The organism is Mycobacterium sp. NGS18, assembly GCF_059813185.1.
In genome coordinates this window covers 1-57,671 of the sequence record NZ_JCALEC010000009.1, presented here as the reverse complement: position 1 = coordinate 57,671, position 57,671 = coordinate 1, and the positions used below count along the sequence as shown (strand labels likewise).

At 68.3% G+C, this 57,671-nt stretch carries 47 protein-coding genes (1 of these 47 running past the window's edge); 18 read left to right on the top strand and 29 right to left on the bottom strand.

Annotation, left to right across the window (positions count from 1 at the left end; genetic code table 11):
• Positions 1–303, top strand: the 3' portion of a protein-coding gene (locus AC5Y31_RS16835; protein ID WP_065024779.1) for an LLM class F420-dependent oxidoreductase. It extends 564 nt beyond the left edge of the window; only the last 303 of its 867 coding nucleotides appear in the window; the start codon falls outside the window, past its left edge; it ends in the stop codon at positions 301–303.
• A gap of 390 nt (positions 304–693) precedes the next feature.
• On the opposite strand, the gene AC5Y31_RS16830 is transcribed toward AC5Y31_RS16835, so the two are convergent.
• Together AC5Y31_RS16830 and gltB are read right to left on the bottom strand one after the other, a co-directional pair.
• The gene (locus tag AC5Y31_RS16830; RefSeq protein WP_499981681.1) at positions 694–2,145 is read right to left on the bottom strand and encodes a glutamate synthase subunit beta; all 1,452 of its coding nucleotides are present in this window, start codon (positions 2,143–2,145) and stop codon (positions 694–696) included.
• A complete protein-coding gene (gltB, locus tag AC5Y31_RS16825) occupies positions 2,138–6,733 on the bottom strand; it encodes a glutamate synthase large subunit (protein ID WP_499981789.1) in 4,596 nt (1,531 codons plus the stop codon). The genes AC5Y31_RS16830 and gltB overlap by 8 nt, the downstream gene beginning before the upstream one ends.
• A 261-nt stretch (positions 6,734–6,994) precedes the next feature.
• On the opposite strand from gltB, the gene glnA reads away from it, so the two are divergent.
• Positions 6,995–8,419, top strand: a complete 1,425-nt coding sequence (gene glnA / locus AC5Y31_RS16820) for a type I glutamate--ammonia ligase (RefSeq protein ID WP_065024782.1) — start codon at positions 6,995–6,997, stop codon at positions 8,417–8,419.
• Between the two features lie 103 nt (positions 8,420–8,522).
• Positions 8,523–9,569 carry a MinD/ParA family ATP-binding protein gene (locus AC5Y31_RS16815; RefSeq protein WP_499981679.1) on the top strand — a complete coding sequence of 349 codons (1,047 nt, stop codon included), beginning with the start codon at positions 8,523–8,525 and terminating at the stop codon, positions 9,567–9,569.
• Here AC5Y31_RS16815 and AC5Y31_RS16810 read toward each other — a convergent pair.
• Both AC5Y31_RS16810 and AC5Y31_RS16805 read right to left on the bottom strand, forming a co-directional pair.
• Complete coding sequence (locus AC5Y31_RS16810; protein ID WP_064853767.1) at positions 9,557–10,012, bottom strand: MaoC family dehydratase; 456 nt, start codon at positions 10,010–10,012, stop codon at positions 9,557–9,559. The genes AC5Y31_RS16815 and AC5Y31_RS16810 overlap by 13 nt on opposite strands.
• Before the next feature lie 17 nt (positions 10,013–10,029).
• The gene (locus AC5Y31_RS16805) at positions 10,030–11,232 is read right to left on the bottom strand and encodes a CoA transferase (protein WP_499981678.1); all 1,203 of its coding nucleotides are present in this window, start codon (positions 11,230–11,232) and stop codon (positions 10,030–10,032) included.
• Between the two features lie 225 nt (positions 11,233–11,457).
• Here AC5Y31_RS16805 and ag85C point away from each other — a divergent pair, with 225 nt between their 5' ends.
• The gene (gene ag85C, locus AC5Y31_RS16800; protein ID WP_065024785.1) at positions 11,458–12,450 is read left to right on the top strand and encodes a diacylglycerol acyltransferase/mycolyltransferase Ag85C; all 993 of its coding nucleotides are present in this window, start codon (positions 11,458–11,460) and stop codon (positions 12,448–12,450) included.
• An 81-nt stretch (positions 12,451–12,531) separates the two neighbouring features.
• Here the strand turns inward: ag85C and AC5Y31_RS16795 are convergent, their stop codons facing one another.
• Positions 12,532–13,212: a YoaK family protein gene (locus AC5Y31_RS16795; RefSeq protein WP_499981676.1), complete on the bottom strand. Its 681-nt coding sequence runs from the start codon at positions 13,210–13,212 to the stop codon at positions 12,532–12,534.
• A 30-nt stretch (positions 13,213–13,242) separates the two neighbouring features.
• Positions 13,243–14,286: a S1C family serine protease gene (locus AC5Y31_RS16790; RefSeq protein WP_065024787.1), complete on the bottom strand. Its 1,044-nt coding sequence runs from the start codon at positions 14,284–14,286 to the stop codon at positions 13,243–13,245.
• A gap of 138 nt (positions 14,287–14,424) precedes the next feature.
• Between AC5Y31_RS16790 and AC5Y31_RS16785 the strand changes: the two genes are divergently transcribed.
• From AC5Y31_RS16785 to AC5Y31_RS16765, 5 genes are all read left to right on the top strand, one after another.
• Positions 14,425–14,832, top strand: coding sequence for a TIGR03668 family PPOX class F420-dependent oxidoreductase (locus AC5Y31_RS16785; RefSeq protein WP_499981674.1), 408 nt, complete (start codon positions 14,425–14,427; stop codon positions 14,830–14,832).
• Between the two features lie 18 nt (positions 14,833–14,850).
• Positions 14,851–15,657, top strand: a complete 807-nt coding sequence (locus AC5Y31_RS16780) for a HugZ family pyridoxamine 5'-phosphate oxidase (protein WP_499981673.1) — start codon at positions 14,851–14,853, stop codon at positions 15,655–15,657.
• A 99-nt stretch (positions 15,658–15,756) separates the two neighbouring features.
• Positions 15,757–17,859, top strand: a complete 2,103-nt coding sequence (locus AC5Y31_RS16775) for an elongation factor G-like protein EF-G2 (RefSeq protein WP_499981671.1) — start codon at positions 15,757–15,759, stop codon at positions 17,857–17,859.
• Positions 17,860–17,899: 40 nt separating this feature from the next.
• The gene (locus AC5Y31_RS16770) at positions 17,900–18,382 is read left to right on the top strand and encodes a hypothetical protein (RefSeq protein WP_499981670.1); all 483 of its coding nucleotides are present in this window, start codon (positions 17,900–17,902) and stop codon (positions 18,380–18,382) included.
• Between the two features lie 38 nt (positions 18,383–18,420).
• On the top strand, positions 18,421–19,176 hold the full coding sequence (locus tag AC5Y31_RS16765) for a L,D-transpeptidase (RefSeq protein WP_499981669.1): 756 nt from the start codon (positions 18,421–18,423) through the stop codon (positions 19,174–19,176).
• A gap of 56 nt (positions 19,177–19,232) precedes the next feature.
• Here AC5Y31_RS16765 and AC5Y31_RS16760 read toward each other — a convergent pair whose 3' ends face one another.
• The 4 genes from AC5Y31_RS16760 to AC5Y31_RS16745 all read right to left on the bottom strand — a co-directional run bounded on the left by AC5Y31_RS16760 (position 19,233) and on the right by AC5Y31_RS16745 (position 26,392).
• Entirely contained in the window at positions 19,233–19,409 is a 177-nt protein-coding gene (locus tag AC5Y31_RS16760) for a hypothetical protein (protein WP_499981667.1), read from the bottom strand.
• Between the two features lie 320 nt (positions 19,410–19,729).
• Positions 19,730–23,236: a carboxylic acid reductase gene (gene car / locus AC5Y31_RS16755; RefSeq protein WP_499981666.1), complete on the bottom strand. Its 3,507-nt coding sequence runs from the start codon at positions 23,234–23,236 to the stop codon at positions 19,730–19,732.
• Between the two features lie 157 nt (positions 23,237–23,393).
• Entirely contained in the window at positions 23,394–25,451 is a 2,058-nt protein-coding gene (locus tag AC5Y31_RS16750) for an SGNH/GDSL hydrolase family protein (RefSeq protein WP_499981788.1), read from the bottom strand.
• Between the two features lie 146 nt (positions 25,452–25,597).
• Positions 25,598–26,392 (bottom strand): rhomboid family intramembrane serine protease, encoded by a 795-nt coding sequence (locus AC5Y31_RS16745; RefSeq protein ID WP_301632613.1) that lies wholly within the window; start codon positions 26,390–26,392, stop codon positions 25,598–25,600.
• A 54-nt stretch (positions 26,393–26,446) separates the two neighbouring features.
• Between AC5Y31_RS16745 and AC5Y31_RS16740 the strand changes: the two genes are divergently transcribed.
• Positions 26,447–27,088 carry a class I SAM-dependent methyltransferase gene (locus tag AC5Y31_RS16740; RefSeq protein WP_065024793.1) on the top strand — a complete coding sequence of 214 codons (642 nt, stop codon included), beginning with the start codon at positions 26,447–26,449 and terminating at the stop codon, positions 27,086–27,088.
• A gap of 29 nt (positions 27,089–27,117) precedes the next feature.
• Entirely contained in the window at positions 27,118–27,561 is a 444-nt protein-coding gene (locus tag AC5Y31_RS16735) for an Rv1352/Rv1906c domain-containing protein (protein ID WP_301632610.1), read from the top strand.
• A gap of 7 nt (positions 27,562–27,568) precedes the next feature.
• Here the strand turns inward: AC5Y31_RS16735 and AC5Y31_RS16730 are convergent, their stop codons facing one another.
• From AC5Y31_RS16730 to AC5Y31_RS16715, 4 genes are all read right to left on the bottom strand, one after another.
• The gene (locus AC5Y31_RS16730; RefSeq protein WP_065024795.1) at positions 27,569–27,913 is read right to left on the bottom strand and encodes a DUF732 domain-containing protein; all 345 of its coding nucleotides are present in this window, start codon (positions 27,911–27,913) and stop codon (positions 27,569–27,571) included.
• The gene (locus tag AC5Y31_RS16725) at positions 27,910–29,214 is read right to left on the bottom strand and encodes a PPE family protein (protein ID WP_301632608.1); all 1,305 of its coding nucleotides are present in this window, start codon (positions 29,212–29,214) and stop codon (positions 27,910–27,912) included. Before AC5Y31_RS16725 ends, AC5Y31_RS16730 begins: the two co-directional genes overlap by 4 nt.
• On the bottom strand, positions 29,211–30,470 hold the full coding sequence (locus AC5Y31_RS16720; RefSeq protein WP_499981664.1) for a PPE family protein: 1,260 nt from the start codon (positions 30,468–30,470) through the stop codon (positions 29,211–29,213). Before AC5Y31_RS16720 ends, AC5Y31_RS16725 begins: the two co-directional genes overlap by 4 nt.
• A gap of 196 nt (positions 30,471–30,666) precedes the next feature.
• Positions 30,667–31,284 (bottom strand): TetR/AcrR family transcriptional regulator, encoded by a 618-nt coding sequence (locus AC5Y31_RS16715; protein ID WP_301632604.1) that lies wholly within the window; start codon positions 31,282–31,284, stop codon positions 30,667–30,669.
• 123 nt (positions 31,285–31,407) lie between these two features.
• Between AC5Y31_RS16715 and AC5Y31_RS16710 the strand changes: the two genes are divergently transcribed.
• On the top strand, positions 31,408–31,854 hold the full coding sequence (locus AC5Y31_RS16710) for an MmpS family transport accessory protein (RefSeq protein ID WP_301632602.1): 447 nt from the start codon (positions 31,408–31,410) through the stop codon (positions 31,852–31,854).
• Between the two features lie 26 nt (positions 31,855–31,880).
• Here the strand turns inward: AC5Y31_RS16710 and AC5Y31_RS16705 are convergent, their stop codons facing one another.
• The gene (locus tag AC5Y31_RS16705) at positions 31,881–33,122 is read right to left on the bottom strand and encodes an IS110 family RNA-guided transposase (RefSeq protein ID WP_499981662.1); all 1,242 of its coding nucleotides are present in this window, start codon (positions 33,120–33,122) and stop codon (positions 31,881–31,883) included.
• A gap of 245 nt (positions 33,123–33,367) precedes the next feature.
• Between AC5Y31_RS16705 and AC5Y31_RS16700 the strand changes: the two genes are divergently transcribed.
• The 3 genes from AC5Y31_RS16700 (at position 33,368) to AC5Y31_RS16690 (ending at position 38,427) form a co-directional block, all read left to right on the top strand.
• Positions 33,368–36,280, top strand: a complete 2,913-nt coding sequence (locus tag AC5Y31_RS16700) for an MMPL/RND family transporter (protein ID WP_499981660.1) — start codon at positions 33,368–33,370, stop codon at positions 36,278–36,280.
• Positions 36,281–36,362: 82 nt separating this feature from the next.
• Positions 36,363–37,763, top strand: a complete 1,401-nt coding sequence (locus AC5Y31_RS16695; protein WP_301632599.1) for an FAD-dependent monooxygenase family protein — start codon at positions 36,363–36,365, stop codon at positions 37,761–37,763.
• Complete coding sequence (locus tag AC5Y31_RS16690) at positions 37,756–38,427, top strand: maleylpyruvate isomerase family mycothiol-dependent enzyme (RefSeq protein ID WP_301632597.1); 672 nt, start codon at positions 37,756–37,758, stop codon at positions 38,425–38,427. The genes AC5Y31_RS16695 and AC5Y31_RS16690 overlap by 8 nt, the downstream gene beginning before the upstream one ends.
• Positions 38,428–38,429: 2 nt before the next feature.
• On the opposite strand, the gene AC5Y31_RS16685 is transcribed toward AC5Y31_RS16690, so the two are convergent.
• The 4 genes from AC5Y31_RS16685 to AC5Y31_RS16670 form a co-directional block, all read right to left on the bottom strand.
• Complete coding sequence (locus AC5Y31_RS16685; protein WP_499981786.1) at positions 38,430–39,041, bottom strand: hypothetical protein; 612 nt, start codon at positions 39,039–39,041, stop codon at positions 38,430–38,432.
• A gap of 37 nt (positions 39,042–39,078) precedes the next feature.
• The gene (locus tag AC5Y31_RS16680; protein WP_301632595.1) at positions 39,079–39,921 is read right to left on the bottom strand and encodes an LLM class flavin-dependent oxidoreductase; all 843 of its coding nucleotides are present in this window, start codon (positions 39,919–39,921) and stop codon (positions 39,079–39,081) included.
• A 13-nt stretch (positions 39,922–39,934) separates the two neighbouring features.
• A complete protein-coding gene (locus tag AC5Y31_RS16675; RefSeq protein ID WP_499981658.1) occupies positions 39,935–41,392 on the bottom strand; it encodes an aldehyde dehydrogenase family protein in 1,458 nt (485 codons plus the stop codon).
• Between the two features lie 185 nt (positions 41,393–41,577).
• Positions 41,578–42,516: an oxidoreductase gene (locus AC5Y31_RS16670; protein ID WP_499981657.1), complete on the bottom strand. Its 939-nt coding sequence runs from the start codon at positions 42,514–42,516 to the stop codon at positions 41,578–41,580.
• Between the two features lie 51 nt (positions 42,517–42,567).
• On the opposite strand from AC5Y31_RS16670, the gene AC5Y31_RS16665 reads away from it, so the two are divergent.
• A complete protein-coding gene (locus tag AC5Y31_RS16665) occupies positions 42,568–43,794 on the top strand; it encodes a cytochrome P450 (RefSeq protein ID WP_301632591.1) in 1,227 nt (408 codons plus the stop codon).
• A 6-nt stretch (positions 43,795–43,800) separates the two neighbouring features.
• On the opposite strand, the gene AC5Y31_RS16660 is transcribed toward AC5Y31_RS16665, so the two are convergent.
• Positions 43,801–44,310 carry an SRPBCC family protein gene (locus AC5Y31_RS16660; RefSeq protein WP_301636120.1) on the bottom strand — a complete coding sequence of 170 codons (510 nt, stop codon included), beginning with the start codon at positions 44,308–44,310 and terminating at the stop codon, positions 43,801–43,803.
• Between the two features lie 27 nt (positions 44,311–44,337).
• Entirely contained in the window at positions 44,338–46,101 is a 1,764-nt protein-coding gene (locus AC5Y31_RS16655) for an N-acyl-D-amino-acid deacylase family protein (protein WP_499981656.1), read from the bottom strand.
• An 81-nt stretch (positions 46,102–46,182) separates the two neighbouring features.
• Between AC5Y31_RS16655 and AC5Y31_RS16650 the strand changes: the two genes are divergently transcribed.
• Positions 46,183–46,776 carry a TetR/AcrR family transcriptional regulator gene (locus AC5Y31_RS16650; RefSeq protein WP_301632587.1) on the top strand — a complete coding sequence of 198 codons (594 nt, stop codon included), beginning with the start codon at positions 46,183–46,185 and terminating at the stop codon, positions 46,774–46,776.
• Here AC5Y31_RS16650 and AC5Y31_RS16645 read toward each other — a convergent pair.
• Genes AC5Y31_RS16645 through AC5Y31_RS16635 form a run of 3 tightly spaced genes read right to left on the bottom strand, consistent with a single transcriptional unit; the run spans position 46,771 to position 50,692 of the window.
• Positions 46,771–47,382 (bottom strand): TetR/AcrR family transcriptional regulator, encoded by a 612-nt coding sequence (locus AC5Y31_RS16645; RefSeq protein ID WP_499981655.1) that lies wholly within the window; start codon positions 47,380–47,382, stop codon positions 46,771–46,773. The genes AC5Y31_RS16650 and AC5Y31_RS16645 overlap by 6 nt on opposite strands.
• Positions 47,383–47,396: 14 nt before the next feature.
• A complete protein-coding gene (locus AC5Y31_RS16640; protein ID WP_499981653.1) occupies positions 47,397–50,258 on the bottom strand; it encodes an MMPL/RND family transporter in 2,862 nt (953 codons plus the stop codon).
• A complete protein-coding gene (locus tag AC5Y31_RS16635) occupies positions 50,255–50,692 on the bottom strand; it encodes an MmpS family transport accessory protein (protein WP_109470782.1) in 438 nt (145 codons plus the stop codon). The genes AC5Y31_RS16640 and AC5Y31_RS16635 overlap by 4 nt, the downstream gene beginning before the upstream one ends.
• Before the next feature lie 212 nt (positions 50,693–50,904).
• On the opposite strand from AC5Y31_RS16635, the gene AC5Y31_RS16630 reads away from it, so the two are divergent.
• A complete protein-coding gene (locus AC5Y31_RS16630) occupies positions 50,905–52,086 on the top strand; it encodes an acyl-CoA dehydrogenase family protein (RefSeq protein ID WP_499981650.1) in 1,182 nt (393 codons plus the stop codon).
• 12 nt (positions 52,087–52,098) lie between these two features.
• On the opposite strand, the gene AC5Y31_RS16625 is transcribed toward AC5Y31_RS16630, so the two are convergent.
• Genes AC5Y31_RS16625 through AC5Y31_RS16605 form a run of 5 tightly spaced genes read right to left on the bottom strand, consistent with a single transcriptional unit; the run spans position 52,099 to position 57,599 of the window.
• Positions 52,099–53,352 (bottom strand): amidohydrolase family protein, encoded by a 1,254-nt coding sequence (locus AC5Y31_RS16625; protein WP_301632578.1) that lies wholly within the window; start codon positions 53,350–53,352, stop codon positions 52,099–52,101.
• 10 nt (positions 53,353–53,362) lie between these two features.
• On the bottom strand, positions 53,363–54,691 hold the full coding sequence (locus AC5Y31_RS16620) for an amidohydrolase family protein (RefSeq protein ID WP_301632576.1): 1,329 nt from the start codon (positions 54,689–54,691) through the stop codon (positions 53,363–53,365).
• Positions 54,645–55,859 (bottom strand): amidohydrolase family protein, encoded by a 1,215-nt coding sequence (locus AC5Y31_RS16615; RefSeq protein WP_499981648.1) that lies wholly within the window; start codon positions 55,857–55,859, stop codon positions 54,645–54,647. Before AC5Y31_RS16615 ends, AC5Y31_RS16620 begins: the two co-directional genes overlap by 47 nt.
• Positions 55,860–55,863: 4 nt before the next feature.
• The gene (locus tag AC5Y31_RS16610; RefSeq protein ID WP_499981646.1) at positions 55,864–56,667 is read right to left on the bottom strand and encodes an acetoacetate decarboxylase family protein; all 804 of its coding nucleotides are present in this window, start codon (positions 56,665–56,667) and stop codon (positions 55,864–55,866) included.
• Complete coding sequence (locus AC5Y31_RS16605) at positions 56,664–57,599, bottom strand: SDR family NAD(P)-dependent oxidoreductase (protein ID WP_499981645.1); 936 nt, start codon at positions 57,597–57,599, stop codon at positions 56,664–56,666. Before AC5Y31_RS16605 ends, AC5Y31_RS16610 begins: the two co-directional genes overlap by 4 nt.
• Positions 57,600–57,671 lie beyond the last annotated feature (72 nt).

Here is a 57,671-nt window from a genome sequence, read left to right as displayed (position 1 = left end):
GCCCAGCATTGGAACTTCGTCGGGGGCACGCCGGCCGAGTTCGCCCGCAAGCGCGATGTGTTGGCCGGTCACTGCGCCGACATCGGCCGCGACCCGGGCGAGATCACCCTGTCTGCGCATCTGCGCCTGGACCCCGACCATGACTACCGCAAGGTGGTCGAGGACGCCGCGGCACTCGGCGCCGAGGGACTGGACCTGGCGATCGTCTATCTACCGGTGCCCTATGACCCGGCGGTGCTCGAACCGTTGGCCGAAGCGATCCGCGATTCCGGGCTGCTGAAGCCGGGCGACCCCGGCGCATGAGGGATCCCGCCCGGATAACGCGTAGCAAACTTTTCAGGCGCAGTGCCCGGTGAAGCCCGGAAGAACCTACGTCGCGTAGCGCAGCAGTTCGTCGGCCGTGATCAGGCGCTCGTGCTTGGCCGGAAACTCACGGCTGCGGCGCGGATACCGCAGCAGTGACCAGGCCATTCGGCCCATCCGGTATCGATATATCGGGTTGACGTACACGGTGAAAGACCCCCGCCCCGGTTCGGACCAGATTGGAATAACGCGGACCAGGTCAACACATTGTTAACGCGGCGCACATTGCTGACCATTAGACACCGCTGTGGTGGCAAACAACACCCGACGCGCCGGAATGTGATACAGAAGTTACTTAAGTGACGGTTGCGGTTCCAGGCGGAAGCTGCCTCAGTGGATCGGCGCCGCGGTCGACGCGATCGGGACGGGCAACGCCGTGGCGCCCATCAGATACCGGTCGGCGGCCGACGCGGCGGCACGGCCCTCGGCGATCGCCCAGACGATCAGCGACTGCCCGCGCCCCATGTCCCCTGCGACGTAGACACCCGGCACCGCGGTGGCGAACTCCGCGTCGCGCTCCACGGTGCCGCGCGCGGTGAATTCCACCCCCAAGTCACTCAGCAGCGCCGACCGTTCCGGGCCGACGAAACCCATCGCCAGCAGCACCAGATCAGCTTCCAGCTCGAAGTCGGTGCCGTCCACCTTCTCGAAACCGCCGGCCCCGCGGCGGACCTCGTGGGCCCGCAGCCCGGTGACGTGACCGTCGCGACCGAGGAATTCCTCGGTGTTGACCGAGAACACCCGGTCGCCACCCTCCTCGTGCGCCGCCGACGCCCGCATGATCAGCGGCCACATCGGCCACGGCGTGGACGGGTCACGGGTTTCCGGCGGACGCGGCATGATCTCGAACTGGTGCACGCAGGTGCCGCCCTGGCGGTGCACGGTGCCCAGGCAGTCGGCGCCGGTGTCGCCACCGCCGATGATGATCACCTTCTTGCCGTGCGCGGTGATCGGCGGCTCGGACAGGTCCCCGGCCTGCACCCGGTTGGCCCACGGCAGGTACTCCATCGCCTGGTGAATGCCGTCGAGCTCCCGGCCGGGGATCGGCAGGTCGCGCCATGCGGTGGCCCCGCCGGCCAGCACCACGGCGTCGAAGTCGCGGCGCAACTGAGCGGCTGTCACATCCACGCCGACGTTCACGCCCGTGCGGAACACCGTTCCCTCGCCGGCCATCTGTTCCAGCCGCCGGTCGACGATGCGCTTCTCCATCTTGAATTCCGGTATGCCATACCGCAGCAGCCCACCGATGCGGTCGTCGCGCTCGAACACCGTCACCGTGTGTCCGGCCCTGGTGAGCTGCTGTGCGGCGGCCAGCCCGGCCGGCCCGGAGCCCACCACCGCGACGGCCTTGCCGGTTCGGACTGACGGTGGGATCGGTTGTGCCCAACCTTCTTTGAATCCGCGTTCGACGATCTCGTATTCGATCTGCTTGATCGTCACCGGTGGTTGGTTGATACCCAGCACGCAGGCCGGCTCGCACGGGGCCGGGCAGAGCCGCCCGGTGAAGTCCGGAAAGTTGTTGGTGGCGTGCAGCCGGTCGAACGCATCACGCCAGCGTCCGGTGCGAACCAGGTCGTTCCATTCCGGGATCAGATTGCCCAGCGGACAGCCGGTGTGGCAGAACGGGATACCGCAGTCCATGCACCGCCCGGCCTGCTCGCGCAGGGTGTCCTCGGCGAAGTCCTGATACACCTCGTTCCAGTCGCCGACTCGCTCGGCGACGGGGCGGCGCGACGGCAGCACACGCAGCGGGAGTTTGAGGAAGCCTTTCGGGTCAGCCATGAGCCGCCGCCATGATCGCCTCGTTCGGGTCAGCGCCGCTCGCCTTCGCCTCGGCCACCGCGGCGAGCACCCGCCGGTAGTCGCGCGGCATCACCTTGACGAAGTGGTGACGATGGGTTTGCCAGTCGGCCAGGATGGCGTGCGCGGGTGCGGAGTCGGTGGCCTCGGCGTGGGCGGCCAGGATGCCGCGCAGCCAGCTGATGTCGTCGCCGTCGAAATCATCGAAGGAATCCAGCTCCACCATCTCGGTATTGAGCCGGCCCGGAAGTTCGGCGTTCGGGTCGTACACGTAAGCGATTCCTCCGGACATCCCGGCGGCGAAGTTGCGCCCGGTGCGGCCCAGCACCACCACTTTGCCGCCGGTCATGTATTCGCAGCCGTGGTCGCCGACGCCCTCCACCACGGCATGCGCCCCGGAGTTGCGCACCGCGAACCGTTCGCCGACCACCCCGCGCAGGAACACCTCACCGCTGGTGGCGCCGAACAGGATCACGTTGCCGCCGATGATGTTGTCCTCGGCGACGTAACCGCCGGGTGCATCGGTCGGTGGCCGGATCACGATCCGGCCACCCGACAGGCCCTTGGCGACATAGTCGTTGGCGTCACCAAACACCCGCAGGGTGATCCCGGGCGGCAGGAAAGCCCCGAAGCTGTTGCCGGCCGACCCGGTGAAGGTGATGTCGATGGTGCCGGCCGGCAGGCCCTGAGCGCCATAAGCTTTGGTCACCTGGTGGCCGAGCATGGTCCCGACGGTCCGGTTGACGTTGGAGATCGCGGAGGTGAACCGGACCGGGGTGCCCGAGTCGAGCGCCTCGCGGCTCATCACGATCAACTGCTGATCCAGCGCCTTGTCCAGCCCGTGGTCCTGCCCGGAGCTGCAGTACAGGTCCTGGTTCATGAAGGCGGACTCCGGCTCGTGCAGCACCGGCTCGAGATCCAGCTTGTGGGCCTTCCAGTGCGCCCGGGCCAACGTGGTGTCCAGCGCGCCCACCTGACCGACCGCTTCGTTGAGGGTGCGGAAGCCCAGCGCCGCAAGGTATTCGCGCACCTCCTCGGCGATGAACCAGAAGAAGTTCTCGACGAACTCGGGTTGGCCGTTGAACCGGCTGCGCAACTCCGGGTTCTGGGTGGCGACCCCGACCGGGCAGGTGTCCAGGTGGCAGACCCGCATCATGATGCAACCCGACACCACCAGCGGTGCGGTGGCGAAGCCGAATTCCTCGGCGCCGAGCAGGGCGGCGATCACCACGTCGCGGCCGGTCTTGAGCTGACCGTCCACCTGCACCACGATCCGGTCCCGAAGGCCGTTGAGCAGCAACGTCTGCTGGGTCTCGGCCAGCCCCAGCTCCCAGGGCGCCCCGGCGTGCTTGAGCGAGGTCAGCGGCGCCGCTCCGGTGCCGCCGTCGTGCCCGGAGATCAGCACCACGTCGGCGTGCGCCTTGGACACCCCGGCGGCCACCGTCCCGACACCGTTCTCCGCGACCAGCTTGACGTGGATGCGGGCGTCCGGGTTGGCGTTCTTCAGGTCGTGGATCAGCTGTTTGAGGTCCTCGATGGAGTAGATGTCGTGGTGCGGCGGGGGCGAGATCAGCCCGACGCCGGGGGTGGCGTGCCGAACCTCGGCGATCCAGGGATACACCTTGTTGCCCGGGAGTTGGCCGCCCTCACCGGGTTTGGCGCCCTGGGCGATCTTGATCTGTAAGTCCGTGCAGTTGACCAGGTAGTCGCTGGTAACCCCGAATCGGGCCGAGGCGACCTGTTTGATCGCGCTGCGCCGCCAGTCTCCGTTCGGCTCGCGCAGGTATCGGTCGGCGTGCTCACCGCCCTCGCCGCAGTTGGACCGGCCGCCGATTCGGTTCATCGCGATCGCCAGGGTCTCGTGCGCCTCAGCGGAGATCGAGCCGTAACTCATCGCGCCGGTCGCGAACCGCTTGACGATCTCGGTGGCCGGTTCCACCTCCTCGATCGGAACCGGCTGCCGTACCCCGGTTTTGAGCTTGAGCAGACCGCGCAGGGTGGCCAGTCGCTCACTTTGATCATCGACCAGCGCGGTGTACTCCTTGAAGACGGCGTACTGCCCGGTGCGGGTGGAGTGCTGCAGTTTAAACACCGTCTCGGGGTTGAACAGGTGGTACTCCCCCTCGCGGCGCCACTGATACTCGCCGCCCACCGGCAGCTGCCGGTGGGCCCGCTCCTCGGGCCGGTCGAGGTAGGCCAGCCGGTGGCGGGCGGCGACGTCGGCGGCGATGTCATCGAGGCTGATGCCGCCGATCGGGCAGTACAGGCCGGCGAAGTATTCGTCGAGCACATCCTGGGAGATGCCCACCGGCTGGAACAGCTGCGCGCCGGTGTAGGAGGCGCGGGTGGAAATACCCATCTTGGACATCACCTTCAGCACGCCCTTGGCGGCGGCCTTGGCGTAGTTGTACACCGCCTTCTCGTGGTCGAGCCCTTCGATCAGACCCTGATCCAGCATGTCCTCGACGGACTCGAAGGCCAGGTAGGGGTTGACGGCGGCGGCGCCGAAACCCAGCAGGGCCGCCAGGTGGTGCACCTCGCGCGCATCGCCGGATTCCACCACCAGGCCCACTTTGGTGCGGGTGCGTTCGGCGACCAGATGGTGGTGCACCGCGGAGGTGGCCAGCAGCGACGGGATGGGTGCCATCGTCTCGTCGGATTCCCGGTCGGAGATCACGATGAAACAGGCGCCGTCGTCGATCGCCGCCGACACCCGGGCGCAGACCTGCCGCAACGCCTCGCGCAACCCGGCGCCGCCCTCGGCCACCGGATACAGGCAGTGGATTACGGCCGTGGACAGGCCGTGCCGGCCCCGGGAACCGATGCGCCGATCGGGGTCCAGGCTGACCAGCTTCGCCAGGTCGGCGTTGCTCAGGATCGGCTGGGGCAGCACGACCTGCCGCCACGTGGGTTCTCCGGTCTCGAGCAGGTCGCCCTCGGGCCCGACGGCGCCCTGCAGGCTGGTGATCACCTCTTCGCGGATGGCGTCCAGCGGCGGATTGGTGACCTGGGCGAACATCTGCTGGAAGTAGTCGAACAGCATGCGCGGCCGCGCCGACAGCACCGCCACCGGGGTGTCGGTGCCCATCGACCCGATCGGCTCGGCGCCGGTGCGGGCCATCGGCGCGAGCAACAGGTTCAGTTCTTCGTAGGTATAGCCGAACACCTGTTGGCGCAACAGGATCCGATGGCGTTCCATTCGCGGTGCGTCACCGGGCGGCAGCTCATCGATTCCAATCAGGGCCTCGTCGATCCACTGCTGGTAGGGCCGCTCGGCGGCCAGCGTCGACTTGATCTCGGCGTCGGAGATGATCCGGCCGGCGGCGGTGTCCACCAAAAACATCCGGCCGGGCTGCAGCCGTTGCCGATGCACCACGGTGGCCGGATCCAGGTCGAGCACGCCCGCTTCCGAGGCCATCACCACCAGTCCGTCGTCGGTGACCCAGATCCGCGACGGCCGCAGACCATTGCGGTCCAGCACCGCGCCCACCAGGGTGCCGTCGGTGAAAGTCATCGAGGCCGGGCCGTCCCAGGGCTCCATCAGCGAATCGTGGTACTCATAAAAGGCGCGAGTAGGCCCGTCCATACTCTCGTGCCGCTCCCAGGCTTCCGGGATCATCATCAGCACCGCGTGCGGCAGACTGCGGCCGCCCAGATGCAGCAGTTCGAGCACCTCGTCGAATCGGGCCGTGTCGGAGGCACCCGGGGTGCAGATCGGAAACAGCTTGTCGGCCGCGCTCCCGTCACCGAAGACGTCGGTGCGGATCAGCGCCTCGCGGGCCCGCATCCAGTTCTCGTTGCCGGTGACGGTGTTGATCTCCCCGTTGTGCGCGATACGCCGAAACGGATGCGCCAGCGGCCAGGACGGAAACGTGTTGGTGGAGAACCGGGAATGCACGATGCCCAGCGCACTGTGCAGGCGCTCGTCGGCAAGATCGGGATAGAAGGCCTTGAGCTGCGGGGTGGTCAGCATGCCCTTGTAGACCATCGTCCGGCCGGAAAGGCTTGGGAAATAGACGGTTTCCCGGCCCGGGCCGTCCTGGCCGGGGCCCTTGCTGCCCAGCTCGTGTTCGGCGCGCTTACGGACCACATAGGCGCGCCGCTCCAGGGCCATCCCGGACGCCCCGCCGATGAAAAGTTGCCGGAAGGTCGGCATCGCGTCGCGGGCCAGGGCGCCCAGCGAGGAGTCGTCGATCGGCACCTCGCGCCACCCGAGCACCTGCAGTCCTTCGGATTCGACGATCTTCTCCACCGCGGCGCAGGCGTTCGCCGCGTCTTTGGCCGACTGCGGCAAGAATGCGATACCGGTGGCATAGGCGCCTTCGTCGGGCAGTTCGAAATCGGTGACCGCACGCAGGAATTGGTCCGGCACCTGGATGAGGATGCCGGCGCCGTCGCCGCTGTGCGGTTCGGCTCCGGCGGCGCCGCGGTGTTCGAGGTTGAGCAGCGCAGTGATCGACTTCTCGACGATACTGCGGCTACGCCGGCCGTGGATGTCGACGACCATGGCGACCCCGCACGCGTCGTGTTCGAACGCGGGGTTGTAGAGCCCGACCCGGCTGGGTGCCATCACTACCTGACCCTTCGCACTTCGGCCTCAATTCGTCTGGCATAGACGATCGATCGAGGGTTGGTCCGTGCGACGTTGAACGGGCGGTTCGCCTGAAATTTGCACAGGCAACGTCACGATATACCCGGATCTGGGCGACGTGCTACCTGCTGAGCAAATGCTCATACTCACGTTTTGTGTTACCTGCACGCAATAACCAGATGATGTCCAGGAAATGTGGATTGCCTATCGTCTGGCTGTCTGCGCGCAAAGGAGACCACGATGGCCGACGATATATTCAAGCTCGTCGCCGAAGAGTCGGTCGAGTATGTCGACATTCGGTTCTGCGATCTGCCAGGTGTGATGCAACATTTCTCGATCCCGGCATCGGCGCTGGACGAGAGCATCTTCACCGATGGATTGGCGTTCGACGGTTCCTCGATCCGCGGCTTCCAGTCCATCCACGAGTCGGACATGCTGCTGCTGCCCGACCCGGACACCGCATGGATCGATCCGTTCCGGGCGGCCAAAACTCTCAATCTGAACTTCTTTGTGCACGACCCGTTCACCCGCGAGCCCTATTCGCGCGATCCGCGCAACATCGCCCGCAAAGCCGAGAGCTACCTCGCCAGCACCGGCATCGCCGACACCGCCTACTTCGGCGCCGAAGCCGAGTTCTACATCTTCGACTCGGTGAACTTCGACTCGCAGATCAACGGTTCGTCCTACCAGGTGGATTCGGTCGCCGGCTGGTGGAACACCGGTAGGCCCACCGAGTCGGACGGCAGCCCCAACCTCGGGTACAAGGTCCGGCCCAAGGGCGGCTACTTCCCGGTGGCGCCCAATGACCAGTACGTCGACCTGCGCGACGCCATGACCACCAACCTGACCAACGCCGGCTTCATGGTCGAGCGCGGCCACCATGAGGTCGGCACCGGCGGCCAGACCGAGATCAACTACCGGTTCAACACGCTGCTGCACGCCGCCGACGACCTGATGCGGTTCAAATACATCATCAAGAACACCGCTTGGGCGCACGGCAAGACCGTCACCTTCATGCCCAAACCACTCTTCGGCGACAACGGCTCCGGCATGCACGTCCACCAGTCGGTCTGGCAGGACGGCGAACCGCTGTTCTACGACGAAGCCGGTTACGCCGGGCTGTCGGACGCCGCCCGGTACTACATCGGCGGCATCCTGCACCACGCGCCGTCGCTGCTGGCGTTCACCAACCCCACCATCAACTCCTACAAGCGCTTGGTGCCCCACTACGAGGCGCCGATCAACCTGGTCTACAGCCAGCGCAACCGCTCGGCCTGCGTGCGCATCCCGATCACCGGCACCAACCCGAAGGCCAAGCGGCTGGAGTTCCGCTGCCCGGACTCCTCGGGCAACCCATACCTGGCGTTCGCCGCCATGCTGATGGCCGGCATCGACGGCGTGAAGAACAAGATCGAGCCGGCCGCCCCGGTCGACAAGGACCTCTACGAACTGCCGCCCGACGAGGCCGCCGACATCCCGCAGGCGCCCACCCAGTTGTCCCAGGTGATCGACCACCTCGAAGCCGACCACGAATACCTCACCGAAGGCGGCGTTTTCACCCCGGACCTGATCGAAACCTGGATCAACTACAAGCGCGAGCACGAGATCGCCCCGATCAACCTGCGCCCGCACCCCTACGAGTTCGCGCTGTACTACGACTGCTGAGCACAGCTGACCCGAGGCTGACCCGGTATCGGCGCCCCCGCGACTAAGCTGCAGGACTATTGGGCCAGTTGGCCGTGCCGTAGCCGTATGCCTCAAGGAGCCTATGAACCCCGACGACGACTTCCCGCGCAGTCGGCCCGCACCGCACCAGTACCAGCAGCAGCACCAACCTTGGGCACCGCCACCACAGCAGCACCCGCCTTACCCGCACCCGCCTCCGGGTCCCCCGTCCCGGCCGCGCCCGGCCCGCGGCTGGCGGCGCCTGGTGCTGTCCGCGACGCTGGGGCTGGTCAATCTGGGTCCATCACCGGCCGAGCGGGAGGAGGCCGCCTACGAGGCGGCCATCCGGTCCATGCCGAACGGCAGTTACAAGGTCGGCGTCCTGGGCAAGGGCGGCGTGGGCAAGACGACGGTGGCGGCCAGCGTCGGCTCGGTGTTCGCTGCGCTGCGCCGGGCCGACCACGTGGTGGCCGTCGATGCCGACACCGCCTTCGGCCGCCTCGGTAGCCGCATCGACCCGCGCGCCACCAGCTCCTACTGGGACCTGGCCGCCGATCAGAGCATGCAGTCGTTCGCCGACATCAGCAGCCGGGTGGGTGCCAACGCCGCGGGACTGTACGTGCTGATCGGCGAGCCGGCCGCGGGTGGGCGCCGGACCCTCGACGCGGCGCTGTACCGGGAGGCGGCGCTGCGCCTGGACCGGCACTTCACCATCTCGATCATCGACTGCGGTTCGACGATGGACTCGCCGGTCACCCAGGAGGCGCTGCGCGACCTGGACGCGCTGATCGTGGTGTCCTCGCCGTGGGCGGACGGGGCCGGCGCGGCCGCCAAGACCATGGAGTGGCTGGCCGACCGCGGCCAGGGCGGTCTGCTGCAGCGCACCGTGGTGGTGCTCAACGACTCCGACGGCCACGCCGACAAACGAACCCGCTCGGCGCTGACCGCGCAGTTCGTCCAACACGGTCAGGCGGTGGTCGAGGTACCCTTCGACCCGCACCTGCGGCCCGGCGGGGTGATCGACCTGACCAGCGAGATGGCGCCGGCCACCCGCCGTCGCTTCCTGCAGATCGCGGCGATCGTCGCGCGGCACTTCTCCTCGCGGCCCGGCGGCCGGGACACCAAGAACGGCCCCAATCAGAGCATGTAACGCACCACGCTCTCGGCGACGCACGCCGGCTTCGTACCGCCCTCGATGGACACCGTTGTCGACAAGGTCACCTGGTGGGCGCCACCGCCGGCGTCGGTCACCTCGACGACGGAGGTCTGGGCCCGGACCTTGGAACCGACCGGCACCGGCGCCGGGAAGCGCACCTTGTTCAGTCCGTAGTTGATCGCCAGCTTGACCCCCTCCAGGCGGTACATCTGGTGCATCAGCTGCGGCAGCATGGCCAGCGTCATATACCCGTGCGCGATCGTGGTCCCGAACGGCCCGCCGGCGGCCCGCTCGGGGTCGACGTGAATCCACTGGTGGTCACCGGTCGCGTCGGCGAACAGGTTGACGGCATCCTGGGTGATGGTCACCCAGTCGCTCTGGCCGATCGGCTCGCCCTGGCATGCCGCGAGTTCCTCGATCGATCGGAAGGTACGCACCTGCTGTCACTCCTTACTTAATCCGTTGCCACCGTGCCGTTTTGGCGCAGTCGGTCGATCTCGTCGATGCTCATTCCCAGCTCGGCCAGCACCTGCCCCGTATCGGCACCCAGCTCCGGCGCCGCCACCGCGGGCGGGTGGGCGCCGTCGAGGGACGCCGGCAGCCCGGCCGCCAGGTAGTCCCCGACCCGGGGCTGATGCAGCGCCGTGAACATCGCGTTGTCGTGCAGCCGCTCGTCGGCGGCCACCTCGGCGAAGCTGCGGTAGCGGTCCCACAGCAGCGAGGTGCCGCCCAGGGCCGCTTCGATCTGTGCGCCGGTCCGCTCGGCGAACCAGCCGTTGAACAGCCCGGTCAGCACCTCGCGGTGCCGAAAGCGCTGGCCCTCATCGGTGAAGTCGATGTCGCGCGCCTGGGCCAGTGCGGCAATGACTTTCGTGGTTCCGGTCAGCTCGGTCAGGTCCCGGAAGTGCCGGTCGGTCAGCGTGACGACCATGAAGGACGCCCCGTCGCTGCCGGTGAAGGTCTGGCCGTACTGGCCATAGAGCGCGTTGCCGATGCGCTCCCGTCGGGTGCCGTTGACCATCGCCTCGGTGAGAAAACCCAGCGCACTGGCGGTACCCAACGCGACGTCCTCCAAGGCCAACCGGATCCGGCAGGCCTCGCCGGTGCGGTCCCGGCGGTGCAGCGCAGCGACCACCGCCAGCGCGCCGTGCAGCCCGCAGGCGATATCCCACGCCGGCAGCACGTGGTTGATCGGTGCGCCATAGGCCGCCGGGCCGGTCACCAGCGGAAAGCCGGTCGCCGCGTTCACGGTGTAGTCGACGGCCGTCGAGCCGTCGGCGCGTCCGAGCACCTCGAGGTGGATCAGGTCAGGGCGTTCGGACACCAGAGTGTCGAACGAAAGCCATTGCCGGCCCGCCATATTCGTCAGCACCACACCGCTTTCGGCGATCAGGCGCTGCACCAGGTGCTGCCCTTCCGGCGCGCGCAGGTCGGCGACCACCGAACGCTTGCCCTTGTTGAGCCCGGTCCAGTAAATGGACGTGCCGTCTTCGGCGACCGGCCAGCGGCGGTAGTCGGCCGCCCCGCCGACCGGGTCGACCCGCACCACGTCGGCGCCCAGCTGTGCCAGCGTCATTCCGGCCAGCGGCACGGCGACGAAACTGGCGATCTCGATGACGTGCACCCCGGACAGCGGTCGCGGCGCAGTCGGCTGCATGACCTGCTCCTTGCGTCGATGATTACGTCGACTATAGGCCTACCCCGATAGCGGCTCGGCGGGGAGCGAGTCCGCGCCGATTCCCAATCGTTGCCGAACCGCGATATGAAAAGCCGTGGCGGCGAACAGGACACGGCCCGGCACCGTGTTTGACTTCCCGCAGTAGGACAAAACCAGGCATCATTCCGCAGTTTGCGGAGCGACCATTGGGATGGGAAACAAGCTATGAAGAGCGTAGAGAAGTTGCGTCACGCGGCCAGTCGGTTACCGCGCCGGCTGGGGGTCGCGGCGGTGGGGGCCGCGTTGCTGGCCGGTCTCGTCGGAGTTACCGGCGGCTCGGGCGACGCGTCCGCGTTCTCCCGCCCGGGGCTTCCGGTGGAGTACCTGCAGGTGCCCTCGGCGTCGATGGGCCGTGACATCAAAGTGCAGTTCCAGCCGGGCGGCGCGCACGCGGTCTACCTGCTGGACGGGCTGCGCGCCCAGGACGACTTCAACGGCTGGGACATCAACACCCCGGCGTTCGAGGAATACTACGGCTCGGGCCTGTCGGTGATCATGCCGGTGGGCGGACAGTCCAGCTTCTACTCCGACTGGTACCAGCCGTCGCAGGGCAACGGGCAGAACTACACCTACAAGTGGGAGACCTTCCTGACCCGGGAGATGCCCGCCTGGATGCAGGCCAACAAGAGCGTCTCGCCCAACGGCAACGCCGTGGTGGGATTGTCGATGGCGGGCGGTTCGGCGCTGATCCTGGCGGCCTACTACCCACAGCAGTTCCCCTACGCCGCAGCGCTTTCGGGCTTCCTCAACCCCTCCGAGGGTTGGTGGCCGACGCTGATCGGGCTGGCCATGAACGACGCCGGCGGTTACAACGCCAACAGCATGTGGGGCCCGTCGTCCGACCCGGCCTGGAAGCGTAACGACGCGATGCTGCAGATTCCGCGCTTGGTGGCCAACCGCACCCGCGTCTGGGTGTACTGCGGCAACGGGACACCGAGCGATCTGGGCGGCAACAACATGCCGGCCAAGTTCCTGGAGAGCCTGACGCTGCGCACCAACCAGACCTTCCAGCAGAACTACATGGCTGCCGGCGGCAACAACGGCGTGTTCAACTTCCCGCCCAACGGGACGCACGACTGGCCGTACTGGAACGAGCAGCTGGTCGCGATGAAGCCCGACATCCAGCGAGTGCTGGGCGTGGGCGTCGACCCGACCTGATCGATCCCCCGAAACCGGCGTTTTGCAGAAGAAGCCCGAGAGCGGGTCTGCGAAACGCCGGTTTCGGCGTTTGCGCCGCCTTTACTGCCACATCCCCCGGCGATCGACGTAGCCGTAGGTGTAGCCGGTGGCCAGCACGCAGACGACCGTGGCGATACCCAGCATCCAGGTGCCACCGGCCACCAGACTGATGACACCGCCGACGACCGCCCCGGAGACATAGCCGGCGAAGAGCATGAAGTGCCCGAGCCAGTCGTGAACGCTTCCGCCGCTGAGGTGGCGTTCGATGCCCTGGCCCAGTTTCACTACCGTGCCGGTGACGTAGCTCAACGGCGTCGACACTTCGCCGTCGCGCACGAAGGTGGTGTTCAGCGCGCCGACTCCGAACGCGACCAGCAGGATCGGCAGCAGCGGCAGCGGCAGCGTCGGCCCGCCCTCCACGAGCCAGTCGACCAGCGTCGCCGTCAGCAGCGCGGTCGCGGTCAGCAGCAGCGCGCCGTGCGGATGCTGAGGCCAGACCCGGCGCCGGCACAGGGACGCGATCACCACACCCGCCAGAAAGGAGAACAACAGTGCGGCGGCCGAGATCGACAGCCACTCGTTACCGTCGAACACCCCGAGCACCGCACGTCCGGCGTTGCCGGTCATGAACGTGACGAAGTAGCCCTCGGAATGGGTGTATGCGGTGGCCGCCAGCACCCCGGCCAGGGCGGCAAGCACCCAGGACAGCTTGGTTTCGCTGTCGTAGTACCGACGTATCACGCGCGCCTGGAACTGATGGGGTTACCTAGCTCAGCCGACCGGGCCCGGCACCAGGGTCACCTCGGCGCTGTGCTCGCCGCCCATCGGGGTACGCCAGGTCAGCCTGACGGTGTCGCCCGGGTGTTGCTGGTCGAGCACGTCGGTGAGATCGGTGGCCGAGTTCACCGGCCGGCCGTTGACCGAGGTGATGACGTCGTCCTTGGCGATGCCGCTGGCGGCGGCCGGGGTGCCGTCGAGCACCTGCGCGACCCGCGCCCCGCCGTTGTTGTCGATCACGCCGACACCCATGAACGCCGTCTCACCGATGTGCACGGTGGCTGAGGAGACCCCGGACCGGATCTGGTTGGCGATGGCCATCGCCTGGTTGATCGGGATCGCGTAGCCTTCGCCGCCGGGCTGGGCGAACTTGTAGTTGTCGCTGGCCGCGGTGTTCATCCCGATCACCTGGCCGGCCGCGTTGACCATCGGACCGCCCGAGTCGCCGGGGCGGATTGCGGTGTCCGCCTTGATCATGTTGCTCAGCGTCTCGGTGCTGCCGGTCAGCTCGTCGGCGGCCGACACCGTCTGGTTGAGACCGATGACGTTGCCGGGCACCGCACTCGGCGTCCCGCCCTGGCCGCCGGCGTTGCCCATCGCGACCACCGGGTCACCCACGGCGACCCGCGACGAGTCGCCGATGTTGGCCGCCTGCAGGCCCGAGGCACCCCGCAGCTGCAGCACCGCCACGTCGTGGCTGCGGTCGAAGCCGAGCACGTCGACCTCGTAGGTCTGGCCGTTGCCGACCGACACCACCGTGAGCCCGGTGGCCCCGGCGATGACGTGGTTGTTGGTCAGCACAATGCCGTTCGGATCCAAGACGATGCCGGTTCCGGCACCGACCGCGCTCTGGTAACCCATCTGGGTGTCGATGTTGACCACCGCGGGACCGACCTGAGCGACCGCCGCCGACGGGTCGAGCGGGGGCTTGGGCAGCGACGGCGCCGCCTGAACCGGCGCCGTGGCCAGGCCAAGCCCGGCCACCATCGCTGTCACGCTGAGCAGCCACCACCGGCTAGGGCGATGCGATCCGCTCATTGGGTTACCTCCTGAGGGTCAGGTGCAGGCGCCCCGCCAAATCCCCGCGCGCCGCTCATGCCGGGTTAGCGAAACAAACACAGCAAGCTTAGCGGAACCACCGGTTCTGGCTCCAAGCGATGGCCGTAGGCTGGCGCAATGGGCGGTCTCGACCCGCAAGCCCGGTTTGCGCGGGGCCGGGTGGCGCGGCTGGCGACCGTGGCGCCCGACGGCTCCCCGCACCTGGTGCCGGTGGTGTTCACCCTGCTCGACGACGTGATCTACACCGCGGTGGATGCCAAGCCCAAGACCACCAAGCGGCTGCGCCGCCTGAGAAACATCGAGCACAATGCGCGGGTCAGCGTCTTGGTGGATCAGTACGACGACGACTGGTCGCAGCTGTGGTGGGTGCGAGCCGACGGGACGGCGACGGTCCACCACGACGGCGCGGCGATGGCGACCGGCTACCAGGCCCTGCGGGCGAAGTATCCGCAGTACCAAACGGTTGCCTTGGCCGGGCCGGTGATCACGATCGCCGTCGAACACTGGGCATCCTGGCGAGCCTGACCGGGTACTGTGCCGGGCATGGCCAACCGGGATCACGGCGACCCGGGCGATGCGCCCTCGGTGCCACCGGCGTTGACGCCCCTGGCGAACGACGCCCGGCCGTCGGCGGCCGAAGAGGCCCGCACGATCACCGCCGCCACCAACGCCGCCACCCTGGCGACGCTGACCTCCGACGGCGACCCGTGGGCGTCGCTGGTCACCTATGCGCTGTTGGGTGGCGCGCCGGTGCTGTGCGTGTCGCAGCTGGCCGAACACGGCCGCAACCTGGCCCGCGATCCGCGGGCCAGCCTCGCCGTGGTGGAGCCCGGCGCGCACGCCGACCCGCTGGCGAGCGGCCGCGTCACGCTGGCCGGGGCGGTTTATCAGCCCGCCGGCGACCACTACGCCGCGGCGCGCCACGCCTACTTGGCGCAGGTGCCGGCCGGCAAGTACTACATCGACTACAGCGACTTCTCGCTGTGGGTGCTGCAGGTGCAGCGGGCGCGCTGGGTGGGCGGATATGGCCGGATGGATTCGGCGACCGGCACGGACTACCTTGCCGCGCAACCGGATCCGGTCGCCCCGCAGGCGGCCGGCGCCATCGCCCACCTCAACGCCGACCACGCCGGGGCATTGGTGGCGATGGCACAGGCGCTGGGCGGATACCCTGACACCACCGAGGCGACCTGCACCGGCGCGGACCGCTACGGCCTGGACCTCCAGGTCGTCACCGAACGCGGGGTGGCCTACACCCGGGTCGGCTACCGGCGCCCGATCGATTCGATCGATGAGCTGCGCGCCGCCACCGTGGAATTGGTGCGATCAGCCCGCGAACAAAGCCGGTAGTCCCTACCCGCTCGCCGTTTTCCCCGTATTCCTTGTGCTGGGCGGTTCTTGGGGGAAGGCTGGCTATTCAGAGCATGCCGGACACCAGGAGCGGCACCGATGGCAGACAAGACGACCACGCCGGGACACGCGGCGGCGCCGCCCGCCGACAGCCCCGCCGCCATCCGTAACGTCGTGGTAGTCGGCCCATCCGGCGCCGGAAAGACCACCCTGATCGATGCGTTGCTGGTCGCGGCCGGGGTGCTGGCTCGGCCCGGGTCGGTGGCCGGCGGCAACACCGTCTGTGACTACGACGACGCCGAGATCCGCCAGCAGCGGTCGGTGGGACTGGCGCTGGCCTCCCTGCCGCATGCCGGCGTCAAGGTCAACCTGATCGACACCCCGGGGTACGCCGACTTCGTCGGTGAACTGCGGGCCGGATTGCGCGCCGCGGACTGCGCCCTGTTCGTCATCGCCGCGAACGAGACGATCGACGAACCGACCAAATCGTTGTGGCAGGAGTGCGATCAGGTCGGCATGCCCCGTGCGGTGGTCGTCACGAAACTGGACCACGCTCGGGCGAACTACCCGCAGGTGCTGGCCGCCGCCCAAACCGCGTTCGGCGACAAGGTATTACCGCTGTATCTTCCGGACGGCGACGCACTGATCGGGCTGCTGGGCCCGGATGCGGCGCACGCCGAGGCGGTCGAGGAGCAGCGTGGCGCCCTGATCGAGGGCATCATCGAAGAGTCCGAAGACGAGTCGCTGATGGAGCGTTACCTGGGCGGGGAACAGATCGACCGCGCAGCACTGATCGATGATCTGGAAAAGGCCGTCGCCCGAGGCTCCTTCTTCCCGGTGATCCCGGCATGCAGCACCACCGGGGTCGGCCTGACCGAACTGCTGGACGTCGCCACCAGCGGCTTCCCGTCGCCGCTGGAACACCCGCTGCCGGAGGTCTTCACCCCGCAGGGTGCACCCCATCATGGTCTGCGCTGCGATTGTGCCGAACCGCTGCTGGCGGAGGTGGTCAAGACGACGTCAGACCCCTATGTCGGCCGGATCAGTCTGGTCCGAATCTTTGCCGGAAGTCTCCGCCCCGACGCGACCGTCCATGTGTCGGGGCATTTTTCAGCGATCTTCGGCCCACAGAGCACCCATGCCGACCACGACGAGGACGAACGCATCGGCACGCTGTCGTTCCCGCTCGGCAAGCAGCAGCGGCCGGCGCCGGTCGTGGTGGCCGGCGACATCTGTGCCATCGGCCGGCTCAGCCGGGCCGAGACCGGCGATACGCTGTCGGACAAATCGGAGCCGCTGGTGCTCAAGCCGTGGACCATGCCCGACCCGCTGCTCCCGATCGCCGTGCAGCCCCACGCCAAAACCGACGACGACAAGCTGTCGGTCGGGTTGGCGCGGCTGGCTGCCGAAGACCCGACCCTGCGCATCGAACAGAACCCGGAGACGCACCAGACGGTGCTGTGGTGCATGGGCGAGGCGCATTCGGGCATCGTGCTCGACAGTTTGGCCAACCGCTACGCGGTCGCGGTGGACACCGTCGCACTGCGGGTGGCGCTGCGGGAGACCTTCGCCACCAAGGCCAAAGGACACGGCCGGCATGTCAAGCAATCCGGCGGGCACGGCCAGTACGCGGTCTGCGATATCGAGGTCGAACCGCTGGCGCAAGGTTCCGGTTTCGAGTTCGTCAGCCGCGTGGTCGGCGGCTCGGTGCCGCGCCAATTCGTCCCCAGCGTGGAGAAGGGCGTTCGTGCGCAGATGGAGCGCGGTCTCACCGGCGAGGCCGGCGAGGAGGGCTACCCGGTGGTCGACATCCGGGTCACCCTGCTCGACGGCAAGGCGCACAGCGTCGACTCGTCGGATTTCGCGTTCCAGATGGCGGGTGCGGCGGCGCTGCGCGACGCGGCGACAGCCGGCCGGGTGCGGCTGCTCGAGCCGATCGACGACGTCACGGTGCTGGTGCCCGACGACCTGGTCGGTGCGGTGATGGGCGATCTGTCGGCCCGCCGCGCCCGGGTGGTGGGCACCGATAAAGTCGGTGCGGACCGCACACTGGTGAAAGCCGAAGTGCCCCAGACCGAGCTGATCCGGTACGCGGTCGACCTGCGTTCGCTGACGCACGGCGCCGGCTCGTTCACCCGCGGGTTCGCCCGCTACGAGCCGCTGTCGGAGTCGGCGGCCGCGCACGCTTACAGCAATGCCTGATCCGCGCTGGAAACGGCGGGGCCGAATCGAGAGGACACCGATGACGACTATCGCCGGGCTGCCCGCACATGTCCTGCTGTTGCACTTCGTGGTGGTGCTGGTGCCGTTGACCGCGGTCCTGCTCATCATGTGCGCGGTGTGGCCGGCGGCGCGACGGCGGCTGGTCTGGCTGGTGGCGATGTTGGCGGGCCTGACGCTGCTGGTCACCCCGGCGACGGTCAACGCCGGCGAATGGCTGGCCGACACCGGCAAGATCGGGGGGTCGCCCGACCTCGACAGGCACATGGCCGCCGGCGAGTACGGCCTCTACATGGCGTTGGGGCTGGCCGTTGCGGCGGCGCTGCTGGCCGGTCTGCACGTGGCCCTCTCCCGCGGCGGCGCGGTGGCGCCGGTGCTGCGGTTGGGGATCGTCGTGGTGGTGATCGCGCTGGCCGGCGGGTCGATGTACGCGATTCACACCATCGGCGAATCCGGGACCAAGGCGATCTGGGGCAGCCTGCTGGCACCGGCGGAGAATCGCTAAATCTGCGCCGCACCCTGGCGCTTGGCACAATGGATGCCATGTACAGCGTGTGGCGGGGAATTATGGCGATCGCCGGGTCAGTGGCCCTGGTGATGGGGGCGTCGACCGGTATCGGCCAGGCGGCCCAGCCGACACCGGCACCGGGGTTCGCCGTCGCGGCGATCGAGCCCGCCGACGGTGCGGTGGTGGGGGTGGCCTACCCGGTGATCGTGCGGTTCGCGGGGCCGGTCGGTGACCGGGCGGGTGCTGAGCGAGGCATCCACATCGCCTCATCGGGAAACTCCGCCGGCCACTTCGAATGGGTTAGCGACGATGTCGTGCAGTGGGTTCCCGACGGCTACTGGTCACCGCACAGCACGATCAGCGTGGAGGCCCACGGCATGTCGACGGGGTTCGAGACCGGTGACGCGGTGCTGGGGGTCGCCGACATCTCCGACCACACCTTCACCGTCAGCGTCAACGGCGAGACCCTGCGGGTGATGCCGGCATCGATGGGTAAACCCAAGCGCCCCACCCCGATCGGTTCGTTCACCGCATTGTCGAAGGAGCGCAAGATCAAGTTCGATTCGCGCACCATCGGCATTCCGCTCAACGACCCCGAGGGCTACCTGCTCAACGGCGAGTACGCGGTCCGGGTGACCTGGAGCGGGGTGTATGTGCATTCGGCGCCGTGGTCGGTGGACTCGCAGGGGTATTCGAACGTCAGTCACGGCTGCATCAACCTCAGCCCGGACAACGCGGCGTGGTACTTCGACACCGTGCACCTGGGCGACCCGATCGTCGTCCAGGCCTAACCGCGATCGCAAGCACGGCGGAGCCGGGTGAAGCGGGTCGCCGTGGTTGCGCAGTTCTAGCAGGCGCCCAGCACGGCCGTCGGCATGTGCGCCACGTAGCGCTCGGCGCGCTGCTGCGGGCCCATCTCCAGCCGAGCACCCAAGGGGCGCAGCCAGCCGGCCATGCGGCGACCGGCCTGACGGACCAGCGAGCCATGGTTCGTCGAAACACAGTGGGTGACAACAAAAGCCATGATTTTCTCCTGCCGGGATGCCCGACACGACCCAAGGGGTCGGCGGAATTCGCGGTTCAGGCCGCGGCGGAGACGCCGGGGCCGGTGAGGGACAGACGGATTGGACACGGATACGGCCCGTCGCTGGGACTCACGTAGCCCTCACCTCCTTCCGGCCAAGACATGCGGGGATGTCGTTGCCGTCCATCGTGGCACCGAAATCCGGGACCGTCAAACGCGAACGCGCCAAAGCCTTTCGGCGCGAGCAGTCGCGAAAGCCCCCTGCGGAGGTTCCGTCAGGGGGCTTTCGCGACTGCTCGCCGGGAGAAATCTGTTGAGTGCTACAGCAACCCGAGCAGCTGCAGATCGGTGATGTACTTGACGATCACCGCCGGCGTGACGTGCGGGATGTCGTGCGTAGCACCGATCTCGGCTTCCTGCACCGCAGTCCGGAATCGATCGGTGGGTGCGATCGACCCGCAGATCGGCGGCTGCGGCTTCTGGTAGTTGTGCAGCAGCGGCAGCAGGGACGCCTGACGCTGCCGCTCCGGCAATGCCCGCAGCGTGGTCTCGAACCGCTGCAGCCAGTCGCCGTAGTCGGCGATCCGCCGAATCGGGTAGCCGGCCTCGATCAGCCAGTCCACGAACTCGTCCATGCCCAGGCCGTCGTCGTAGGGGTTCATCACGTGGTAGGTGGCGAACCCATCACCGGCAGCGGCACCCAAGGTGGTGGACGCCTCGGCGATGAACTCCACCGGCAGCCCGTCGTAGTGGGCGCGGCTGCGGTTGCCCTCGGCGTCCAGCTCGTAGAACGAACCGGGTGCGACACCGGAGGCGACCAGGCTGAACATCATCCGGGTGAACATGTCCGGCAGGTTGAGCTGGCCGGCGTAGCTGGTGTCGGCCAGGATCATGTCGCACCGGAACACCGCGACCGGCAGGCCGCACAGGTCGTTGGCCTCGCGCAGCAACACCTCCCCAGCCCACTTGCTGTTGCCGTAACCGTTGGCGTAACCGTCGTTGATCGCCCGCACCGGGCTCATCAACCGCACGTCGGCGTCCTCGGTGAACTTGCCCAGCGGGATCTGGTCACCGACACCGATGGTGGAGAAGTAGGTGAACGGCTTGATCTTGCCGGTCAGCGCGACCCGGATCAGCTCGGCGGTGCCGACGGCATTCGGGCCGAACAGCTCGCTGTACGGCAGCACGTGGTTGACCAGCGCTGCAGGGTCGACGATCACGTCGACGGTGTCGGCCAACCGCTGCCAAACATCTTGCTCCAGACCGAGATTCGCCTCGCCCTTGTCGCCGGCGATGACTTCCAGGTGCGTGGCCGCCAGCTCGCTGTAGCGGGCCAGTAGCTTCGCGTCGCCGCTGTCGAAGACCTCGTCGAGGCGGCGGCGGGCAGCGGCGTCGGACTTCGCCCGCACCAGGCAGATCAGCTTGCCGTCCACCGGGGCCAGCCGCTCCAGCCACTCGAGGGCCAGATAGCGGCCCAGGAAGCCGGTCGCGCCGGTCAGCAGTACGGTGCGCACCTGCTCGGACGGACCGGGCAATGAAGGTGCCGCCGCCAGGGTGGCCTCGTCGAGGAACTTGTCCAACGTCAGGTCGGCGGCGGCCACCTCGACGGCATCCCGGCCGTGCACCGAGGCGAACGTCGGCCGTTTCGATCCACTCCGCTGGGCCTCGACGTAGTCGGCCAGCGACGCCAGATCGCTTGCCGGGCTGACGATCACCCCGACCGGAACATCGACATCGAAGATGTCGCGCAGCAGATTGCCGAAGGTCAGGGCCGACAGGGAGTCCCCGCCCAGATCGGTGAAGTGGGTATCGGGGGCCAAGTCGGCGGTCGAGGCGCCCAGCAGTGCGGCCGCGGCCCGGCTGACGGTCTCCAGCGCGGGGCGATCAGCCCCGTGCGCGCGCAGTTCGCTCAGCTCATTGGCCTGGCCCTCGGCCAGCTCGGTGTAGAGCCGTTCGAGGCGAGCGCCGTAGTGCGCCTTCAGTTTTGGCCAGGCCAGCTTGCGGATGCCGGTGAGCAGGCCGTTCTCCAAGGTGAACGGTTCGGTCTCGACGATGAAGTCACGCGGCACCTCGTAGGACTGCAGGCCGGCGTCGCGGGCCACCTGCTGAAGCGACTCGGCGATCGCCGGCTTGAGGCCGGCGGCATCGAAGCGCGCTACGGCGTCCTCAGTGGGCACCACCACCGCCAACAGGTAGGGCTGCGCGCTGTTGCCGTAGACGTAGATCTGGCGCACCAGCGCGCTGTTGCCGAACTCGGCCTCCAGCTTGGCCAGGGTGACGAATTCGCCCTGGGCCAGCTTGAGCACGTTGTTGCGCCGGTCGACGTAGACCAGCTCGTCGGGGCCGACCTCGGCGACGACGTCTCCGGTGCGGTAGTAGCCGTCGGCGTCGAACACCTCGGCGGTGATCTCGGGGCGCTTGTAGTAACCGGGGAACAGGTTCTCGCTCTTGAGCAGCAGCTCACCGCGCGGGTGCGGCTTGTCGGTGCCGAAGTAGCCCAGGTCGGGCACGTCGACCAGCTTGTAGTCCAGCACCGGGGGCCGCTGCACCACGCCGTCGAAGAGCACCATGCCGGCTTCGGTAGAGCCGTAGCCGTTCAGCACGTGCTGTTGGGTGAGGCCCTCGACCCAGGTGCGCAGTTCTTCGGAGATCGGCGCGGAACCGGTCATCGCGAAGATGCAGCGTCCACCGAGCAAGTCACGGCGCATCCGCGCGAGCACCTCCGCCTCGGCGACCGGGTCGCCGGCGGAGGCGTCGAGCTCACTCTGGAAGTGCTGGTAGAGCATCTCCCAGATCCGGGGCACGAAGTTCATCTCGGTGGGCCGCACCAACGCGAGGTCCTCCAAGAAGGTGGAGAGGTCACTGCGGGCGCTGAAGTAGGCGGTGCCGCCGTTGCCGAGGGTGCCGTAGAGGATGCCGCGGCCCATGATGTGGCTCATCGGCATGAAGTTCAGCGTGATCGACGCGGCGCTCGGGCCGAACCAGTTCTTGGCCGACCGCACCCACATCCGCTCCACGTTGCTCTGCGGGTACATCGCCCCCTTCGGTGCGCCGGTGCTGCCGGAGGTGTAGACCAGCAGGGCCAGCGGGTCGCTGTCCTCGCCGGCGTCCCGGGCGGGCATGCCGGCGGGCGACAAAGACCGGCCGCGGCTGAGCAGCTCGGCCAGTGGCTCGACGACGACCTCGACGCCGGCCAGGGCGGCGCGGGCACCGGCCAGCGCGTCGCGGTGGTCATCGACCTGCTCGTGGAAGTCGAAGACCACGAGGCGGGTGGGGGCGGGGCCGGCGGCCACCAGCTCAACCGCGTCGGCCAGCGAGTCGACGCTGGCGGCGATGACGCGGGGCTCGGTTTCGGCCACGATCGGGGTCAGGGTGGCCACCGCCGCGGATGTCTGCAGCGGCACCGAGACCGCACCGATCTGGCCCAGCGCCACGTCGATGACGGTGTAGTCGACGCTGGTGAAGCCCAGCACCGCGACCCGGTCTCCGGGCCGGACGGCGGCGGCGACCAGCGCGGTGGCCAGGGCGCGGACCCGCTCGGCCAGCTCGCCGTAGGAGATGGTGTCGTAGCGGGGCAGCAACTGCGCAACGGTGCGACCGGTCGCCGGGTCGGCGACGTAGTCGACGGCACGCTGACCCAGCGCGGGCCGGTCGGCGTATCCGGTCAGCACGGTCTGCACCAGCTGCGGCAACCCCAGGCCGGGCCGGCCGGCGGCATCGGCGACGGTCCGGTCGGGCTGGGCGGCGGCGAATTGGGGGTCGGTGGCGGCCAGCTCGGCAACGCGGCGGGCCTGCTGGTCGTCAGAAAAGGAAGTAGCAGTCGTCATAACGGAACCTCTAAATAGATATCTCGCGGAAGTGGTTTGCGAAGGGGCGCGACGCTGCGCCGATAGATACTACGTTAGCAAAACTAAATTTATTCCAGCACCTGGCGAGCCCTGTGACGTTGCGCTCAGTGCTGGTCACGGGGAGTGCCCCGCCACATCAGCTGATCGACTCCTCCAGCCACGGCAGCAGCCACTTCACGCCTTCGGGAGTGAGGTGAATGCCGTCGCTGCGCACCTTGATGCCGTCGACCTTGGCGGTGTAGGTGCCGTTCGGCCCGAGCTTCTTGTTCAGATCCATCACCGACACGGCGTCGCGCCCAGCGACCACCCGGCGCAGCAGCGCGTTCCAGCGGTCGACGCGCTTGGGATCGTCTTCGGGCCACAGCTTGCCGTCGGGCCGCTCGCCGTAGCGACTGTAGGGCACGGTGGTCACCACCACCCGGCTGCCGGCGGCCTGCAGGACGTCCAGGGCGTGCTGAAGTTCCGCGGTCAGGTAGGCGTCGAAGGTCGGGTCACCGATGTGGGTCCACTGGCCTTCGTTGACCCGGTCCACGGTCTCCCAGCGGCCGGCGAACAGCAGCACCACGTCGGGCCGGTCGGCCCTGACCTGCCGGGCCCACCGGGCCGGCCACCCGTCGCATTCCGACCCCTGCTCGATGGTCTTGCCGGCCCAGCGGTACGGCCCGGCCCGCACGATGCTGCAGCCGACGACGGTGTGGTCGATGAAGTCGTAGCCCGGGGTCGGCGGCAGGTAGTGCATCACGGTCCAGCCGATCGAGTCGCCGAACACCGAGACGGTGCGCGGCCGGTGGGGGTCGTGGCGCACCGGCGCCGGACGGGTGCGGGCCGGCGGTGACGGTGATACCGCCGCGGCCGCGGCGATGTCCGGGGTCAGGCCGGTCTCGGCGGTGGGCCGCTCGACGACCGGGACCACGAACACCGTGACCGCCACCGCGGTGGCGCTCACGGCCGCCCCGAGCGGCAGCAGTGACACCTGCGCCGGCCGCCAGCGCCGGATCGGCTCCTCTATGACCCACCATGACACCGCCGCCACACCCACGGTGACGGCGCATCGCGCGGCCAGCAGCGCCCCTCCCGACCACCCGGTGCGCTCGCCGTTGAGCACCAAAAAGATCGGCCAGTGCCACAGGTAGACGCCGTAGGAGATGGTCCCCAGCCACACCAGCGGAGCCCAGGCCAGCGCGCGGGCCACCAGCCCGCTCTGGTGCAGCGCAACCGGCGCGATCACCGCGATCGCGGCGACGGCGACCAGGGTCAGCAGCCCACCCCGGAACTCCGCGGCACTGCCGGTGGCGCGGTGCGCGGCCACCGCCAGCAGGGCCAGCCCGGCCAGCGGCAGCAGCCGCGCGACCCAGCGTCCCCAGCCGGTGCGGATCACCGACCAGCCGGCGGTCAGCGCGGGCCAATCCCCCACCAGCAGCGCCGCCGCGGCGGCGCCGATCAGCAGCGCCTGCGCCCGGGTGTCGGTGCCGAAGTAGACCCGGTCGCGGGTGGCGTCAGAGGCCAGCACCTCGGCCGCTGTCGCCGACACGGCCGCGCCTGCGCTGGCCAGCAGAAAGACCGTGAGGCGCACCCCGCCGACGGTGGCCAGGCTGCCGCGGCGCCGGGCGCGAAACGCCAGCAGCAGGGCGATCGTGATGAGCAGCAGCGGCCAGAGGAAGTAGTACTGCTCCTCGACGCCCAGCGACCAGGTGTGCTGCAGCGGTGACGGGGTTCCCGCCTCGGTGAAGTAGTCGGTCTGCTGGGCGACGAACCGCCAGTTGGCCACCCAGAAGAACGCGGCGATCGCGTCCTCGCGCAGGCCCACCACCGCGTCGGAGGGCAGCAGCTCGTGGGCGATCGCCACGGTCAGCACCATCAGCACCAGGGCCGGCAGCAGCCGTCGGCCGCGGCGGATCCAGAACCCGCCGAGGTCGATCCGCCCGGTCCGGTGCAGCTCGTCGATCAGCAGCGAGGTGATCAGGAATCCGCTCAGGACGAAGAACAGGTCCACGCCGATGAACCCGCCCGACACCCCGGGGACGCCGCCGTGGTCGGCGAGCACCAGCGCGACGGCTACCGCGCGCAGACCGTCGAGAGCGTGAATGCCCGGCCGTCGCCGGTCGCGCCGAACCCGGTCCGCGGCACGTGCCGTGGCCAACCGGGCGGCACGCGGGGCCGGCGCAACCCAGCGGGACTTGCCCGAAGTGCGCATCGAGGTGGCCCGGCGAGTCCGGCTCCCGGCCGGTCGACTCATCTCATCCTGGTCGCCGTTGGCGCCGATTGGTCGATCCTCTCGCTGGTGGACCACCGAAAGCTTAGGGGGCGAGCAGCCGTCCTAACGGGAGGACACGCTTGAGGTCACGCGACCAATTCGGTAGTGCGCCACCAGATCAGCGCGACGAACAACGCCAGCAGCGCGATGCTGACCAGCGCTTGGACCCGGTTGCGGTGCGCCGGTGCGGGATAGACATAGGCGAACGCCACCAGCAGCCCGGTGATCAGGCCGCCGAGGTGCCCCTGCCAGCTGATCCGGGGGATGGTGAAGGTGAAGACCAGGTTGATCACAATGACGGCGACGACCCAGCCGACGTCCATCCGCAGTCGTCGGCCGACGATCAGCGTCGCGCCGAACAGACCGAAGATGGCACCCGACGCGCCGGCGGTTGCGGTGGTCAGCGGCGCCAGCAGATAGACCGCGACCGAGCCGCCCAGCGCGCTGAGCAGGTACAGCGCGCTGAACCGTGCCCGGCCGAGCAGGCCCTCCAACGACGGGCCCACCACATACAGCGCCCACATGTTCAGCAGCAGGTGCATCGCGCCGTAGTGCAGGAACGCCGAGGTCAGCAGGCGGTAGATCTGCCCGTCGGCCACCGCCGGTGACCACAGCACCAGCTCGGAGTCCAGCTGAGCCGACGACATCTGGCCGATGAACGCCAGCACGTTCAGGGCGATCAGGCCGTAGCTGACCACCGGTGTCCCCGAGCCGCGCCGGACCAGCGGGCGGGTCCGGGGCTGCGCGGCGCCGGCCCGCGCGCAGTCCACACAGTGCTGCCCGACGGCGGCACTACGCATGCAGTCGCCGCAGATGTAGCGCTGACACCGCGTGCAGCGCAGCGCGGTGGCCCGGTCGGGGTGCCGGTAGCAGACGGTCATGGGTACAGCCTCTCATCGAGACCCCCTATTCGGCTCAGCGGTAGATTTCACGCCGTGGCAACTCCGACACCGCACCGCGGGTTCAACAACGCCGTCACCCGATTCTGGAGCTTTGCCGCTCCGGCCTATGACACCCGGTTCCTGCAGCGCTGGGTCTACCGCCCGGCCCAGGACGAGCTGATCGCGGCGCTGCGGGCCCATCAGCCGGCCCGAGTCGCCGACATCGCCTGCGGCACCGGCATCCTCGCCGACCGCATCGAACGGGAACTGTCCCCCGAAGCCGTCTACGGGGTGGACATGTCCGCCGGGATGCTCAACGAGGCCCGGGCGCGCTCGACGCGGGTGCAGTGGCTGACCGGCCCCGCCGAGCGCCTGCCGTTCGACGACGGGACCCTCGAGGCGGTGGTGACCAGCTCGGCGTTCCACTTCTTCGACCAGCCCGCGGCGGTCCGGGAGTTCTACCGGGTGCTGGCACCGGGCGGGATGGCCGCGGTGACCGCGCTGAGCCCCCGCCACCCCATTCCGCTGCGCCGGCTGCTGGGCGGCCGGTGGAATCCCGCGCACCAGCCGACGCCGGCCGAGATGCGCACGCTGTTCACCGACGCCGGGTTCACCGTCGCCGACCAGCACCGGGTGGCGCGGCCGGCCTGGACACTGCTGGTGTCGGATCTGATCACCGTCGGCGTCAAGCCGTAAGTCTCCGCTGGTCGGTACCCTCGCGTGGTATGAGACCGATGAAGTTCGCCGCGGCGGTGGCTGTCACGCTCGCCGCGGCTTGGGTCGGCACGGGCTCCGCCGCGGCCGAGCCGACTCCCCCGCCCGCGCCCAAGCAGGTGATCGACACCGACGGCACGTTCGTTGTCGGAAGGGACATCCTACCGGGGACCTACCGCTCCGATGGGCCTCGCGACGGCAACGCCTGCTACTGGCGCCGGAACAGCGGCGACAAGGTCGTCGACAGCGCGATGACCAAGAAGTCGCAGGTGGTGCTGATCGAGCCCGGCGACACCACATTCCGGACCGACCGCTGCGCGCCCTGGCAACTGACCGAATGCCCGCCCACGTGCGCTCCGGCGCCACAGCAGTCGGCCGGCCTGCCCGACGTGCTGAAGGGCTTTGTGCCGCAGCCCCGGCCGGCCGCTCCCGCGCCCGCTCCCAGCGGCGGATAGCTGGCCGTCACTTCTTGATCAGTTGGTGCGGGCAGTAGGTGTGCGCCGCGATGGCGGCGAACTGCGCCGCGCCGTCGGTGGTGAAGCCGGGATTGTTGGCCTTCAGGTCGGTGATCACCTGCAACGCGGGTTCGCCCCGGTCGACCAGGCCGCAGACCGCGCGGGCGGCTTCGATGGCCTGACTGGTGCTGCTGTAGGTGATCCCGGCCGCGCGCAGCGACTCCAGGAAGGCCGCATTGTGGACCGCGCCGGCATCCTCTGGCTGGCTGCCCGGTTCGGGGTCGGCGTTCCCCGGAGCGGCGCCGGCCAGGCCCAGGCCGGCCGCAACGGCCAGCGCCAGGAGCGGTTTCACGGGAGTGCCGTCGTCGCTGCGACGGAGCCGGCGGCCCCGGCCTCCTTGGCGGCTTTTTTCAGGTGCACCGCGTGGAAACCGGGCTTCTTCGACAGTTCCTCGAGGAGGTCGTCCAGTCCGGCCTCGTCGATCTGCCAATGCTGGACCGTGTCCTTTTGCTTCTGCAACTGGGCGATGACGCGGTCGAGCTGAACCGGGGCTTGGCCTTTACCGCCTTTGGTGGCGGACCCGCGGATATTGGCGCCATTGATCAGCTGCGAGCCGGGAGCGCCCAGCGCGCCGCCGGTCAGGGCGCCCAGCGCGGCCGGGTTGAGCAACCCGCCCACACCCGCCATCGGTGCGGCGACTGTGCTGCCGGCCGCCGGCAGTGAGGTGGCGGCCAGCCGGATGGCGGGCGTTGCGGTCGCCCAGCCCTGGGGCACCGACAGCGCCCCGACCGACGGGGCCGTGCCCACGCCGGCCGTCACCGCCCGGACCACGCCTCCGGAAGCAGACTTTGGCCCACCGCCCAATCCGGCGCCCAGTGCGTTCATCCCGCTTCCGCCCAAGCCGGCTCCCAGCGCCGATTTGGGGACCTCGGGCAACAACGACTGCGGCTTGTAGAACGTCTTCAACTGCACCATGCCGAAGTTGGGTCCGCTGAGCACGACGTTGCCCAGGCCGCCGAACTTCATGACCCCGCCGAGCGCACCGAACAGGCCCTCGTAAAGGCCGGCGACCTCCGACGCGTCTCCGGCCGCGGCGAGGCCCGGCCCGGTCTGGCCGGCGGCCGAATTGGTGGTCTGCGGCGGCGGGGCGAGCGGCGTCAGCCGGGTGGCCGCCGCCGCGGCGGCCTGGTAGGCGAACATCGCAGCGGCGTCTTGCGCCCACATCTGCGCGTATTGGGCGTCGGCGGCCGCGATCGCCGCGGTGTTCTGCCCGAAGGTGTTCGACGCCAGCAGCGCGGCCCGAATGCTGCGGTTGGCCGCGATCACCGGTGGCGGCACCACGGCGGCCAGCGCGACCTCGAACGCGCTCGCCGCGGCCCCGGCCTGTACCGCGGTCTGGGTGGCCTGCGCGGCGGCGGTCGACATCCAGTCCACGAAGGGTGTCGCCGCGGCGATCATGGCGGTCGCCGAGGTCCCGATCCACGATTCGGCGGTCAGGGAGGTGAGCACCGCACGGTAGGAGGCCGTCGCGGCGTGCAGTTCGGCGGCCAGCCCCTCCCACGCGGTGGCCGCGGCCAGCAGCGATTCGGGGCCCGGGCCGGCGTACATCTGCCCGGAGGTGACCTCCGGGGGAATCAGCGCGAAATCGATCACGGCGTGGCTCCGTCCTCAGGCACCGGGATGACCAGGATGGTGGCGGTGGTCAGCGCCTCGGTGTCGGGCGCCTTGTCGATCACCCGGGTGGCACCGCCGGCGACGGACTGCACCGCGGTGCCGCCGACGGCGCGACCGGCCAGGCTCGACAGCGCCATCTCGTTGAACATCGCACCCGAGGAGCCCTCGACGGCGAACGCCGAAGCGCTCGAAGCGACCGAACTGCTGGACAGCATCGCCGGCATGGCCTTGCCGGCCGGCGCCGCGGTGGACCAGCTCGCCGGCACCGACAGCGACCCGACCAGACTCGCCTGTCCGGTGCTGGCCGCCACGGTGGTGGCACCGGCCGAGAGCGGCGCCTGGTAGGAGATGTAGCCGCCCGACAGCGGCCCCAGGGCGCCGGTGATCGGGGCCGGACCGCTGAGCAGGCTGGCCACGCCGGGCGGATTCTGGGCCAAACCCACGAGCTGCCCGGCGATCAGCCAGCCGCTGCCGAGGTTGGCGAGGTGGCCCAGCGGCGAGTACGGCCCAGTCAGGTCGCCCAGGAACTTGGCGATATCCCCGATGCCGGACCCGATATCACCGGGTGTCGCCTGCGCCGGAGACGCGGTGAGGTCGGTCAGGGTCCTGGGCACCGCCGACAGCAGCTGCGAGACCCTCGACGGCGCGGCCGAGGCGGTCCGCACCCCGGCAGCTTCGGCCGCGGGGACCAGCTGGGACGAATCGGTGGCGGCGTCGGCGGCTTCCGGCGCCGGGTCGAACACGCTGAGCTGGGTCGCGGCCGCGGCCGAACCCGCGTAGCCGTACATGGCGGTGGCGTCTTGGGCCCACATCTCGGCGTAGAGGGCCTCGGTCGCCGCGATCGCCGGGGCGTTCTGGCCCAGCAGGTTGGTCGCCACCAGGGTCATCAGCAGGCTGCGGTTGGCCGCGATCACCGGCGGCGGAACATGCGCCGCGAACGCCGCCTCGTACGCCGCGGCCGCCGAGGAGACCTGGGCGGCGGCGTGCTCGACGCGGGTGGCGGTGACACCGATCCACTCCGCATACGGGGTGGCCGCCGCGACCATCGTCAGCGCGGACGGCCCGTGCCAAATACCGGCCAGGTCGGCGATCACCGAGCGGTAGGCCGCGGCTGCGGTGTGCAACTCGCCGGCGAGGGCCTGCCAGGCGGCGGCGGCGGCCAGCAGCGGCCCGGGCCCCGCACCGGAGTACATCAGACCGGAATGCACCTCCGGCGGGATCGCTCCAAATTCCATGTCATCCGACCTCATGTGGGGATTTCGTGGCCAGCAAAGTGGACAGAGGATGAATCTAGGGTGACTCGCTGGAAGATAGCCGGGAGGAAGCTGTGAGCGATCGTGGAGTCCGGTGTGGGGGCGATCACATCCGGAAGGGTGGCATGGGTCCCGGAAGCTTGCAACCGCTGGAGGTCCGTCGGCGCAGGCAGCGGGCTCAGGCCGGTGTCGCGTCGGCGAGCAATAAAGTGGCGGCGTCGACCAGAGTCCGGATCACCTCGTCGGCGCTGAAGTCGCTGAGCCATAGGTTCGGCGCATCGCTGCGGTGCAGCATCGCCACGCCGTGCAAGGCCACCGACAAGGCGGCGGCGACCCGGTCGGAAGCCGGATCAGGCGTGGCGTCCGGCAGTCGCCCACGGCAGGCCAACAAGGCCCGGGTGACGGTGGCGAGCGCCTGGCGAGCCGCCGGCGGCGCTTGACCGTCCTGGGTCATCAGGGCGTAGCGCAGCGGATGGCGTTGCGCGAACGACACGTAAACGCGGCAGCCGATCAGTAGGCGCTCGCGCGGATCGGTGGCCGCCTGCACCTGCTCGGCGATCTCCTCGGAGACCTGCACCCAGCTCAACTCGGCGACGGCCTCGAGCACCCGGTCACGATCCTCGAAGTGCGCGTAGACCGACGGCGCTGCGATGCCGGCCTCCCGGGCGATGCGCCGCAGCGAGACCTCACCCTCACTGTCGGCGCCGTCGATCACCCGGGCAGCCGCCGCCAGGATCTCCTCGCGCAGCAATGCGCCGTGACCTCGCAGATTGCGCCGGCGAGCGGGTGTGGGCACGTCATCATCCTAACGACCGTTAGCCATCGGGCGGCTGCGTGCTGGACAACACCGGATGCGCGGGTGTGAGCCGCCACAAACTAACTTTACAGCTGTTTCCTTATGACCGTAAGGTTAGCCGCCATGAGCGCATTGCAAAAGCTCCGGTCGCCCCTTGAGCGGCTGTGGATCGTGCTGGTGATCGTCCCGGTCGCGGCCGTGGGCGCACTGGTCATCTACCGGTTCCACGGCGTCTTCGGCGCCGACCACTCGGCCACCGCCGCCGCCGCGGGCGGCGAGATCGTCTCGACCGTCCCGAAGTACGTGACCTACGAGATCTACGGCCCCCAGCACACCTCGGGGATGGTCAGCTATGTCGACGAACGCGCTCAGTCCCGGGAGGCGACGTTCGACTCGCTGCCGTGGTCGCTGACGTTGACCACGACGCAGCCCAGCGTGTTCGCCAATGTCATGGCGCAGGGCGACAGCGACGCGCTGGGTTGCCGGATTACCGTCAACGGCGACCTGCGTGATGAGCAGCGGGGCGCCGGCCACAGCGCGGCGACGTTCTGCGTGGTGAAGGCCGCATGAGTTGCCCTGTGTCAACCCCGCGTCGTTTAGGCCGCCTTTTCGGTGGTGCTGGCGAGCAGCGCTTGGAGGGCTCCGTGCTTGGCGGGGTCGTAGCCGACATTGTCTTGCCAGGCGCGCCAGATGATGTGCACCCAGGCCCGGCCGAGGATTCGGACGGCGTGGGGGTGGTCGTGTCCGCGGGCTCGGGCCTTGGCGTAGAGGTCTGCGGCCCAGGGGTTGGCGTGGCGGGAGTCGCCGGCGAAGTCGCAGACCGCGTCTCGGAGTTCTTTGTTGGCTCCCCACCGGAAGGTGACGGCCTTGACCTTGCCCGACTGTCGAGTCGAGGGAGCGACGCCGGCCAGGCAGGCCAACGAGTCTGCGGTCGGGAATCGGCCGCGGGCGTCACCGATTTCGGCGAGAAGCCGTGCTGCGCGCACGGTTCCCGACCGGGGCAGGGAGGTGACGATGTGTGCGTCGGGATGGGTGGCGAGCTGCTCGCCGATACTGGCGGCGAGGGCCTCGATCTGGGTGTTCAGCGAGCGCAGGATCGCCACGAACGCCAGCGTGGTCACGGTGTGGATCTCGGCCTCGGCGCCGATGGCTCCCCGTGGTGCTGCGAGCAGACGGGTGTGCAGGATCTCCGGATCGGTGTGACCGCTGTAAGACACCGAGGACAACCAGTTGCCCAGGCGTTGGGGCGAGAGCCAGTCGGCCTGGGCTTGGGTGGTGAACCGTTCAAGGAAGGTGAGGCTGATCGCGGAGTCAATCTTGGCGAAAAGGCTTGTTGCGCCAGGGAACACCATCTGCAGGTGCGCTCGCAGCTGGTTCGCCACGGCGACCCGATGCTCGACCAGATCGCGGCGGGCACGGACCGTGGTGCGCAGCGCCGTGGTCGCCGCGGAATCGCGGGCCAGGGGGCGCAGGCGGCGCCGGTCGGTCCGCACGACGTCGGCGAGAATGTAGGCGTCGTACCGGTCGTCCTTGTTGCCTGCCGACCCGTAACGCGAACGCAAGTTCTTGAGCTGACCCGGCGGGATCACCAAGACAGTGAGCCCGGCCTGGATCAGGGCCTCCACGACAGGACCGTCGCCGCGTTCAATGCCGACTTCGTCCACGCCGGCCGCGAGCAGACGCCGCACCAGGGCCTTCAGTCCCGCAGCGTCGTGAGTGACGGCGAAGCGGTGCAGAACCTGCCCGTCGGGGTCGATGATGGCGATCGCGTGGTCGTCCTTGGCCCAGTCCACGCCCGCGCACACTCGCCCCGGCACGCCTTGTTGGGTCACACTCATAGTTGTTACCTCGCTGTTGGAGCAGTGAGAGAACACCCGGTGGTCCCGGGACCCCGCAGCCGGTCGCTCACTGATCGGCGCTCGATGGCGCACAGCCCTGTAGCCAGTCTGGGTGTCCTGGGCCACCGGACCTCGCAGAACTCATGCTGGACCTCGAAGGTCGAGCGATCATGGCGATGGCCCGGTGGGGACCAGGGGTGCATCAGCAATCCATCTGGAACTACCGACACATGGATGGTGCACCAGTGAGCGGCCAGCACAGCCCGGGCGGCAAGGCGCCGCTCTACCCGCGGCTGGTCCGTGCCCTGGCCGTCCCGATCATCTTGTTCTGGCTCGCCGCGGCCGCGGCGACCAACCTGCTGGTGCCGCAGCTGGAGATCGTCGGCGCGCGCAACGCGGTCTCACTCTCGCCGCAGGACGCGCCGTCGGTGATGGCGATGAAGCACATCGGCGAGAAGTTCGGCGAGTTCGGTTCCGATTCGGTGCTGATGATCGTGCTGGAAAGCGATGAGCCGCTGGGCGGCCAGGAGGACGCCCACCGCTACTACGAGCGGCTGGTACAGACGCTGCAGGCCGACACCGCCCACGTCGAGCATGTGCAGGATTTCTGGGGCGACCGGGTCACCTCGGCGGGCTCGCAGAGCGAGGACGGTCGGGCCGCCTACGTGCAGGTGCACCTGGCCGGCAACCAGGGCTCGGCCCAGGGCGTGGAGTCGGTCGACGCGGTGCGCGACATCGTGGAGCACTCCGATCCCCCGGCCGGCCTGCGCTCCTACGTCACCGGCCAGGCCGCCTTGGTCGCCGACACCAACGAGGCCGGCGATGCCTCGATGATCAAGATGACCGGGATCACCCTGGCCGTCATCACGGTGATGCTGCTGGTGGTCTACCGGTCGATCGCCACCACCCTGATCGGGCTGCTGGTCGTCGTCACCGAGATGAGCGTGGCCCGCGGGCTGATCGCGGTGCTGGCCAACTTCCATGTCTTCGCGATCTCCACCTTCGTGGTCAGCATTCTGACCGCCCTGGCCATCGCGGCAGGCACCGACTACTGGATCTTCCTGATCGGGCGCTACCACGAGGCCCGCGGTGCGGGCGAAGACCCCGAAACCGCCCAGCGCACAACGCTGTCCAGCGTCAGCCATGTCATCCTGGGGTCCGGGCTGACCATCGCCGGTGCGATGCTGTGCCTGCATTTCACCCGGCTGAACTACTTCAACACCCTGGCGGTGCCGTGCGCGCTGGGCATGTTCACCATCTTGGCAATGGGGCTGACCTTCGCGCCGGCGGTGCTCGCGGTCAGTGCCCGGTTCGGGCTACTCGATCCCAAGCGGGCCACCCAGACCGGCGGCTGGCGCAAAGTCGGGACCGCCGTGGTGCGCTGGCCGGCACCGATCCTGGCCGCCGCCGCCGCGGTTGCCGCCGTGGGCGTTCTGGTACTGCCGGGCTACCAGACCAGCTACGACAACCGGCACTACATCCCCTCCGACGTGCCGTCCAACATCGGCTACGCCGCGGCGGAGAAGCACTTCAGCTCGGCGCGGATGAACCCCGACATGCTGATGGTCGAAGCCGACCACGACATGCGCAACCCGCGCGACATGCTGGTGCTGGATCGCGTCGCCCGCAATATCTTCCGGGTTCCCGGCATCGAACGGGTGCAGAGCATCACCCGCCCGCTCGGGCCGCCGATGGAACACGGGTCGGTGCCATTCCAGATCAGTGCGCAGGGCGTCACGATGCGCGAGAACCTGCAGTTCTTGCAGGCGCGCCTCGACGACACCCAGACCATGGCCGATCAACTGTCCTCGATGGTCGCGGTGATGGATCGGCTGCACGGGCTGACGGTCCAGTTGTCCGACGCCACCCACGGCACCGACCAGGCCACCCATGACATGGAAGGCACCATGGCCGAGGTGCGCGACCGGATCGCCGACTTCGACGACCAGGTCCGGCCACTGCGCAACTATTTCTATTGGGAGCCGCACTGTTTCAACATCGGTGTGTGCAACGCGTTCCGGTCGATGTTCGACGCCACCGACGGGTTCGACAAGCTGGCCGAGAACACCACCGCGCTCGCCGATCAGCTGGACCGGGTCGACGGCATCACCCCGGAGATCGCCGCGCAGATCCCGCCGATGATCGCCATCACCACCAACATGCGCGATCTCATGCTGACCATGCACAGCAGCTTCAGCCAGGTGGTCACCCAACTCGAGCAGATGACCGACACCGCCGCGGTGATGGGCCAGGTCTTCGACGACGCCCGCAACGACGACATGTTCTACCTGCCGCCGGAGGCCTTCGACAGCCCGGACTTTCAGCGCGGAATGGAGTTGATGATGTCCCCGGACGGCCAGGCGGCCCGCATCCTGATCACCCACGACACCGATCCGGCGACCGTCGACGGCATCTCGCACGTGGACGCCGAACTGCAGGCCGCCAAGGAGGCCGTCAAGGGCACCCCGCTGGCCAAGGCGAAGTTTTATCTGGGCGGCACCGCGGCCACCTACGCCGACATCCAGACCGGCGCGCACTACGACCTGCTGATCGCGGCGATCGCCGCCATCATCCTGATCTTCGTGGTGATGCTGCTGATCACCCGGGCGCTGGTCGCCTCGATCGTGATCGTCGGGACCGTGGTGCTGTCGCTGGCCTCGTCATTCGGGCTGTCGGTGCTGTTGTGGCAGTACGTGTTCGGCGTCGAGCTGCAGTGGCTGGTGATCGCGATGAGCGTGATCGTGCTGCTGGCGGTGGGCTCGGACTACAACCTGCTGGTGGTGTCGCGGATGAAGGAGGAAATCGGCTCAGGGTCGGGGGCCGGCCTGAAGACCGGGCTGATCCGCGCGATGGGCGCCACCGGCAAGGTGGTCACGGCGGCCGGGATGGTCTTCGCGTTCACCATGATCGCGATGATCGCCAGCGACCTGCGTTCGGTCGGCCAGATCGGCACCACCATCGGGCTGGGTCTGCTGTTCGACACCTTCATCGTCCGCAGCCTGATCACCCCGTCGATCGCGGCGCTGCTCGGCCGCTGGTTCTGGTGGCCGATCAACGTGCACCGTCGCCCGGCCGCCACCCCCGCCGAGTCCCCCGTCCCCGCCGAACGTGAAGGCAGCTTCACGTTCGCGCCGACAGCCCCGCTCCCGGCAGGGTAAGAATCTTACTGTTACGCCAAGATACTCTTATTTTTCTTAATTTGTCTGTATCGTGGGTCCCTTGAATGAGAGGGGCACACCAATGGGCGAATCGACGACCTCTGCGGTCGTGCTGGGTGCCGGGATGGCCGGCCTGCTGGCGGCACGGGTGGCATCGGAGTTCTACGGCTCCGTCACGGTGGTGGACCGCGATCTGCTGCCCGACCACCCGGCGCACCGCAAGGGGGTACCGCAGGGCCGACACCTGCACAGCTTCCTGTCCGGCGGCACCGGCATCCTCGGTGAGTTGTTTCCCGGCATCCTCGACGACCTCGCCGCCGCCGGCGCGGTGGTCATCGACAACGCCGACCTATCCGGGCGGTATGCCCGGATCGGCCGGCACGAGCTGAACCGGACCGGCAGGCTCGCCGATCGCCGAGCCCTGGCGGTCTACAGCGCGAGCCGGCCGTTCGTGGAGTTTCACGTGCGACAGCGCGTGGACAAGCTCGGCAACGTCGCGTTCCTCGACGGCCATGACGCGCTCGAGCCGGTGGTGGAACACGGGGTCGTCACCGGCGTGCGAATCACGAATCGACGCAACAGGTTGACGCAGATTCTGCACGCCGATCTGGTCATCGACGCGACGGGGCGGTCCGCCCACACCGCCGCGTTCCTCGCCGATCACGGCTTCGGCAGCGTGCCCGAGCAGCGGCTCGAGCCGGCCTCGGGCTACTCGAGTCAATTGCTGCGCATTCCGCCGGGACGGATCACCGACCAGATGGTCTTCATCAACCAGGGCCGGGCCGAGCCTGGGCTGTTGCTGGCGGCCTACGAGCACAACACCTGGATGCTGGCCATCGCCCGCCACGGCGACTATGGCTCTCCCCCAGCCGATTTCACCGCCATGCTGGCCGCGGCCAGGCAGCTGCTGCCGCCGGCCATCATGGCTGGGATGCGCGACGCCACGCCGGTGGGCGACATCGCGGTCTCCCGTGACACCGGCGCGCTGTGGCACCGCTACGACCGAATGCCGCGCTTCCCCGCCGGACTGGTGGTGATCGGCGACGGCCTGTGCCGGCTCAATCCGCTCCACGGGCAGGGCATGACGATGGCTGCGCTTGAAGCGCTCGCGCTGCGCGACTGCCTGCGGCAGCGCGGATCCGATTTGCCGCAGCGGTTCTTTCGGGCCGCCGCCGGCCGGATCGCACCGATCTGGGCTGCGAACGCATCCAGCGATGCGTCACCCGATCACTCGCACCCGATCCGCCACCGGCTGCGCGGGTGGTTCGCCGACGCGGTGGGAACGGCCGCCGCCCGCGACATCGCCGTCACCGAACGCATCCTCCGGGTGCGCAACCTCGTCGACCCGCCCTCGCGGTTACGCGACCCGGTGCTGCTGTGGCGGATCCTGCGCGCCAACCTGCCAGGCCCCCGCCTTGCGCACCAGGAACCGCGGGTGGGCACACTGGCTCCGGTCCCGACTGCAGGAGGCTCCCATGCTTGACGCGATCTACCGCGCCGCTCGCGACCGGGTCGGGGCCTTGGCTGCCGGGCTCGGCGATCACCAGCTGCGGACCCCGGTTCCGGCGACGCCCGGCTGGACGGTGCACGACGTGCTGGCCCATATGGTCGGTGGCGCCGCCGACGTCCTGGCCGGCCGGCTCGACGGCGCGCCGGGCGACTCCTGGACCGCGCGGCACGTCGCCGAACGCCGCGAGCGTCCGGTCGAGGAGTTGCTCGCCGAGTGGGAGCGCGCGGCCCCGGCGGTCGAGTCGAGCCTGCCGCAGCAGCACAGGGGTCCGAACCTGGCCGCGGACGCGATCTGCCACGAAGCCGACCTGCACGAGGCGTTGGGCCTGCCGCGCACCGGCCGCGAGCACTGGCAGCCGTTTCTGGAGGTGATGGTTCATCTACCCGGCAGGCGCTTGGCCGACACCGCGACGCTGGTGATCACCGACGAGTTGGGGCAGCAGTGGCGGAGCGGCTCAGGGGTATCGGTGTTGGAGTTGCGCGCCGACGGCTACGAGCTGCTGCGGGGCGTGTTCAGCCGGCGTTCGCGTCGCCAGATCGCCGGGTGGGACTGGTCACTCGAACCGCCCGGTGAAGTGGTCGACCGTTTCGGCGCGTTCGGGCCACGCGACGACGACCAGCCGGTCCCGACCGGCTGAGTTCACCCGTTGCAGGCGGTCAGCCGTGGCGGGGAGAACGTCACCGAGCCGACTCCGCCGACGATCATTCCGTTCGCGGCCAGCGTCATCGCGGTCACATACGAGCAGGTCTGAATCTCGGTCAGCCCGTTGAGATAGACCACGTCGAAGGTGTACGCGAAGTTGCGCACTAACTGTCCCGCCGTCCAGGGCACGTCGACGACGAAGCCCAACGACGACCCCGACCGGGCGCCGAGCACCCGGGGCCCCGCCTCACCGATGTGCGGCGTGATCGAGAAGGGCACGCCGTCACGCTTGGTACCGGTCAGACCGGTGCTGTTGATCCGGTAGCCGGTGGCGGCCGCGGGCACAGGCGGGCCAGGACGGATATTGGTGCTGAACAGAATCGAGTAGTTCGTGCCGCCGACCACGGCGGTGGTGCTGAAGCTGGTCGAGGTGAACTCCTCGGGCAGTTGCACCACGCAGTTCTCGATCAGTTCGTTCGGATCACCGCAGTCCTGCGAGCCGGGCGGCGCCGCCAGGACACGTGGCGCAGTGAGCGCGAGACCGACGGCCGGCACCGACCAGGCGGCGCCGCGCACAAAGGTGCGCCGGGAAATGGACTTGCTCGACATCTCCTTCACGGGTGCCCCTTCCTGCCGGGCGTCGCTGTCATTCTCCCAGGGCCGAAATTACCCGCTTTCCGAATTCGGCGATCGTCTCCGGCGCCGCAAAATCGGAGAACCACACATAGAACCGCTGTGCGCCCTGGCTGCGCAGGCCGGCGAAGTAGTCGACCAGTTCATCGGCGCGACCACAGACCAGCCCGGGGCCGAGCTGGCTGAACCGGCGGTGCGCCTTGGCGGTCACCGTCTCGGCATCAGCGCTGTCGCCGATGAAGCCGACCATCTGCTGCACCGAGGCCCGCGCCGAGCCGACCTTGGGCAGCAGATCCGGCAGCTCGTCGACGTGGGTCGCCGGCAGATTCCACCAATCCGCGTAGCGCGCCACCAATCCCAGCATCCGCGGGCCGCGCCCGGCGAGCAGCAGCGGGATAGGAGCGCCGGGCGTCGGCAACTGGGTGTCCTCCCCGCCGGCCCAGTAGCGCCGCAGCGCGATCACGGTCTGTTCCAGGGCACTGACCCGCTGACCGGCGGTCGGTGCACCGAGCCCGAACCGGGACAGTTCGTCGGGCATCGACCCGGAGCCCAGACCCAGCTCGAACCGCCCGCCGGAGGCCTCGGCCAGCGTCACCGCCTGCTTGGCCAGCACCGCCGGATGTCGAAACGCGTCGCAGAGCACCAGGTGGCCGATCTTCAGCCGTTCGGTGCGGGCGGCGACCCAGGTGGCGATCGTCATCGCCTCCCAGATCGGGGCGGCCGGGTCCATCGGGGTTTCCAGGTGGTCGATGAACGCCACCCCGTCGTAGCCACTGTCCTCGGCGGTGCGCGCCCGCAGCACGATGTCGTCGATATTCTGCCTGCTCTGCGGCAGAAACAAGAACCACTCGGTCATCGGTTGCCCCTGACTACAGCGCCGCCCAGATCGACTTGGTCTTCAGATAGGCCTCGATGCCTTCGGCGCCGAGTTCCTTGCCGACACCGGACTGCTTGTAGCCGCCGAAGGGTACGTTGTGGTCGAACGTCAGCTGGCAGTTCAGCCCCACCATGCCGGCGTTGAGCCGCTTGCCCAGGTTGTGCGCGCGGGCCAGGTTGGTGGTCCAGGCGGTGGCGGCCAGCCCGTAGCTGGTGTCATTGGCCATCGCCACCGCTTCGTCGTCGTCGTCGAACGGCAGAATCGTGACGACCGGGCCGAAGATCTCCTCCTTGTAGAGCCGGCTGGTGGCCGGATCGACGCCGGTGACCACGGTGGGTTTGACGAAGTAGCCCTTGCGGTCCAACCGGTAACCGCCGCTGACGATCTCGACGCCGTCCTGCTTGCCTTGGTCGATGTAGCCCAGCACCCGGTCGAGCTGCTTCTGGCTGACCAGCGGGCTGATCATGGCGCCCTCGTCCTTGGGGCCGCCCAGCACCAGGTTGTCGCCGATCATCGCGATCCCGGCCACCACGCGCTCATAGACGCTGCGCTGCACGAAAACTCGCGAACCGCAGACACAGCCCTGCCCGGAGTGCACGAAGATGCCCATCGAGGCCATCATGATCGCCATGTCCAGGTCGGCGTCCTCGTAGATCAGCACCGGGGACTTGCCGCCCAGCTCGAGGGTGACCTTCTTCAGGTTGTCCGCCGAGTCGCGCATGATCTGCTTGCCGACCTCGGTGGAGCCGGTGAACGCGACCTTCTCCACGTCGGGGTGCGCGGTGATCGCGGCACCGGCGGTGGCGCCGTAGCCGATCACGAAGTTGGTGACGCCCTCGGGCACACCGGCTTGGGCGATCAACCGCTCCAGCAGCACCGCCGACAGGGGGGTCTCCTCGGCCGGCTTGACGACGCTGGAGCACCCGGCGGCCAGGGCCGGGGCGACCTTGGCGCAGGCGTTGAACAGCGGGCCGTTCCACGGGTAGATCAGCCCGACGACGCCGTACGGTTCCTTCTGGGTGTAGGCGTGGAAATTGGCGTGGGTGCTGTTGACGCCGCCCTCCATCTGCACCTGGTAGCTGTTGCCGTTGATCTTGGTGCACCAGCCGGCGTAGTAGCGGAAGAACTCCGCGCAGGTGGACACGATCATCTCGGCCTGGGCCGGCGGCATGCCGGCGTCCAGCGATTCCAGCTCGGCGAATTCCTTGGCGTGCTCGTCGATGAGGTCGGCGAGGCGCCACAGCGTTCTGGCGCGCTGCCGGGCCGGGATGTCGGTCCACACGCCCGACTCGTAGGCGGTCTTGGCGGCGGCCACCGCCTCGTCGACGGCTTCGGGGCCGGCGTCGCGGAACTCGGTGATCTGCTCCTCGGTGGCCGGGTCGATCACCGGAATCACCTCGCCCGTGCCGGGGCGCTTCGCCAGATCATCGATTACCGACTGCAGTGCCATGTTCGGACCCTTCCACGAGAGCAGAGATGCTGGGCATCTGCTTAGCATCCGGCGCGCGGCCGGGTCAACAGTGAGACATTTTATCCACAGTCTGTAAAGGTGTGGGGTGTGCCGACGCAGGTCAGGCCGACTCGCGTGAAAAGGCGCCACGCCGCGATCGCGCGCGAGCTGGCGAACGGACCGGCTTAGCCGCGGGTCAGCGCGTAGCTGACGCCGGTGAGGTCTTCGGCGATCTTCCAGAGCCGCTGCTGGGCGTCGACGTCGTGGGCGCGGCCGGCGGCGCGCACCAGCACCGGCGGGCCGATCTGCTCGAAACGCCCGCCGGGGCCGTAGAACTGGCCGCCCGCGGCGTTCGGGTCGGTGGCCGCCCGCAGCATCGGCAGTGCGCCGTCGGTGGGGTCCTGGGTGAACCAGCCCGTCAGAAGACGGAAGCGACGGTTGAATACCCAACGCACCGAACGGGATTGTTCGCGCAGTATCCCCGTGCGGGTGCCGCCGGGGTGTGCGGCCAACGAGATCGCCCGGCTGCCCACCGCTTCGAGTCTGCGCTGCAGTTCGAACACCGCCATCAGCTGAGCGAGTTTGGACTGGGTGTAGGCCACCGCCGGGGTGAACGACGCCGCCAAGTGCAGATCGTCGAACGCGATCCGGCCGCCCCGGCTGGTCTTGCTGTTCACCGCGATGATCCGTCCCGCTGAGGAGGCCAGTACGCGGTCCAGCAGCAGGCCCGTGAGCGCAAACGGCCCAAGGAAATTCGTGCCGAAGTCGCCCTCGAAGCCGTCGACGGTCAGCTGCCGGGTTTGGTGCATGACGCCGGCGTTGTTGACCAGGGTGTCGATGACGGGGTAGCCGGCTCGCAACTGCTCCGCGCAGGCGCGCACCGAGGCCAGGTCGCTGAGGTCCAGGTGAACCACGTCGATGCGCGCGCCCGGCGCCGTCGCGAGAATGTCCTCGCGGGCCGCCGCCGCGGCGTCGTTGTTGCGGCAGGCCAGCACGACGGTGGCTCCCAGGCGCGCCAGTCCCCGAGCGACTTCGAGGCCGACGCCGGTGTTCGCCCCGGTCACGACGGCCGTCCGGCCGTCCTGGGACGAGCCGTGCTCCAGGGTCCATTGCGGCGCGTTCACAGGCCGAACTATAGAGGGGACACCGTTTTCGCTGTGTAGGGTCGGTGACTGATGCACGACGACATCGACCTCACCGACCTGGACCGGTTCACCTCCGGCTTCCCGCACCACGTGTTCGACGTGCTGCGCCGGGAGTCGCCGGTCTGGTTCCATCCGGCCACCGCTCATACGCCCGGCGGTGAGGGATTCTGGGTGCTCAGCCGCTACGCCGACATCGTGGCCGCGGCCACCGACCACGAGACGTTTTCCTCGGAGACCGGCGGCGAGCGCGACGGCGGTGGAACCACGCTGGAGGATATGCCGCTGGGTTTCGCCGTCGGGGCCCTGCTGAACATGATGGACGATCCGCGGCACGCGAAATTTCGAAAGCTGCTGATGCCCAGCATGACTCCGCGAGCACTGCGTGGTATCGAGCAGGATCTTCGCCGGCGCGCGGTCGGCATCGTGGATGCCGCGCTGGCCAAGCGGGACTGCGATTTCCTGGTCGACGTCGCCGCCGAGCTGCCGCTACAGGCGGTCGCAGAGCTGGTGGGTGTCCCGCAGGAAGATCGCCACGAGCTGATGAACTGGGCCAACGTCACGCTGGATTACGAAGATCGCGAGATCGGCGAGGTCAACGACCGGCTGGTGCAGGCCCAGGCCCGGATGGTGGCCTACGGCACGGATCTGCTGGAGCGCAAGCGGGTTCAGCCCGCCGATGACCTGCTCTCGGTGGTGACGCACGCGGAGATCGACGGCGCGCCGCTCACCGCCAACGAGCAGCGGATGTTCCTGAGCCTGATCATGGCCGCGGGCAGTGAGACGACGCGCAATTCGATCGCGATCGGGATGGCGGCGCTCAGCGAGCACCCCGAGGCATGGGAACGGTTGCGCGCGGATCGGGAGCTGCTGCCCGTGGCCGTCGAGGAGCTGCTGCGCTGGGCGTCGTCGACGCCGTATAACCGGCGGACCGCAACCCGCGATGTCGAACTGCACGGCCGGCAGATCCGCGCCGGCGACAAGGTCAGCCTGTGGTGGGCCTCGGCGAATCGTGATGAATCGGTGTTCGCCGATCCCTACACCTTGGATATCGCCCGGAACCCCAACCCGCACTTGACGTTCGGTCGCGGCGTACACTTCTGCCTCGGCTCGACCCTGGCCCGTCTCGAGATGCGGGTCATCTTCGACGTGCTGTTGGACCGGGTCGGCACCGTCACCTTGACGGGGCCGATCGAGTACGTCCGCAGCAACAAGCATGCCGGGGTCCGGCACATGCCGGTCACCATCGAGGCCCACTGAGGGCGGCTACCCGTATCCGCGTCCCGCCGTGGCAAACCGCTTGTCGGTGTAGCGGCGCAAATTGGCCAGGAAGCGGCGAAACGCCAGATTCATCAGCGGCCCGCTCACCGGGGAGAACAGTTTCGCCGGTCCGGTCAGCCGGTTGGCCAGGGTCCAGGTGAGCCGGCAGCCTTGGGCGGTGGCCTCGATGCGATAGTCCTCGACGAAGACCGCCAGCGCCGAGGTCGAGCTCGCGTTGAAGCGAAAGGCCATGTGCCGGGCGGGTTCCCAGGCCAGGAACTCCTCGTCGCCGACGATGCCGCCGCGCATGTCGACGACGCGGGTGGTGCCGACGCCGTGCGGTTCGGGACTGGTCCAGGTCACGTTGGTGATCACCGAGGCCCAGTGCGGCCAGGCTTTGGCGTCGGCGAGCACCTCCCAGATCTCGTCGGGCGTCACGGCCAGGTCGACGCTGTTGCTGAACCGCTGCGGCGCCCCCTCGAGAAATTCGAGGCCGACCTGCTCACACGGGTACATCCGAGACAACTGCTGCTTCCTTTCCAGTTAGCGCGCGCCGCGCACCAGACGGCCCGGCCGCGCGCCGGTGTCGGCGCCGTGGCGCCGGGTGACGGTACCGCTGACGATCGTGGCAACATACCCGCTGGCGTCCTGCAGCAGGCGGCGCCCACCGGCCGGCAGGTCATAGGCCATCCGGGCCGGGTGCAAGGTCAGCGCTTCCATGTCGATCACATTGATGTCGGCCTTCTTGCCGACCTCGATGACCCCGCGATCGGTGAGGCCGAACAGCTGCGCGGTGTCCCGGCACTGCTTGCGCACCACGTACTCCAACGGCAGCTTGTGGCCACGATGCCGGTCGCGGGCCCAGTGCGTGAGCAAGTAGGTGGGATAGGAAGCGTCGCAGATCATTCCGCAGTGCGCGCCGCCGTCGGAGAGCCCCAGCACGCCTGCGGGATGGGTGAGCATCTCGCGGATCGCATCGTGGTTGCCGTCGGCGTAGTTGAAGAACGGCAGCATCAGCATCGCCCCGGCATCGGCCTGCAACATCAGGTCATACAGGGTGGACAACGGATCGTCGCCGCGCGCCGCGGCGATCGCGGCCACCGAGCGCTCCGGGGTCGGCTCGTAGTCCGGCGGATCCCCCAGGTCATAGATGCGATGCAGCGAGTGCTGCACCAGCGCGAACATCGCGTCGAACTGCACGGAGGCGTCGGGCGGCAGATCTTCTTCGGACAGGATCGCGGCCTTGACCGCCGGTTCGGCGAGCCGCTGCGCGAGTTCCTCGCGACTGCACTCGGCTTTCAGCCGCCGGTAGGTCGGCCGATGGGTGAACGCGTGGTGCCCGGGGAAACCGAGCAGCATCCCGAACGGCCGCGCGGCGATCTGCGGATACAACGCACTGCCGGCCTGGTGGGCGGCCGCGGAGACGTCGAGCTGCTCTCGCCACAGATTCGGGTCGGCGTCGACCTGGATCAGTGCGAACGACAGCGGCCGATCGATCTCGCCGGCGAGGCGCTGCATCCATTCGAGCTCTTTCTTCGGCGCGACGATGTCCTCACCGGCCGCACCTTGCGGGGCCAACTCGAACACCGCCTGCCCGCCGGCTGCCATGGCCCGGCCCAACCCGAACAGTTCGTCTTCGGCGGCAAAGGTTCCGGGCACCGGTTCGCCGTCCATCGCCCGGTGCGCCAGCGTGCGTGACGTCGAGAAGCCCAGTGCGCCGGCCTCGATGGCCTCCTGTACCAGTCGGCTCATCGCGGCGATGTCCTCCGGGGTGGCCGGCTCGTTGCGGGCGCCGCGCTCTCCCATGGCGTAGGCGCGGATCGCACCGTGCGCGACCTGGCTGCCGACGTCGACGGCGAGGTTCTGCCGGTCAAGGACGTCGAGGTACTCGGGGTAGCTCTCCCAGCCCCAGGTGATGCCTTCGGTCAGCGCGGTACCCGGGATGTCTTCGACGCCCTCCATCAGTTTGATCAGCCACTCTTCGCGGCCCGGCTTCACCGGGGCGAAGCCGACGCCGCAGTTGCCGGTGACCACCGTTGTCACGCCGTGCCCGCTGGACGGCTCCAGCAGGTTGTCCCAGCTGACCTGCCCGTCGTAGTGGGTGTGGATATCGACGAATCCCGGTGCGACCACGCGGCCGGTGGCGTCGATCGTCTCGGCTGCCGCACCGGTCAGGCCGGGGTCATCGGTGCCAGAGCGGCGCTGGACAGCCACGATGCGCCCCCCGGAGATCCCCACGTCGGCCAGGTAGCGGTCGGCGCCCGTGCCGTCGACGACGGTGCCACCGGTGATCGTGAGGTCGTACACGGCCGTCTCCTTCGATAGTGGTGTCGGGCGCGCCGACGAACGACGTTGATCAATTTGTACACATCTCGATAATGTGTGCAAGTGCTTGGCGAGACCGCCTCCAGAACGCTGCCGGCGCCGATGCTGGCCGCGGCGACCGATACCTTGCGCCAGCTCGGTCCCCGGCGCTTCAGCCTCACCGCCGTCGCCGAAGCGGCCGGCGTGTCCCGGGGCACCGTGCACAACGTCTTCGGGACCCGCGATGCCGCCATCGCCGCGGCACTCGATCACCTGTCCGCGGCGTTCATCGAGACCATGGCCGCCGAGGTGAACGAGCTGGACACCCTGGCCGAGCAGGTCGCAGCCGCCGCGGTGCTGATCTCGGCGCATCGCCGCAGATCAGCCGCCGAGCCGCGCGCGATCAATCAAAGCGTGCTGGTGCTGCTGCTGGAACACGGCGGCGAGGAGCTGATGCGGCGCTCCGTTGCACTGTGGGCCCCACTGGTACGCGCCGCACAACGCAGCGGCGAGGTCAGCAGCGAACTCGATGCCGGCCGCGCCAGCGAATGGATCGTGCGGGTGCTCTTCAGCTTCGAACTGCTCCCGCCGATGCGGGTGAATCTGGACAGCCCCCGAGCCGTGCGTCGCTTCGTCAGCGACCACATCGTGGCCGGCCTGAACGGGACACTGTCATGACCCGAACGACGGTGCACCAACCGCCGGCAACACCAAGGTGTCGATGACCTGTCGGACGAACGCAGCATCCAGGACCTGGCCCCGGACGACTTGTAGCAGCCCCATGGCCAGCACGACGTCGGCGACCATCGACCAATCCCGGTCGCCGTCGATCTCACCGCGAGCCGCGGCCCTCCCCAGGATTGTGGCGACCATGCCCTTGCCTTTGACGAGCACCAGATCGTCGACCGCGGCGGCCAATTCGGGCTCGTGAACGGCTTCCAAGGCGACGCGCAAGACCAAGTCGCTGGGGACCGGGTCTTCATCGTTGCGCCCAACGTGTTCGATGAGGGCGCCGAGATCGCCGGCCAGGCTGCCGGTATCGGGGATGTCCCTGGTGAGCAGATCGGGCCGCCAATAGATGAGTGCATCGGTGACCAGTGCAGCCTTGGATGACCAACGGCGATAGATGGCGGCCTTGCCGACACCGGCTCGCGCAGCGATGTCGTTCATGTTGGCCGCGTCGTAGCCATGCTCTGATACGACGGCCAACGCGGCGTCCAGGATCGCCGGATCACGGGACCGGTCTAGCCGCCCGTCGGTGCGCTGGCGCAGTCTCGATTCCATTTGGCTGACAGCTTTCACGCGTTGATCGGTTGGGGAATGGGGTCGGTACGAGCGGGTTCGGGCTGTGGGTCGTGCTTGGCGCGGAAGGTGTTCAGCGGCCACCAGAACCAGTGCCCCAGCGCGGCGGCGATCGCGGGAGTCATGAAGGCACGCACGATGAAGGTGTCGACCAGTAGGCCCAGCGCGATCGCGGTGCCCAGCTGCCCGATCACACGCAGGTCGCTGACCAGCATCGAGGCCATGGTCGCGGCGAACACCACCCCGGCTGCGGTGACCACCCGACCGGAGGCACCCATGCCCCGGATTATCCCGGTGTTGAGTCCGGCCGGGATTTCCTCTTTGAGCCGCGATACCAGCAGCAGGTTGTAGTCCGAGCCCACGGCCAGCAGGATGATGACGGTCAGCGGCAACACGATCCACTGCAGGCCGAGGCCGAGGATGTCCTGCCACAGCAGCACCGACAGCCCGCATGCGGTGCCCAGTGATGCCAGCACGGTGCCGACGATGACTAGGGCGGCCACCAGGCTGCGGGTGATCAGCAGCATGATCGAGAAAATCAGGATCAACGTGGCGATCCCGGCGATCGTCAAGTCGATCGTCACGCCTTCTTGCATGTCGCTGTACATCGAGGCGGTACCCGCCAGCGATACTTTCGCCGATTCCAGCGGTGTGCCCTTGATCGCGTCGGCGACGGCCTCCTTGATGCCCTGCACGTGCTTGATGCCCTCGACCGAGGCGGGGTCGCCTTGGTGGGTGATGATGAAACGCACCGCCGTGCCGTCGGAGGAGACGAACATCTTCAGGCCGCGTTTGAAGTCCGGGTTGTCGAAGACTTCCGGTGGGAGATAAAAGGAGTCGTCATTCTTGGCCTCGTCGAAGAACTTGCCCATCAGCGTCGATCCTTCGGCGGCCTCCTGCATGTGACGCTGGATCCCCGACATCGCACTGTGGGTGGCCAGCATGAACCCGCGCATGTTCGTCATCGACTCGATCGTCTTGGGCAGATCCGCCAGCATCTGCGGCATCAGGGTGTCGAGCTTGTCGACGTCTTTGACGGTGACGCCCATGTCGTCGGTCATGATGTCGACGTCGTCGAGCATGTCGAAGACCGATCGCAGCGCTGCGCACGCCGGGATGTCGAAACAGTGTGGCTCCCAGGAGAAGTAACTCCGAAACGGCCGGAAGAAGTCGTCGAAATCAGCGACGTGCTGGCGCACCGTTTCGATGTCGCTGAGCAGCACGTGCATGTCGGCGGTCATGTCATGGGTGGCGTCGGTCATCTGGGTCATCACGCCGTACATGTGTTCCATGACGGCGATGGTGCGGCCCATCTCGTCGGCCTGCTCGAGCATCGAGGCCATGCTGTCGTTCATGAATTTCGCCGTCTGCAAGGTACTGGAGTTGCCCATGGCGATGACGAACGGAATGGAGCTGTGCTCGATCGGTGCGCCCAGCGGCCGGGTGATGGTCTGCACCCGCCCGATGCCGCGCTCGTGGAAGACGCTCTTGGCGATCCGGTCGATGACAAGCATGTCGGCGGGGTTGCGTAGGTCGTGGTCGGCCTCGACCATGAGCAGTTCGGGATTCATGCGCGCCTTGGAGAAATGCCGTTCGGCCGCGGTCTGCGCCACGTTGGCCGGGATCTCCTCGGGGGTGAACTTCTGGTCGTTGTAGTTCGGCACGTACGTCGCCAGGCTGACGAAACCGATCACCGCGACAAAAGACGTCACCACGATGATCGGTTTCGGCCACCTCGTCACAAAGGTGCCGATGGTCCGCCACCCTCGTTCCGAGGCCCGTCGGGTGGGATCGAAGATGCCGAACCTGGATCCGACCACGAGTACCGCCGGAGCCAACGTCAAACCGGCCACCATCGTTGCGGTCAAGGCAATGGCACACGGCAGCCCCATCGAGTGGAAATAGGGCAACTTGGTCGCGGTCAGACACAGGCAGGCGCCCACGATCGTCAGGCCCGAACCCACGATTACGTGAACCACACCGTGATAGGCACTGTAGAACGCGTCTTCACGGTTCTGGCCGCGAGAACGGGCTTCCTGGTAGCGGCCCAGCAAGAAGATGAAATAGTCGGTTCCCGCGGCGATCGTCAGCATCGTCACCATGCTCACCGCGTACGGGGTCAGCCCGATGATGTTCAGATGGCCGGCGGTGGCCACGATGCCTTCTGCGGCATAAAGCTCGAAGCGAACCAGGATCAGACCGACGATCGCGCTCCGCAGCGACCGGTAGATGACCAGCAGCATCAGGAAGATGACGCCGATGGTGACCGCCGTCATCAGTTCCATGCTGTTGTGGGCGGCGATCAGCGTGTCGGTGTTGAGGGCGGTGTTGCCGGCCACGTGAGCCTTTACACCCGGCGGCGCCGGCACACTGTTGACGATGTCGCGCACCGCGGCCACCGACTTATGGCTGCGGCCGGTGCCCTGGGAACCATCGAGGAATAGCTGTACGTAGGCGGCCTTGCCGTCCGGGCTCTGCGAGCCGGCAGCGGTCAGCGGGTCACTCCAGAAATCTTGAGCGAATTGCACATGTTCGTCGGCTTTGAGCTTGGCGACGATCTGGTCGTAGTACTCGTGCGCACTATCACCGAGCTTGTCATCGCCCTCGATGACAACCATCGCCGAGGAGTCGGTATCGAACTCCTCGAACTTGTGCCCGATGTTCATCATGTCCTTGTAGGCCGGCGCGTCCAGCGGCGACATCGGCACCGAACGCTTGGCGGCCACCTCGCCGAGCCCCGGCACGAACAGCGTCGTCCCGATCGCTACCAGCAGCCAAAACAAGATGATGGGAACCGACAAGACCCGCAGCAGGTGGGCGATACGGGAATGCGGTTGCCGTGAATTGTCGGTGCTCATACCGACTTCACCAGGCAGTAGATGAACGGCTCGTACTGGTCGATGCTGCGGTCGTCGCGGACTTCACCATCGACAATCACCCGGCAACGCAGGTGGCCCATGCCGGCATCACCCTGCGCCACGATGTTCGCCGACATCGAGGGCAGCGTCGTGACGATGGTGTGCGACCACGGCAGCGGAGCGTCCTCGACCAGATGCGGCTGCCCATCCTCGTCGAGGAAGTTGAGGCTGACCGTGCCACCCGAGGGTGCCGTCACCTCGTAGGTGATGTGCTTGGGGTTGAACGGCTTGGTCTCGTCGGCGTTCGCATCACCGCTTGACGCGTAAGCGTTGGCGCCGAAACTATCCCGCACCCGCACGACGACGTATGCGCCGAGTGCGGTCACGACGACCAGAAGCAGTGGGATCCACAGCTTCTTGAGCAGTCCGTACACCCGCCGCCTCCTGTGTCTACCCCGCACCGTCGCGTGGCGGCGAGCATGGGCGGAACTCGGGTTCCGCCTGGGTCGGAGTGAAATGTACCCCATCACGCCGCTGGGTTTATAGCGATTCCGCTGCCCTTTTCGCCAGACACCAGCCGCCGACGGTGCCATCATCACCTGCAGCAGACCATCGTTTTTGAAGTCCACAACGTAAGGACGACAACATGGGTGACCGGGTAGTCGACCGGCTGATGGGCATCGCCGACCAGTTGCGCGAGCAGGCCGGCGAGGCGGAGAAGATCGGCCGGTTGACCGATCAGACGGTCAAGGCGATGAAGGACGCGGGCTCGATCCGCCTGCTGCAGTCGGCCAAGCACGGCGGATACCAGGCGCATCCTCGCGAGTGGGCCGAGACCGTGATGGCCACCGCGGCGCTGGATCCCTCCGCGGGTTGGGTCACCGGTGTGGTCGGCGTGCATCCCTACCAGCTGGCCTACGCCGATCCGCAAGTCGGCGAGGAAGTGTGGGCCGACGATGTCGACACCTGGATGGCCTCGCCGTATGCGCCTCAGGGCGTGGCCACACCGGTCGAGGGCGGTTACCTGTTCAACGGCCGCTGGGGGTTCAGTTCCGGCACCGACCACTGCGACTGGATCATCCTCGGAGCCATGGTCGGCGGCGCCGACGGTATCCCGGTCATGCCGCCGGCGATTCTGCACATGATCCTGCCCCGCACCGACTACGAGATCGTCGACGACTCCTGGGATGTGGTGGGGCTGCGCGGAACCGGCTCCAAGGATGTCATCGTCAAAGACGCGTTCGTGCCCAGCTACCGCACGATGGATGGCCTCAAGGTGATGGACGGCAGCGCCCAGCGCGAGGCCGGCATGACCGACCCGCTGTATCTGATGCCGTGGTCGACGATGTTCCCGCTCGGCATCTCCTCGGCGGTCATCGGCATCGCCGAAGGCGCCCTGGCCGCGCACCTGGACTATCAGCGGGAACGCGTGAGCGCCACCGGGACCGCGATCAAAGACGATCCGTATGTCATGTATGCGATCGGCGAGGCGGCCGCCGACATCAACGCCGCCCGACAGGAACTGCTGGCCAACGCCGACCGGATCTACGACATGGTCGCCGGCGGCAGGGAGGTCAGCTTCGCCGACCGCGCCGCCGGTCGCCGCACCCAGGTTCGCGCGGTGTGGCGTGCGGTGGGAGCCGTCGACCAGATCTTCGCGCGCTCCGGTGGTAACGCGCTACGGATGGACAAACCGCTGCAACGGTATTGGCGCGACGCCCACGCCGGGCTCAATCACGCGATCCATGTCCCCGGCACCACGTTCCACGCCTCGGCGCTGAGTTCCCTGGGCATCGAGCCGGAGGGCCTGCTGCGGGCGATGATCTAACGGAGCCCGAACCTAGCCGCGCGCCGGGGCCAATCGCTTGAGGGCCAGTCCGCCCTCGAACGGCCGGTAGCCGAAGCCGCCGGGGGAAAGGTAGCCGGTGTCGCCCAGCGGTGTCGCCACTTCGGCGACCGTAGGCCCGATCTTGGCGGCGACGGGTGCCAGCGCGTCGAGGTCGAAACGGTACAGCCGCGCGGCGGTGGTGCCCAGGATCTTTCGGCACTCGTCCTCGGTCCGGTCGTGCAATGCCCAGCGGATGGCCAGCTTGGAGTGCGGTGTGAAGCCCTCCTCGTGGGGATAGTCACTGCCCCACATGATGTGGTCGGCACCCAGGTAATCGATCATCGCCGCGTCGTAGGGGGTCAGTTCACTGGCCAGATAGCAGTTCCGCCGGGCGTATTCGCTGGGCAGCAGCGTCATTGCGTCGACGGACGACCCGCCGAACATCCCGTAGGTGCGATTGTTCGCCTCGGACTTCATCGTGGGCACCATGGCGTCGAGCACCATCAGTTGCTGCTGCACCCACAGGGTGCCCTGCTCGGTCGGTACGAATCGCAGGGCGGGGTAGCGCTCGAAGACGCCGGCGAGGATGAGATGGCTCAGCGTGCGCTGCGCCCACAGCGCCATCTCGGTGATCAGCACCGCGTTGGAGGCCGGCTGGTCCATCGGCATCTCGGGGCTGCCGGCGCCGGCGTGCTGCACCACGGTCAGATCCAGCTCCGCACACAGTTTCCAGATCGGTTCGTAGCGGGTGTGAAACAGCGGGGCCACCTGCGGGTCACCCGGCGACACGGCCGGGATCAGCACGCCTCCGAAGCACGCCTGCTCGGCGCCCCACCGAATCTCGTTGAGCGCCAGGTCGATGTCGTTGGGAAAGACCTGGATCAGGCCGCGGCGCCGGGCCGGGGCCAGCGCGCAGAAGTCGACTTGCCACCGGTTGTGGGCCTGCACACCGGCCCAGCGCTTCTCGAACTCGTCGCGCGTGCGCGGCAAGCTGATGGTGATGTTGGGCGTGGTCGGGAAGAACGGGGGAACGGTGTTGGGCAGCAGGACCTCCGCGGCGACGCCGTCGGTGTCCATCTCCGCGATCCGCAGCTCGTGGTCCCAGTTCCGGTTGGCGGTGGCGACGATGAGGTCGTCGAACGGACTGCTGTAGGTCTTGGCCCAGGCGTCGAACTCGTCGTGCAGCGATGCCGGCAGATACGGTTTGTAGCCGTAGAGATCGGCCCCGGCGTGGGTGTCGGTGGAGATGACGACGTAGCGATCCATCGTTGATTCCTCAGTTCTGCACCAGATCGGGGATCGGTTCGGCGTCGGTCAGCCAGTGCCGGCCGGTCCGTCGGGCCGCGTCCCACTTGGGCATGCTCACCGCATCGTCTTGCCCGAGGTCCGCCGGGGTGGGGCCAATGCGCTCGGCCAGCGGGGCCAGGGCGTCCAGATCGAAGTGGTACAGCTCGGCCGCCGCCAGGCCGAGCATCTGCCGGGTCTCCTCGATCGGGATATCCCAAAATGAGCGTCGCAGCCACTCGCGGGTATGCGGCCACGTTCCCTCCGGATGCGGGAAGTCGTTGCCCCACAACAGGTTGGCGACACCGATCTCGTAGCGACGGGCCAGCTCCCGGCGCTCGGTGGTGGTGGCCCCGATGAAACAATTCCGGTCGAAGTAGGCCGACGGCGGCATCGTCAGATCGCCTTCCATGTGCCGGCTCATCTTCTTGGCCGAGTGCTCCCGCAGAAACCGGGTGTCCATCAGCCAGAGCAGATCGTTGGCCCAGAAGGCGCCGCATTCGGTGACTCCCCAGCGCAGCCCGGGGAAACGTTCGAACACCCCCGACCACAGCGCGAACCACAACGGCCGCGCGCCCCACCAGCGCACCTCGGTGACGTAGATGCCCAGGTGCCCGCCATACTCTTCTTGCGGGGCGGGCCCGGAGTGGGTGTGCACCGGCATCTGCAGGTCTTGGCAGGCCGCCCAGACCTTGTCGTAGCGGCGGTCGTGATAGGGCGGGTAGCCGACCCAGCGTGCCGGGATCAGGATCCCGCCCCGCAGACCGGATTCCGCGGCGCGGGTGATCTCGGCCACCGCCGCGTCCACGTCGGCCAGGATCGGCACCACCGCGACCCCGGCCCGGCGCTCGGGGCTGTGGCTGCACAGTTCGGCCAGCCAGCGGTTGTGGGCCCGTGCACCGGCCATGGCGCGCCCCGGGTCCAGGTCGCCCGACTGGCCCAGGCCCGCCCCGAACGGGGCCCCGGCGACCCCGGTCACCGCATCGGCGTCGGGGAAGATGACCTCGCCGACCACCCCGTCGCCGTCGAGTTCCCGGTCCCGCAGGGCGACGTCCCAGCCGCCGGCGATCCCCTCGCCGTGCTCGGTGAACCACTCTTCGGCGAATTCCTCGTCGATGAATCCGCCGGCTTTGGCCGCGGCGGTCTTCTCCGTGAGATACGTCTCGAAGTCGTCGCGGTATTCGGGATCGACGTATTCGCGATAACGCTCGGTCGGGAGTTCGGCATGGGTGTCAGCGGAGATGATGAGATACGGGTCCACAATTAACCTTTCGCTACCAGGTGCGGATGGGATCGGGCTCGAAGACGGTGCTGCTGGCATCGGCGGGCACCGCGGCCAGCGGCTCGGAAACCTCGGCCACGCTCGGTCCGATGCGGTCGGTCAACGGCGCCAGCGCCGCCAGGTCGAAGCCGTAGACGGCCGCCGCGTTCCCGCCCACCATGGCCGCCACTTCGGCCGGGGGGACATGGGCGAAGGTGTGACGCAACGCTTCCCGGGTATAGGGCGCGGTTCCTTCGTAGTGCGGGTAGTCGCTTCCCCACATGATCTTCTCGACGCCGATGGCGTGCCGTTCGGTGCACTCGACGGGACGCATGAAGCTGGCGCCGACGTAGCACTGCCGAGACCAGTACTCGCTGGGCTTGTGGCTCAGCGAGCCGGCGGTGGGCCCCGCGAAGCGGGCGATCGCCGAGCCCGGTCGCGCGTAGCGGGCGGCCGCGACGTCGAGCGAGTCGAGCGTCGCCGGTATCCATCCGGCGCCCTGTTCGGTGAAGACCACGGTGAGGTCCGGGTGGCGATCCAAGGCGCCGGAGAAGATCAGGTGCCACAGCGCCCGGTGCGCATACCAGTGGGTCTCGTACACCCACACCGCGAACGAGCTGCCCCAGCCATCGGTCGGGGTCGGTCCGGCGGAGCCGCCGTGGTGGTTGACCACCACGCCCGCCTCGTCGCAGGCCGCCCACAGCGGCGCCCAATGCTCGGCGTAGAGCTGCGGGATGGCGGCGCCGGGGGCCACTCCGGGCAGCAGCACCCCGCCGCGGAGCCCCAGTTCGGCGATCTGCGCAATCTCGGCGATCGCCTGGTCGAGGTCTTCGAGCAGGATCTGGCCCACCCCGGCACGGCGCAACGGCGACAGCGAGCAGAAGTCAGCCAGCCAGCGATTATGCGCCCGCAGTCCGGCCCAGCGCAGCTCGACCTCTCGGGCGGTCTCCGGCGGCGGGGCGGCCAGGCTCCCGCTGGGAAAGAACGGCGGCACGGTGTTGGGATAGACGACCTCGCCGGCAACACCTTCCGCATCCAGATCAGCGTCGCGTCGCTCGCTGTTCCAGCTGCGTTCGGCGTCGGGCTCGGTGAGGTCGCCGAACGGGTTGACGTAAGTCTTCGCCCAGCCGTCGAATTCGTTTCGGTAGCCCGGATCCAGGTATTGGCGGTAGTCGAGCAGGTCGGCACCGGCGTGGCAGTCGGCAGAGATGACCGTGTAGCGATCCATGCGCTTACGCCCGCACCGACTCGGGCCTCGGGGCGGCCAGCAGGGCCACATCGTCGTAGCGCTGGTGCACATACGGCAGCAGCCATTCGGCCGGCACCCGCTCGGCGATCCGCCCCACCTGCACGGTGCGGCGCCGGCACCAGGTGATCGACCGGATTTCGCGGATCACGATGTCGGCCACCGGATCCAGCGCCGACTCCCCCAGTTCTATTGTGCCGTCGATGTTCTCCAGCACCTCGTAGTGCCGGTGGTATTCGCCGTAGACCAGGTGCGGGTCGGTGATGCCGTTGCCGTCGGGGGCGCGCAGGAACTTGAAGTAGAACTCGGTGTTGATCTGGTCGGGCGGCAACTCTGCCGGGCCGGTGACCCGGCCATTGACGGTGACCAGCTGGTGGCCCAGCCGGTCCACGCCGGCGCTGACGCGATCGCCGTCGCGTTGCACCTCGATATGAGCGATCTTTTTGGGCTCGCCGAAGGTTTCACGTCCGCCGGTGACCGATTGTTCGGTGGACTGCGGCATGAACAGCGGGTAGTCGCCGGCCGTGTCGCCGTGCCGGGCGGTCACCGAGAACACCGCCGAGGTGAACGTGGGCATGCCGTCGATTCGGACCCGCTGCAACTGCACTCGCACCAGCGGTTCGGCTGCCGGCGCCAGCGGCTTGGGCAGCACAGCGGCGACGATCTCCGGATCGGTGAGATAGGTGATCGTCACCGCCTCGGTGGCGATGGGTGCCTTGGTGGCGTCGATCTCGTGGTCGACCCGCGCCTCCGGCGGCCGGGGACCGTAGCGAACTGCGGTGGCACTCAACGCTTTGCTCCGTTCTCCGAGGCGCTGTCGGCATGCTGGCTCAGCACGTCGACCAGGTAGTCGGGCTCGCCGCGCGCCAGGATCGACGCCGCCTTGGCGCTCACGACCTGATCGGCGGGGGTGGGCGGCCCCATCATCCAAAAACGGTCTGTCGCAATGCCGTCGATCACCTGCTCGGCGACCGTCTCGAGCGGGGTGAACTCGACATGGGCGCCGGCCGCCTCGAAGCGGTCCACCACCTTGGCCAGGGTCGTCTCGGGGGTGCGGCGCTGCTGGGTCGCGGCGTAGCGCTGCGGGCGGTGCCGCCACGACTCCCAGATGCCGGTGTTCAAAAAGCCACCCGGGAACAGGACATGCGCCCGCACCCGTGTCCCGGTCATCTCCAGGTGGGTGTAGAGGCTTTCGGTCAGGCACAGCACCGCCGCCTTGGTCATCGGGTAGACGGCGGTGGCCGGCCCGCCCAGAGCGCCGCGGGCGATCGGCGCGAACCCGCCGTTGCCCGAGCAGGTGTTGATCACGTGTCCCTTGCCGGCCTCGAGCAGGATCGGCACGAACGCCTTGATGCCGTGGATGACGCCGAGCACGTTGACGTCGATTCCCCACCGCCAATCGGCCAGGTCGTGCTCCCACAGGTAGCCCTCGGAGACCGCGCCGGTGCCGGCGTTGTTGCACACCACGTGCACAGCGCCGAACCGATCCAGCGCCGCGGTGGCCAGGGCTTCGACCGAGTCGTAGTCGGTCACGTCGGCGACCACCCCGATGGCCTCGATGCCCTCGTGCTGCAGCGCCCGGGTCGCCTCCTCCAGCGGATCGGCGAGCACATCGGCGAGCACCACCTTCATGCCCTCGCGGCCGAACCGCCGGCCCAGGGCTCGGCCGATCCCACCGGCTCCGCCGGTGACCACCGCCGTCCTGCCCCGAAGGTCGATCATTGTGGCTATCGTCACATGGTCGCGCATACCACCGCAAGGAGTCGCACTATGCGACTACGCGGTTAGGGTGCT

Coding starts and splice junctions, on each gene's coding strand:
- AC5Y31_RS16645 (WP_499981655.1), bottom strand. CDS start 47,382: ATGGAATCGAGACTGCGCCAGCGCACCGACGGGCGGCTAGACCGGTCC.
- AC5Y31_RS16665 (WP_301632591.1), top strand. CDS start 42,568: ATGCACGACGACATCGACCTCACCGACCTGGACCGGTTCACCTCCGGC.
- gltB (WP_499981789.1), bottom strand. CDS start 6,733: ATGGCACCCAGCCGGGTCGGGCTCTACAACCCCGCGTTCGAACACGAC.
- AC5Y31_RS16605 (WP_499981645.1), bottom strand. CDS start 57,599: ATGATCGACCTTCGGGGCAGGACGGCGGTGGTCACCGGCGGAGCCGGT.
- AC5Y31_RS16760 (WP_499981667.1), bottom strand. CDS start 19,409: ATGGCTTTTGTTGTCACCCACTGTGTTTCGACGAACCATGGCTCGCTG.
- AC5Y31_RS16785 (WP_499981674.1), top strand. CDS start 14,425: ATGGGCGGTCTCGACCCGCAAGCCCGGTTTGCGCGGGGCCGGGTGGCG.
- ag85C (WP_065024785.1), top strand. CDS start 11,458: ATGAAGAGCGTAGAGAAGTTGCGTCACGCGGCCAGTCGGTTACCGCGC.
- AC5Y31_RS16780 (WP_499981673.1), top strand. CDS start 14,851: ATGGCCAACCGGGATCACGGCGACCCGGGCGATGCGCCCTCGGTGCCA.
- AC5Y31_RS16680 (WP_301632595.1), bottom strand. CDS start 39,921: ATGACCGAGTGGTTCTTGTTTCTGCCGCAGAGCAGGCAGAATATCGAC.
- AC5Y31_RS16750 (WP_499981788.1), bottom strand. CDS start 25,451: ATGCGCACTTCGGGCAAGTCCCGCTGGGTTGCGCCGGCCCCGCGTGCC.
- AC5Y31_RS16805 (WP_499981678.1), bottom strand. CDS start 11,232: ATGCAGCCGACTGCGCCGCGACCGCTGTCCGGGGTGCACGTCATCGAG.
- car (WP_499981666.1), bottom strand. CDS start 23,236: ATGACGACTGCTACTTCCTTTTCTGACGACCAGCAGGCCCGCCGCGTT.
- AC5Y31_RS16630 (WP_499981650.1), top strand. CDS start 50,905: ATGGGTGACCGGGTAGTCGACCGGCTGATGGGCATCGCCGACCAGTTG.
- AC5Y31_RS16790 (WP_065024787.1), bottom strand. CDS start 14,286: ATGAGCGGATCGCATCGCCCTAGCCGGTGGTGGCTGCTCAGCGTGACA.
- AC5Y31_RS16675 (WP_499981658.1), bottom strand. CDS start 41,392: ATGGCACTGCAGTCGGTAATCGATGATCTGGCGAAGCGCCCCGGCACG.
- AC5Y31_RS16640 (WP_499981653.1), bottom strand. CDS start 50,258: ATGAGCACCGACAATTCACGGCAACCGCATTCCCGTATCGCCCACCTG.
- AC5Y31_RS16815 (WP_499981679.1), top strand. CDS start 8,523: ATGAACCCCGACGACGACTTCCCGCGCAGTCGGCCCGCACCGCACCAG.
- AC5Y31_RS16765 (WP_499981669.1), top strand. CDS start 18,421: ATGTACAGCGTGTGGCGGGGAATTATGGCGATCGCCGGGTCAGTGGCC.
- glnA (WP_065024782.1), top strand. CDS start 6,995: ATGGCCGACGATATATTCAAGCTCGTCGCCGAAGAGTCGGTCGAGTAT.
- AC5Y31_RS16735 (WP_301632610.1), top strand. CDS start 27,118: ATGAGACCGATGAAGTTCGCCGCGGCGGTGGCTGTCACGCTCGCCGCG.
- AC5Y31_RS16705 (WP_499981662.1), bottom strand. CDS start 33,122: ATGAGTGTGACCCAACAAGGCGTGCCGGGGCGAGTGTGCGCGGGCGTG.
- AC5Y31_RS16695 (WP_301632599.1), top strand. CDS start 36,363: ATGGGCGAATCGACGACCTCTGCGGTCGTGCTGGGTGCCGGGATGGCC.
- AC5Y31_RS16660 (WP_301636120.1), bottom strand. CDS start 44,310: ATGTACCCGTGTGAGCAGGTCGGCCTCGAATTTCTCGAGGGGGCGCCG.
- AC5Y31_RS16770 (WP_499981670.1), top strand. CDS start 17,900: ATGACGACTATCGCCGGGCTGCCCGCACATGTCCTGCTGTTGCACTTC.
- AC5Y31_RS16710 (WP_301632602.1), top strand. CDS start 31,408: ATGAGCGCATTGCAAAAGCTCCGGTCGCCCCTTGAGCGGCTGTGGATC.
- AC5Y31_RS16690 (WP_301632597.1), top strand. CDS start 37,756: ATGCTTGACGCGATCTACCGCGCCGCTCGCGACCGGGTCGGGGCCTTG.
- AC5Y31_RS16720 (WP_499981664.1), bottom strand. CDS start 30,470: ATGGAATTTGGAGCGATCCCGCCGGAGGTGCATTCCGGTCTGATGTAC.
- AC5Y31_RS16625 (WP_301632578.1), bottom strand. CDS start 53,352: ATGGATCGCTACGTCGTCATCTCCACCGACACCCACGCCGGGGCCGAT.
- AC5Y31_RS16620 (WP_301632576.1), bottom strand. CDS start 54,691: ATGCCAGCAGCACCGTCTTCGAGCCCGATCCCATCCGCACCTGGTAGC.
- AC5Y31_RS16615 (WP_499981648.1), bottom strand. CDS start 55,859: ATGGATCGCTACACGGTCATCTCTGCCGACTGCCACGCCGGTGCCGAC.
- AC5Y31_RS16685 (WP_499981786.1), bottom strand. CDS start 39,041: ATGTCGAGCAAGTCCATTTCCCGGCGCACCTTTGTGCGCGGCGCCGCC.
- AC5Y31_RS16775 (WP_499981671.1), top strand. CDS start 15,757: ATGGCAGACAAGACGACCACGCCGGGACACGCGGCGGCGCCGCCCGCC.
- AC5Y31_RS16745 (WP_301632613.1), bottom strand. CDS start 26,392: ATGACCGTCTGCTACCGGCACCCCGACCGGGCCACCGCGCTGCGCTGC.
- AC5Y31_RS16830 (WP_499981681.1), bottom strand. CDS start 2,145: ATGGCTGACCCGAAAGGCTTCCTCAAACTCCCGCTGCGTGTGCTGCCG.